Source organism: Dactylosporangium sucinum (assembly GCF_014647515.1).
GTDB lineage: Bacteria > Actinomycetota > Actinomycetes > Mycobacteriales > Micromonosporaceae > Dactylosporangium > Dactylosporangium sucinum.
In genome coordinates this window covers 267,389-324,357 of sequence record NZ_BMPI01000004.1, presented here as the reverse complement: position 1 = coordinate 324,357, position 56,969 = coordinate 267,389, and the positions used below count along the sequence as shown (strand labels likewise).

At 71.4% G+C, this 56,969-nt stretch carries 53 protein-coding genes, 1 tRNA gene, 1 pseudogene and 1 riboswitch (2 of these 56 running past the window's edge); of the genes and pseudogenes, 33 read left to right on the top strand and 22 right to left on the bottom strand.

Going from position 1 to position 56,969, the window contains the following annotated elements; genetic code table 11:
- Nucleotides 1-742 carry the 5' portion of an ArsR/SmtB family transcription factor gene (locus IEZ31_RS05695; protein ID WP_190248644.1) on the bottom strand. 218 nt of this gene lie to the left of the window's left edge, so the window shows 742 of its 960 coding nt (coding positions 1-742); it begins with the start codon at nt 740-742; the stop codon falls past the left edge of the window.
- 66 nt (nt 743-808) lie between these two features.
- Between IEZ31_RS05695 and IEZ31_RS05690 the strand changes: the two genes are divergently transcribed.
- From IEZ31_RS05690 to IEZ31_RS05675, 4 genes are all read left to right on the top strand, one after another.
- The gene (locus IEZ31_RS05690; RefSeq protein WP_190248643.1) at nt 809-1,996 is read left to right on the top strand and encodes an MFS transporter; all 1,188 of its coding nucleotides are present in this window, start codon (nt 809-811) and stop codon (nt 1,994-1,996) included.
- Nucleotides 1,997-2,477: 481 nt separating this feature from the next.
- Nucleotides 2,478-2,891 carry a GNAT family N-acetyltransferase gene (locus IEZ31_RS05685; RefSeq protein ID WP_229834253.1) on the top strand — a complete coding sequence of 138 codons (414 nt, stop codon included), beginning with the start codon at nt 2,478-2,480 and terminating at the stop codon, nt 2,889-2,891.
- 50 nt (nt 2,892-2,941) lie between these two features.
- Complete coding sequence (locus IEZ31_RS05680; RefSeq protein ID WP_190248641.1) at nt 2,942-3,589, top strand: LysE family translocator; 648 nt, start codon at nt 2,942-2,944, stop codon at nt 3,587-3,589.
- 10 nt (nt 3,590-3,599) lie between these two features.
- The gene (locus IEZ31_RS05675) at nt 3,600-4,811 is read left to right on the top strand and encodes an RNA polymerase sigma factor (RefSeq protein WP_190248640.1); all 1,212 of its coding nucleotides are present in this window, start codon (nt 3,600-3,602) and stop codon (nt 4,809-4,811) included.
- Nucleotides 4,812-4,895: 84 nt separating this feature from the next.
- Here the strand turns inward: IEZ31_RS05675 and IEZ31_RS05670 are convergent, their stop codons facing one another.
- From IEZ31_RS05670 to IEZ31_RS05660, 3 genes are all read right to left on the bottom strand, one after another.
- Nucleotides 4,896-5,741 carry a hypothetical protein gene (locus IEZ31_RS05670; protein ID WP_190248639.1) on the bottom strand — a complete coding sequence of 282 codons (846 nt, stop codon included), beginning with the start codon at nt 5,739-5,741 and terminating at the stop codon, nt 4,896-4,898.
- A gap of 3 nt (nt 5,742-5,744) precedes the next feature.
- Nucleotides 5,745-6,233: a SigE family RNA polymerase sigma factor gene (locus IEZ31_RS05665; RefSeq protein ID WP_190248638.1), complete on the bottom strand. Its 489-nt coding sequence runs from the start codon at nt 6,231-6,233 to the stop codon at nt 5,745-5,747.
- Nucleotides 6,234-6,416: 183 nt separating this feature from the next.
- Nucleotides 6,417-7,988 (bottom strand): AfsR/SARP family transcriptional regulator, encoded by a 1,572-nt coding sequence (locus tag IEZ31_RS05660; RefSeq protein WP_190248637.1) that lies wholly within the window; start codon nt 7,986-7,988, stop codon nt 6,417-6,419.
- Nucleotides 7,989-8,174: 186 nt separating this feature from the next.
- Here IEZ31_RS05660 and IEZ31_RS05655 point away from each other — a divergent pair, with 186 nt between their 5' ends.
- The 3 genes from IEZ31_RS05655 to IEZ31_RS05645 all read left to right on the top strand — a co-directional run bounded on the left by IEZ31_RS05655 (nt 8,175) and on the right by IEZ31_RS05645 (nt 10,106).
- Entirely contained in the window at nt 8,175-8,942 is a 768-nt protein-coding gene (locus IEZ31_RS05655) for a hypothetical protein (RefSeq protein WP_190248636.1), read from the top strand.
- Nucleotides 8,943-9,570: 628 nt separating this feature from the next.
- Complete coding sequence (locus IEZ31_RS05650; RefSeq protein ID WP_190248635.1) at nt 9,571-9,855, top strand: type II toxin-antitoxin system Phd/YefM family antitoxin; 285 nt, start codon at nt 9,571-9,573, stop codon at nt 9,853-9,855.
- Complete coding sequence (locus tag IEZ31_RS05645; protein WP_190248634.1) at nt 9,852-10,106, top strand: Txe/YoeB family addiction module toxin; 255 nt, start codon at nt 9,852-9,854, stop codon at nt 10,104-10,106. Before IEZ31_RS05650 ends, IEZ31_RS05645 begins: the two co-directional genes overlap by 4 nt.
- A gap of 509 nt (nt 10,107-10,615) precedes the next feature.
- Here the strand turns inward: IEZ31_RS05645 and IEZ31_RS05640 are convergent.
- A tRNA-Lys gene (locus tag IEZ31_RS05640) sits at nt 10,616-10,687 on the bottom strand.
- 416 nt (nt 10,688-11,103) lie between these two features.
- On the opposite strand from IEZ31_RS05640, the gene IEZ31_RS05635 reads away from it, so the two are divergent.
- Both IEZ31_RS05635 and IEZ31_RS05630 read left to right on the top strand, forming a co-directional pair.
- On the top strand, nt 11,104-11,388 hold the full coding sequence (locus IEZ31_RS05635) for a DUF6225 family protein (protein WP_190248633.1): 285 nt from the start codon (nt 11,104-11,106) through the stop codon (nt 11,386-11,388).
- Between the two features lie 382 nt (nt 11,389-11,770).
- Complete coding sequence (locus IEZ31_RS05630; RefSeq protein ID WP_190248632.1) at nt 11,771-14,902, top strand: ATP-binding protein; 3,132 nt, start codon at nt 11,771-11,773, stop codon at nt 14,900-14,902.
- 190 nt (nt 14,903-15,092) lie between these two features.
- Here the strand turns inward: IEZ31_RS05630 and IEZ31_RS05625 are convergent, their stop codons facing one another.
- Together IEZ31_RS05625 and IEZ31_RS05620 are read right to left on the bottom strand one after the other, a co-directional pair.
- Nucleotides 15,093-15,371, bottom strand: coding sequence for a hypothetical protein (locus IEZ31_RS05625; protein WP_190248631.1), 279 nt, complete (start codon nt 15,369-15,371; stop codon nt 15,093-15,095).
- 166 nt (nt 15,372-15,537) lie between these two features.
- Nucleotides 15,538-17,610, bottom strand: a complete 2,073-nt coding sequence (locus IEZ31_RS05620; RefSeq protein WP_190248630.1) for a PLL family lectin — start codon at nt 17,608-17,610, stop codon at nt 15,538-15,540.
- 453 nt (nt 17,611-18,063) lie between these two features.
- On the opposite strand from IEZ31_RS05620, the gene IEZ31_RS05615 reads away from it, so the two are divergent.
- Nucleotides 18,064-18,219, top strand: a complete 156-nt coding sequence (locus IEZ31_RS05615) for a hypothetical protein (RefSeq protein WP_190248629.1) — start codon at nt 18,064-18,066, stop codon at nt 18,217-18,219.
- Nucleotides 18,216-19,112 (top strand): tetratricopeptide repeat protein, encoded by an 897-nt coding sequence (locus IEZ31_RS05610; protein ID WP_190248628.1) that lies wholly within the window; start codon nt 18,216-18,218, stop codon nt 19,110-19,112. Before IEZ31_RS05615 ends, IEZ31_RS05610 begins: the two co-directional genes overlap by 4 nt.
- On the opposite strand, the gene IEZ31_RS05605 is transcribed toward IEZ31_RS05610, so the two are convergent.
- The gene (locus tag IEZ31_RS05605) at nt 19,047-20,123 is read right to left on the bottom strand and encodes a SagB/ThcOx family dehydrogenase (protein ID WP_190248627.1); all 1,077 of its coding nucleotides are present in this window, start codon (nt 20,121-20,123) and stop codon (nt 19,047-19,049) included. The two genes, IEZ31_RS05610 and IEZ31_RS05605, sit on opposite strands and share 66 nt — an antisense overlap.
- A 424-nt stretch (nt 20,124-20,547) precedes the next feature.
- The gene (locus IEZ31_RS05600) at nt 20,548-21,432 is read right to left on the bottom strand and encodes a TetR/AcrR family transcriptional regulator C-terminal domain-containing protein (protein WP_190248626.1); all 885 of its coding nucleotides are present in this window, start codon (nt 21,430-21,432) and stop codon (nt 20,548-20,550) included.
- Nucleotides 21,433-21,546: 114 nt separating this feature from the next.
- Between IEZ31_RS05600 and IEZ31_RS05595 the strand changes: the two genes are divergently transcribed.
- On the top strand, nt 21,547-22,278 hold the full coding sequence (locus IEZ31_RS05595; protein ID WP_190248625.1) for an ABC transporter ATP-binding protein: 732 nt from the start codon (nt 21,547-21,549) through the stop codon (nt 22,276-22,278).
- The gene (locus IEZ31_RS05590) at nt 22,275-23,570 is read left to right on the top strand and encodes an FtsX-like permease family protein (protein ID WP_190248624.1); all 1,296 of its coding nucleotides are present in this window, start codon (nt 22,275-22,277) and stop codon (nt 23,568-23,570) included. The genes IEZ31_RS05595 and IEZ31_RS05590 overlap by 4 nt, the downstream gene beginning before the upstream one ends.
- 38 nt (nt 23,571-23,608) lie before the next feature.
- Here the strand turns inward: IEZ31_RS05590 and IEZ31_RS05585 are convergent, their stop codons facing one another.
- The gene (locus IEZ31_RS05585) at nt 23,609-26,305 is read right to left on the bottom strand and encodes an ExeM/NucH family extracellular endonuclease (protein ID WP_229834246.1); all 2,697 of its coding nucleotides are present in this window, start codon (nt 26,303-26,305) and stop codon (nt 23,609-23,611) included.
- A 303-nt stretch (nt 26,306-26,608) separates the two neighbouring features.
- The gene (locus IEZ31_RS05580) at nt 26,609-28,636 is read right to left on the bottom strand and encodes a glycosyl hydrolase family 28-related protein (protein WP_190248623.1); all 2,028 of its coding nucleotides are present in this window, start codon (nt 28,634-28,636) and stop codon (nt 26,609-26,611) included.
- A 305-nt stretch (nt 28,637-28,941) separates the two neighbouring features.
- Here IEZ31_RS05580 and IEZ31_RS05575 point away from each other — a divergent pair, with 305 nt between their 5' ends.
- The 12 genes from IEZ31_RS05575 to IEZ31_RS05520 all read left to right on the top strand — a co-directional run bounded on the left by IEZ31_RS05575 (nt 28,942) and on the right by IEZ31_RS05520 (nt 39,436).
- On the top strand, nt 28,942-30,279 hold the full coding sequence (locus tag IEZ31_RS05575) for a glutamate-cysteine ligase family protein (RefSeq protein ID WP_190248622.1): 1,338 nt from the start codon (nt 28,942-28,944) through the stop codon (nt 30,277-30,279).
- A 39-nt stretch (nt 30,280-30,318) separates the two neighbouring features.
- Nucleotides 30,319-30,816: a SigE family RNA polymerase sigma factor gene (locus IEZ31_RS05570; protein ID WP_190248621.1), complete on the top strand. Its 498-nt coding sequence runs from the start codon at nt 30,319-30,321 to the stop codon at nt 30,814-30,816.
- Nucleotides 30,806-31,807 carry a hypothetical protein gene (locus IEZ31_RS05565; protein ID WP_190248620.1) on the top strand — a complete coding sequence of 334 codons (1,002 nt, stop codon included), beginning with the start codon at nt 30,806-30,808 and terminating at the stop codon, nt 31,805-31,807. The genes IEZ31_RS05570 and IEZ31_RS05565 overlap by 11 nt, the downstream gene beginning before the upstream one ends.
- A 202-nt stretch (nt 31,808-32,009) precedes the next feature.
- Nucleotides 32,010-32,837, top strand: coding sequence for a septum formation family protein (locus IEZ31_RS05560; RefSeq protein WP_190248619.1), 828 nt, complete (start codon nt 32,010-32,012; stop codon nt 32,835-32,837).
- A gap of 164 nt (nt 32,838-33,001) precedes the next feature.
- The gene (locus tag IEZ31_RS58145; protein ID WP_190248618.1) at nt 33,002-33,169 is read left to right on the top strand and encodes a DUF3073 domain-containing protein; all 168 of its coding nucleotides are present in this window, start codon (nt 33,002-33,004) and stop codon (nt 33,167-33,169) included.
- A 76-nt stretch (nt 33,170-33,245) separates the two neighbouring features.
- On the top strand, nt 33,246-33,623 hold the full coding sequence (locus tag IEZ31_RS05550) for a hypothetical protein (protein WP_190248617.1): 378 nt from the start codon (nt 33,246-33,248) through the stop codon (nt 33,621-33,623).
- A 1-nt stretch (nt 33,624) separates the two neighbouring features.
- Complete coding sequence (locus IEZ31_RS05545) at nt 33,625-34,920, top strand: glutathionylspermidine synthase family protein (RefSeq protein ID WP_190248616.1); 1,296 nt, start codon at nt 33,625-33,627, stop codon at nt 34,918-34,920.
- Between the two features lie 30 nt (nt 34,921-34,950).
- Complete coding sequence (locus IEZ31_RS05540) at nt 34,951-35,811, top strand: DUF350 domain-containing protein (protein ID WP_190248615.1); 861 nt, start codon at nt 34,951-34,953, stop codon at nt 35,809-35,811.
- Nucleotides 35,812-35,917: 106 nt separating this feature from the next.
- A complete protein-coding gene (locus IEZ31_RS05535; protein WP_190248614.1) occupies nt 35,918-36,313 on the top strand; it encodes a GntR family transcriptional regulator in 396 nt (131 codons plus the stop codon).
- Between the two features lie 135 nt (nt 36,314-36,448).
- Entirely contained in the window at nt 36,449-37,309 is an 861-nt protein-coding gene (locus tag IEZ31_RS05530; RefSeq protein WP_190248613.1) for a hypothetical protein, read from the top strand.
- A gap of 90 nt (nt 37,310-37,399) precedes the next feature.
- Entirely contained in the window at nt 37,400-38,887 is a 1,488-nt protein-coding gene (locus IEZ31_RS05525) for an amidohydrolase family protein (protein ID WP_190248612.1), read from the top strand.
- Between the two features lie 93 nt (nt 38,888-38,980).
- The gene (locus IEZ31_RS05520; RefSeq protein WP_229834244.1) at nt 38,981-39,436 is read left to right on the top strand and encodes a MarR family winged helix-turn-helix transcriptional regulator; all 456 of its coding nucleotides are present in this window, start codon (nt 38,981-38,983) and stop codon (nt 39,434-39,436) included.
- 39 nt (nt 39,437-39,475) lie between these two features.
- Here the strand turns inward: IEZ31_RS05520 and IEZ31_RS05515 are convergent, their stop codons facing one another.
- From IEZ31_RS05515 to IEZ31_RS05505, 3 genes are all read right to left on the bottom strand, one after another.
- Nucleotides 39,476-40,618: an EI24 domain-containing protein gene (locus IEZ31_RS05515; protein ID WP_190248611.1), complete on the bottom strand. Its 1,143-nt coding sequence runs from the start codon at nt 40,616-40,618 to the stop codon at nt 39,476-39,478.
- A gap of 393 nt (nt 40,619-41,011) precedes the next feature.
- On the bottom strand, nt 41,012-41,152 hold the full coding sequence (locus IEZ31_RS05510) for a hypothetical protein (protein ID WP_190248610.1): 141 nt from the start codon (nt 41,150-41,152) through the stop codon (nt 41,012-41,014).
- A gap of 90 nt (nt 41,153-41,242) precedes the next feature.
- Nucleotides 41,243-41,599: a hypothetical protein gene (locus tag IEZ31_RS05505; RefSeq protein ID WP_190248609.1), complete on the bottom strand. Its 357-nt coding sequence runs from the start codon at nt 41,597-41,599 to the stop codon at nt 41,243-41,245.
- Nucleotides 41,600-41,710: 111 nt separating this feature from the next.
- On the opposite strand from IEZ31_RS05505, the gene IEZ31_RS05500 reads away from it, so the two are divergent.
- A complete protein-coding gene (locus IEZ31_RS05500) occupies nt 41,711-42,223 on the top strand; it encodes a mycothiol transferase (protein WP_190248608.1) in 513 nt (170 codons plus the stop codon).
- 10 nt (nt 42,224-42,233) lie between these two features.
- On the opposite strand, the gene IEZ31_RS05495 is transcribed toward IEZ31_RS05500, so the two are convergent.
- Nucleotides 42,234-43,370, bottom strand: a complete 1,137-nt coding sequence (locus IEZ31_RS05495; protein ID WP_190248607.1) for a glutathione-independent formaldehyde dehydrogenase — start codon at nt 43,368-43,370, stop codon at nt 42,234-42,236.
- A 116-nt stretch (nt 43,371-43,486) separates the two neighbouring features.
- Here IEZ31_RS05495 and IEZ31_RS05490 point away from each other — a divergent pair, with 116 nt between their 5' ends.
- On the top strand, nt 43,487-44,803 hold the full coding sequence (locus IEZ31_RS05490) for an NAD(P)/FAD-dependent oxidoreductase (protein ID WP_190248606.1): 1,317 nt from the start codon (nt 43,487-43,489) through the stop codon (nt 44,801-44,803).
- A 77-nt stretch (nt 44,804-44,880) separates the two neighbouring features.
- Nucleotides 44,881-46,185 (top strand): reverse transcriptase family protein, encoded by a 1,305-nt coding sequence (locus IEZ31_RS05485; protein WP_190248605.1) that lies wholly within the window; start codon nt 44,881-44,883, stop codon nt 46,183-46,185.
- Here IEZ31_RS05485 and IEZ31_RS05480 read toward each other — a convergent pair.
- The 3 genes from IEZ31_RS05480 to IEZ31_RS05470 are packed head-to-tail and all read right to left on the bottom strand — an operon-like array spanning nt 46,169 to nt 47,995.
- Entirely contained in the window at nt 46,169-46,777 is a 609-nt protein-coding gene (locus IEZ31_RS05480; RefSeq protein ID WP_190248604.1) for a hypothetical protein, read from the bottom strand. The two genes, IEZ31_RS05485 and IEZ31_RS05480, sit on opposite strands and share 17 nt — an antisense overlap.
- Nucleotides 46,778-46,823: 46 nt before the next feature.
- Nucleotides 46,824-47,213, bottom strand: a complete 390-nt coding sequence (locus IEZ31_RS05475; protein WP_190248603.1) for a DUF4345 domain-containing protein — start codon at nt 47,211-47,213, stop codon at nt 46,824-46,826.
- Nucleotides 47,204-47,995: an SDR family oxidoreductase gene (locus IEZ31_RS05470; RefSeq protein WP_190248602.1), complete on the bottom strand. Its 792-nt coding sequence runs from the start codon at nt 47,993-47,995 to the stop codon at nt 47,204-47,206. Before IEZ31_RS05470 ends, IEZ31_RS05475 begins: the two co-directional genes overlap by 10 nt.
- Before the next feature lie 120 nt (nt 47,996-48,115).
- Here IEZ31_RS05470 and IEZ31_RS05465 point away from each other — a divergent pair, with 120 nt between their 5' ends.
- Nucleotides 48,116-49,060: an AraC family transcriptional regulator gene (locus tag IEZ31_RS05465; protein ID WP_229834243.1), complete on the top strand. Its 945-nt coding sequence runs from the start codon at nt 48,116-48,118 to the stop codon at nt 49,058-49,060.
- Nucleotides 49,061-49,098: 38 nt separating this feature from the next.
- Here IEZ31_RS05465 and IEZ31_RS05460 read toward each other — a convergent pair whose 3' ends face one another.
- The 3 genes from IEZ31_RS05460 to IEZ31_RS05450 all read right to left on the bottom strand — a co-directional run bounded on the left by IEZ31_RS05460 (nt 49,099) and on the right by IEZ31_RS05450 (nt 52,339).
- Nucleotides 49,099-50,199: a glycoside hydrolase family 19 protein gene (locus IEZ31_RS05460; protein ID WP_190248601.1), complete on the bottom strand. Its 1,101-nt coding sequence runs from the start codon at nt 50,197-50,199 to the stop codon at nt 49,099-49,101.
- A gap of 94 nt (nt 50,200-50,293) precedes the next feature.
- Nucleotides 50,294-51,244: an exopolyphosphatase gene (locus IEZ31_RS05455; RefSeq protein ID WP_190248600.1), complete on the bottom strand. Its 951-nt coding sequence runs from the start codon at nt 51,242-51,244 to the stop codon at nt 50,294-50,296.
- A gap of 78 nt (nt 51,245-51,322) precedes the next feature.
- On the bottom strand, nt 51,323-52,339 hold the full coding sequence (locus IEZ31_RS05450; protein ID WP_190248599.1) for a coiled-coil domain-containing protein: 1,017 nt from the start codon (nt 52,337-52,339) through the stop codon (nt 51,323-51,325).
- A gap of 9 nt (nt 52,340-52,348) precedes the next feature.
- A riboswitch (cyclic di-AMP (ydaO/yuaA leader) is annotated at nt 52,349-52,499 on the bottom strand.
- 357 nt (nt 52,500-52,856) lie between these two features.
- On the opposite strand from IEZ31_RS05450, the pseudogene IEZ31_RS56095 reads away from it, so the two are divergent.
- A pseudogene (locus IEZ31_RS56095) lies at nt 52,857-53,405 on the top strand (DUF998 domain-containing protein); the annotation flags it as partial.
- A 9-nt stretch (nt 53,406-53,414) separates the two neighbouring features.
- Here the strand turns inward: IEZ31_RS56095 and IEZ31_RS05445 are convergent.
- Nucleotides 53,415-54,479, bottom strand: coding sequence for an App1 family protein phosphatidate phosphatase (locus IEZ31_RS05445; protein WP_373294499.1), 1,065 nt, complete (start codon nt 54,477-54,479; stop codon nt 53,415-53,417).
- Nucleotides 54,480-54,569: 90 nt separating this feature from the next.
- Here IEZ31_RS05445 and IEZ31_RS05440 point away from each other — a divergent pair, with 90 nt between their 5' ends.
- The 3 genes from IEZ31_RS05440 to IEZ31_RS05430 form a co-directional block, all read left to right on the top strand.
- A complete protein-coding gene (locus tag IEZ31_RS05440; RefSeq protein ID WP_229834242.1) occupies nt 54,570-55,802 on the top strand; it encodes a phytase in 1,233 nt (410 codons plus the stop codon).
- Between the two features lie 113 nt (nt 55,803-55,915).
- A complete protein-coding gene (locus tag IEZ31_RS05435) occupies nt 55,916-56,194 on the top strand; it encodes a hypothetical protein (protein WP_190248598.1) in 279 nt (92 codons plus the stop codon).
- Between the two features lie 128 nt (nt 56,195-56,322).
- Nucleotides 56,323-56,969, top strand: the 5' portion of a protein-coding gene (locus IEZ31_RS05430; protein WP_190248597.1) for a hypothetical protein. The gene runs 73 nt beyond the window's last position; 647 of the gene's 720 nt are visible here — the first part of the coding sequence; its start codon is at nt 56,323-56,325; its stop codon lies off the right edge, out of view.

The following is a 56,969-nucleotide window of genomic DNA, read 5'->3' as shown; positions in this document are numbered from 1 at the left end:
GCGACTTGCCGATCAGGTCGGCGAGCGCCGACGGCGACGACACGAACGCGGAGCCGACGCCGCGCGCGGGGTAGACGATCGCGCGCCGCCAGGGCGGGTCGACGTACGTGGCGATCCCCGGCCACACGAGCGCGGACGGGACCAGCAGCAGGCCGGTGCCGTCGGAGGCCACCGTGCGGACGCCCGGGCCGCCGGAGACCTCGATCGCGCCGGCGTGCCAGCGGACCGACGAGTGCAGGCCGTCGAACGCCGCCGCCCAGCCGCCGTGGCCGAGCCGGCCGGCGCGGTGAACGACGTCGCTCTCGCAGATGGCGCGCAGCTGCGGCCAGTCCGCGGCGAGCAGCGTCTCCCACGCGGCCTCGAGCGCGTCCGCGATCCGGGCGACCACGTCGGGAGACTCGAACACCCGCAGTACCGCCGGGGAAGCCCGGTGCGGAAGCTCGGCCCGCGCGACGTCCAGCGGGGTCGCCCGGACGGTCGCGATGTCGTCCGCCCAGGTCTGCTGCATCCCGGCCGGCGGCGGGGCGACGAAGTCCGCGCCGTGCCGCGCCGACTGCAGGGCCAGCACCGCGTCGAGGTCGGTCGTGGCGCGCAGCCGCTCGAACGCCGGCCGCAGCCGCTCGAACCGCCCGAGCGGCGCCAGGCCGGCCAGCTTGCGCAGCAGGGCGCCCAGCTCGGCCAGCGGCGACACGCCGAACCGGGTGTGCAGCAGGTCGGCGTGGTCCACGACGAGCCGCAGCATGCCCCGACCTTACGCCCCTGGACGTAACATTCGACCGGCCGGAGCGCGGACTCGAATCTCTAGAACGTGACCACGTACCGCGAAGTCTGGCGAGTAGCCCCGTTCCGCGTCCTGTTCGGCGCCCGCACCCTGGCGATCGTCGCCGACACGCTGCGGATCGTCGCGCTGTCGCTGCTCGTGTACGCCGCCACCGAGTCGCCGGCGCTCGCCGCCCTCGCCTACGGCATCTCGTTCCTGCCACAGCTCTTCGGCTCCGCGCTGCTCGGGGCGCTCGCCGACCGGGTGCCGCCCCGCCGGCTGATCGCGCTCGGCTACCTCGCCGAGGCCGTCGCCGCTGTCGCCCTCGCGACCGTGCCGATGCCGGTGTGGGCCTGCCTGGTGCTGGTGGCCGGGGTCGCCTGCGTGACGCCGGTCTTCCACGGCGCGGCCAACCGGCTCATCGCCGAGGTGCTGCCCGGCGACGCGTACGTGCTCGGGCGCTCGCTGTCGAACCTGGCCTCGTCGCTCGCTCAGCTCGCCGGCCTGGCCGGGGCCGGGATCGCGGTCGCCGCCCTGGGCGAGCGCCAGGCGATCCTGTGCGCGGCGGTGGGGCACGTCGTCGCGGCCCTGTGGACGAGGCTCGGCCTGCCGGCGCTGGCGGTGCCGGCCCGGACGGGAGCGCTGATCGCGGCCAGCGTCCGGGGCAACGCCGAGCTGCTGCGGGACCCGGCGATCCGGCGGCTGCTGCTGATCCAGTGGCTGCCGTCGGGGTTCATCACCGGGGCGGAGGCCCTCATCGTGCCCTATGCGGCCGACCGCGGGCTCCCGGCCGGTTGGCTGCTCGCCGCGGTACCGATGGGAATGATCGCCGGCAACCTGGTCATCGGCCGGCTGGTGGCGCCGCGGACCCGGGAGCGCCTGGTCCCGGTCCTCATCGCCGCCATGGGAGCGCCCCTGCTCGTGTTCCTCGCGGACGCGCCCTGGGTCGGCCTGGTCGCCGCGCTCGTGGTCGTCGGCGTCGGGTTCGCGTTCGGCCTAGGCGTCCAGGCCGCGTTCCGGGACGCCCTGCCCGAGGATGGCGGCGGCCAGGCTTTTGCCCTGCTCGGCACCGGCCTGATGACCGCTCAGGGGCTCCTGCCGGCGGTCGCCGGCCTGCTCGCCGAGGCGCTGGCGCCGGGCACGGTCATCGCCCTGCTGGGCGTTGCGACGCTTACCGCGGCGGCCCCAGGGCTTGTACGTCGACAGGATCGTCGCCACCAGGAGCAGCGTGCTTGAGACGCTCGGCGCCATGATCATGTCTACCCGCTGCCGCTGCGGCATCGCGGCGCCCAGCGCGGTGGCGTCGGCGAGGTTGGGGTACAGCAGGAACGTCACGAGCCCGACCATCACCGTGGTGATCACGAGCTTGACCAGGACCCACCACCACGTGACCAGGCCCCAGGGCGTGCCGATCGAGCTGACCACGCCGACGACCCACACCAGGTAGGTCAGCGGCACGAACAGGACGAGGCCGACGTACCCCATGGCCGGGTACACCATGCCGGCGTCGGCCAGGCCGGACAGCCCGCCGATGCCGAGCGCCAGCAGCACCAGGTCGACGCCGAGCCACCCGACGGACGTGACCACGTGCGCGGTGCGGACCGCCTTGCGCCATCGCGGAGTGAATCGCATGCTCCTCAGCGTCCCGGCGAGCGGCCGGTCTGTCGTGCACGTCTCGCCGTAACCCGGCGTACGTCCCGTGACGTACGTTGGCCGGGTGCACCTGCGACCCGCCGTGGAACGAGACGTTCCCGCCCTCCTCGCGTTCTGGAAGCTCGCCGCCGAGGACACCAACCGGGTCGGCGACGACACGGCCGCGGTCAGCGCGCTGATCCGCCGCGATCCGCAGGCGTTGCTGCTGGCCGTCGACGGCGACGAGATCGTCGGCTCGCTCATCGCGGGCTTCGACGGCTGGCGCTGCCACCTCTACCGGTTCGCGGTCCGGCCCGACCGGCGCCGCCAGGGCATCGGCAAGCTGCTGCTCGACGCGGCCGAGGCGCGCTTCCGGGCGTTCGGCGGGCGCCGCGCCGACGCGATGGTGCTCGACGACAACGTGCTCGCGCATCACGCATGGTCCGCCGGCGGGTACCGCGCACAGCCGGAGTGGCGCCGCTGGGTGAAAGGCCTCTGATCGCGAATTGGCCGTCGACTGCGGCGTGTTGTTGCGGCAACGTCTGGATCATGGTCACGGTCGGTGCGGTTCTCGGCGTCACCCTCGTCGCGTTGGGCATGGTCCTCACGCCCGGGCCCAACATGATGTACCTCGTGTCACGGTCGATCTCGCAGGGACGCCGGGCCGGACTGATCTCCCTCGGCGGGGTCGCCGTCGGCTTCCTCGTCTACCTGACGCTCGCGACGCTCGGCCTGTCCGTGGTCTTCGCCACGGTCCCCGGCCTGTACCTGGCGGTGAAGCTGGCCGGCGCCGGCTATCTCGCCTGGCTCGCCTGGCAGGCGGTGCGCCCCGGCGGCACCTCGGTGTTCGCCCTGGACACGGAGCTGCCGACCGACTCGAACCGCAAACTGTTCACGATGGGCCTGCTCACCAACCTGCTCAACCCCAAGGCCGCGATCATGTACGCGTCGCTCATCCCGCAGTTCGTCGACGTGCGGGCCGGGCACCTGCTGGTGCAGGGGTTCGTGCTCGGCGGGGTGCAGATCGCGATCAGCATGCTGGTGAACACGGCGATCGTGCTCGCCGCCGGGACCATCGCGGTGTTCCTGGCGAAGCGGCCGGCCTGGCTGCGGGTCCAGCGGTACGTGACCGGGACGCTCCTGGGCCTCATCGCCGTGAAGCTGGCGACCGACAAGGCCAGGCCGACGGTGGTGTAGACATCTAGGAGTGACCGTCTCCGTCGAGGATGAGCTGCGTGCCCTGGCCCCTCAGGTGCTGGGCACGCTCATCCGTCGGTACGGTCAGTTCGACGCCTGCGAGGACGCGGTCCAGGAGGCGCTGCTCGCCGCCGCCCTGCAGTGGCCGTCCGAGGGTGTGCCGGCCAACCCGCGCGGCTGGCTGATCACGGTGGCGGTCCGCCGCCTGACCGACCAGTTCCGCAGCGACGACGCCCGCCGCCGCCGCGAGGCGGCGGTCGCCTCGATGGAGCCGCTGGATCCGGCGCCTTCGGCCGCCTCCGACGACACGCTCACGCTGTTCTTCCTGTGCTGCCACCCCTCGTTGTCACCCGGCTCCCAGCTCGCCCTCACCCTGCGCGCGGTGGGCGGCCTGACCACGGCCGAGATCGCCGCCGCCTTCTTCGTCCCCGAGGCCACGATGGCCCAGCGCATCAGCCGCGCGAAGCAGAAGATCAAGCAGGCCGGCGCGCAGTTCGCCATGCCACCCGCCGAGGAGCGCGCGGCTCGCCTGCAGGTCGTGTTGCACGTGTTGTACCTCATGTTCAACGAGGGCTACACGACGAGCTCGGGCGCCGACCTGCAGCGCAGCGACCTGACCGCGGAGGCGATCCGCCTGACCCGCGAGGTGCACCGCCTGCTGCCTGCCGATGGCGAGGTCGCCGGCCTGCTGTCCCTGATGCTGCTGACCGACGCCCGCCGCCCGGCCCGGGCGCGGCCCGACGGCACGCTCGTCCCGCTGGCCGACCAGGACCGGACGCTGTGGCTGCGCCCGATGCTGGACGAGGGCGTAGCGCTGCTCACGCAGACCCTCCCGCAGGGGCCACCGGGCCCGTACCAGCTCCAGGCCGCGATCGCGGCCGTCCACGACGAGGCACCCCACGCTTCCGAAACCGATTGGCTCCAGATCGTGGGCCTGTATCAGCTCCTGGCCCGCGTGGCCCCGAACCCGATGGTGACGCTGAACCACGCGGTGGCGCTGTCGATGGTGAAGGGCCCGGAGGCGGCGCTGCACATGATCGCCCCGCTGGACGACGACGCACGGATGGCGAAGCACCACCGCCTGGCCGCGGTGCGCGCCCACCTGCTGGAGCGAGCGGGCCGCCGCGACGAGGCAAGGGAGTGGTACGGCTTGGCCGCGCGCCGCACGACGAGCCTCCCGGAGCAGCGCTACCTGGAGGCGAAGGCAGCGGCCCTCCGCTGACGCTCTGGCTGAGCCGCTCGGGGCGCCCTGGCTCGGGGCGCCCCGCTCGGGCGCCTGCTCAAGCGCCTGCTCGGTGCGCCCTGCTCAGGACGCCAGCTCGGGATCGCACGCGAGGCTTCCCAGCTGCTCCAGGGTAAGCTGCGGGCTCGGCATGAACGTCATGGTCGGCGGATCACCATCGCCCTCCCAGCCCTTGAAGTAGTTGTCCAGGGTCACCTCGACGTAGGCATCGGCCCAGAGCACGACCACCCCGTACCGGATCGCGTCGGCGGTCAGCTTCTCCACCGCGGACAGCACGAGCTGTCCGTCCGGACCCGTGCCGGCAGTGCACTGACGGTCGTCGGGATGCGCCGGCGCGGTCTGCGAGCCGGCCCAGAAATCCGCGCACGTCGTGGGCGGCTTCGGGCGCTCGGTCAACGGCCCGGTCGGCGACGCCGACGGGCTGGCCGTCGTCCGGGGCGCCGACACGAGCGTGAACACGCCGCTGCCCGCATCGGTCGTGACCCGCAGGACGGAGAGGTAGCTGTCCGGCTCGGCATCGCGCGGGTACACCCGAACCCCGGGCGCCTGGCTCCGCCAGTCCGAGAGCTGGACGCCGGGCAGCAGGGCCGTGAGCCGGCTCGTCACGGTGACCGTGAGCCGCTGCATGGTCTGCTGCGGGGACTCGGGCGGCCGGGTCGGCAGCGACGCCGCCGAGGCCCCTGTCGAAGTGGCGGCGCTCGAATGGCCGGCGTTGCCGGGAGGCTGGGTCGCCGCACCGCCGCCGGAGACGCCGACCACGACCGCGACCGCCGCGATCGCCGCGACCACGCCGCCGACCCCACCGGCCGCGCGCAGCTGGACCATCCGCCGGCGGCGGACGATCACCGCGTCGATGTCGATCCGACTGGGTGGCGAGGCGCCGATCGCCTCGTCGAAGATGTCGTGCATGCGCTACTCCTCAATCAAGTGAGCGGCCAGCACCCGCAGCGTCTCGAGCGCCCGGGCGGTCTGACTTTTGACGGTTCCGGACGAAATGCCGAGGATCCCCGCGGTCTGATCGACCGACAGGTCGCAGTAGAAGCGCAGCACCACGCAGGCCCGGCGGCGCGGGGGCAGGCCGGCCAGCAGCCCGAGCACGTCGCCGGCGTCCACCGTGCCGGCCGGGGCCGGGTGGTCGGGGAAGTCCGCGACGGCGAACTCACGACGCCAGGGCCGGCGCCGCTCGTCCAGCCACGCGTGGGCCAGGATTCCGTGCACGTAGGCGTCGAGGTTGTCGGCCCGCTGCGCACGCCCCCAGTGCTGGTACAGCTTGCCGACCGTGACCCCGACGAGGTCGTCCGCGGTGTGCCAGTCCCGGCAGTACAGGAACGCGGTACGTCTCAGCCGATCGAGCCGCGCCGACACATAGTCGCGGTACGCGGTTTCGTCGTCTTGCTTCATCCGACTCCCTTCGTGGACGCCCCCGCACCGGAACGTCGCACGGCGGGCCCCGCACGGTTGCCCGGCTCCATGCACGGCGACCCGGCTCGATCCGGCCGGAGCGGTCCACAAACGGCGCCAATGGGCTGATGTCGGATACAGCCGACGATCGGCCAGGAGTTGCGTACGTCCTGCCGATCTGGGTCAGTCGGGCGGTACCGCTACCAGGGTCTCGCCCAGCACCCGGGCCACCGACCAGTGCACGAGGTTCCGGGTGACCAGCTCGTCGACCGAGGTCAGCGGGCCGCGCAGGTACCGGTCGGCGACGATCCGCTGGGCGTCGTCCGGACCGATCCCGTGCAGCGACGCGATGATGGTCTCCGGGGCGGTGTTGATGTCGACCAGGCCGCCGTCGTCGAACGTGCGCGACAGGTCGGGCCGCCCGATGCGCAGCTCACGCGCGATCGACGGATGGTGGTTGACGAGCTGCCGCGCCTGCTCCCGCCGTACCCTCCGGGTCAGCTCGACCGCCGCGGACGGCTCCGGAAGGCGGCCGGGCGGGCGGATGATGATGAGTGCGCTGGCCACCGCGCCACCCACGGTCGCCACGAAGAGGGCAACGACCCCTGCGCCAGCCCAAGGCCCGGCTTCGTATGCCGGACCGTCCAGCTCCATGGCAATGACGAAGAACGCGAACAGCGCGAGGAACGCCGCCGCGGCGAGGCCCAGCAGCCGGCTGCGGTAGCGGATGGCGAGGACGCCGACGACCGCCCAACTCGTCAAACCGCACGTCAGCAGCGGTATGGCGCCCACGATGAGGGCGGCCAGCCAGACCGGAAAGCCGGATCGTGGTAGGGCGGGCGGCGGCACGGCGGGCAGCAGTACAGCGGGCGGCAGCTCCGTGAGCTGCAGCACGGCGGTCGGCGGGCGCACGGCCGGCGGCTGGTGCCGGTGGCCGTTGACCGCCGGACGTGGCGATCCGGACGCGGCCAGTGCGGGCTCCGCGCGCAGGATCCCGCGGTGCAGCTCCTGCAGCCGCTCGCTGGGTTCGACGCCGAACTCGTCGGCGAGCAGCTGGCGGGCGTCGCGGAACGCGGCCAGCGCCTCCGGCTGCCGACCGCACCGGTACAGCGCCAGCATCGACAGGTACCGCAGCTCCTCGCGCAAGGGAAACTCGACGACCAGCTCGGCGAGCCTCGGTATGAGCTGGGCGTGGTGGCCGCGCTCCATCTCCAGCGCCGCCCAGGACTCCAGAGCGGTCGCCCGGCTCTCGGCGAGCCGGTCCCGGGTCGCGTCGAACAGCGCGCCGGACAACCCGGCGAGCGCGCTGCCGTGCCAGAGTCCCAGCGCGCGCTGTAGCAGCCCGCTGGCGTCGGCCAGCCGGCCCTCCGCTCGCGCGGCTTGCGCCTCCTGCAGATGCCTGTGGAAGACGTCGGCATCCAGCCGCTCCGGGCCGACCGAGAGCTGGTATCCGGCGTCGGTCAAGGCGAGCAGGCTGCCCGGGCTTCGCGGCGACCGGTCGGGCTCCAGCACCCGCCGCAGCCCGGCCACGTACTTCTGCACCACGTTCGCGCCGTTCTCCGGCGGCTCCGCCTGCCACACCGCGTCCACGATCTGCGCCGTCGGGACCGGCCGGTTCGCGTTGATCAGAAGCGCGGTCAGCACCGCCCGCTGCTTCGCCGGCCCGAGGTCGAGCTCCGCCTCGCCGCGCCAGGCGCGCACGGGCCCGAGGATCTCAAAACGCGGCAGCTCCTGCCCGTCCGGCGTCCCGGCCACCCAGACCTCCCTGTGCCGCCGGACAGTCTACGGGTGGTCCGGCTGCCCCTCCAGCCAGGTACAACGCGCCGACGGCAGTGCGATCGCAGTGCCCGGCAGCGCGACGGCAGTCAATCGGCAGCGGGCTCCTTGACGATGTCTCGGCGGCCGACGGTCGCCTGTGAGAACGATCCATGAGAGGGACGAATGCTGTCCAGATTCATCGTCGGTTCGGTGCTCGCCACCGCCCTGGTCGCCACGCTGACCGGCTGCTCCGCCGGCGGGTCGGGTGACGGGTCGGCGGCCGCGCCCGCCTCGTCCGCGGCGTCTCCGGCGCCCGAACCCGCGACGGTGCTGGCCGCCGCGGTCGCCAAGACCGCCGGGGTCAACCTGAAGGTGGTCCTCGCCGGCGACAAGGCCGAAGAGGATATGACGGGCAGTTACGATGCGACGCACAAAATCGGGTCTATCGCGCAGGCATCGGGCACCGATCGCATGACGATCATCGCCACCCCCGACGACCTGTACCTCGCCGGCCTGAGCGACTTCAAGGGCAAGACCATGCACCTGAAGATCGCGAAGCTCGACGCGAAGAGCCCGCTCGCCATGTTCACCGACGTCGTGACCCCGCTGACCCTGCTGACCGGCGTCAAGGACGTCAAGTTGACCGCGCCGGGCTCGTTCACCGGCACCCTGGACCTGACGAAGGCGCAGGGCGCCACGGCCGGCGCGCGGAAGTTCCTCGACTACGTGCTGGCGGCCGCGGCCAACCGAGCCAACGCGGTGAAGTTCACCGCGTCCGTCAACGAGCAGGGCTACCTGGCCGAGTTCAACACCACGCTGCCCAACATCGCCGACGGCAAGGACGGCGAGTACAACCTGAAGCTCTCGGACTTCGGCTCGCCGATCACCATCACGAAGCCAACCGGCTCGAAGGTGGTCGAGGCCCCGGCCGCCATGTACAGCCAGCAGTGAGCTGCGTGCGCATCGGCGCCACGGGGGCACCGATGCGCACGCCCAGCCACCCCAGAGACAACGACGACAGCCACGTTGGTTGTCCCGGCAGCCGGTCTGCGTCGAGCCGATTGATGTCCACCTCTTCTGCACGGAGTCGAGCCCCCGCAGATCCTGCAGCTTGCTCGCCACTGCCCCGAAGGCCCGGCAACGCTTCGATCGTGCACGGCAGGCGCACACAGCGCGACGTGTCACCTCACGTGCCGAACGAGCGCTGGTGCGTGAGGTGGCACGGCAATGGCTGACCCTCGGGCCGAAGGAAGTCGAATACCAGTGATATGGGTGCGAAGCGGCGGTGGAGATCGTCTGGCGACGGCACGCCGAGTCGATTCGGCTCCGCGACACCTGTCGAGCTGACCGATAGCAGGCGCTGTGAATCAACAGCTGCGGGGAACGGTCGGGGTGTGGGCGTCACGCGGGCAAGAGAGTCGGGGCAGTGTGGTTTCGTGCAGCTGGATTCGTTGCTACACAAGGGCTTCCGCTTCGGTGAGGTCCGGCGCGACGGGGTCCGCTGGCGCACTTCGCTGCTGTACTTTTCGGGTCGACGGTGAGTTGTACAATTTCTTGTACGCCCAGCCCGGGAGGCACGATGCGCACCGTCAGTTACTCAGAGGCACGCCAGAACCTGGCCAAGGTCCTCGACCACGTCGTGGACGACGCCGAGGAAGTCCTGGTGACCCGCTCCGGCCGCGAGGCCGCGGTCATCATCTCGCTGCGCGAGTACGAATCCTTGAAGGAGACGGCATACCTCATGGCGAGCCCGGCCAACGCCCGCCGGCTGAACGAGGCCATTGAAGAGCTGCGCACCGGCGGCGGCGAGTTGCGCGACCTCATCGACCCTGACGGCAGCCCGGACGAGGCGTCGGCGGCGTGAAGATCCAGTTCGCCAGCCGCGGCTGGGAGGACTACCTGAGCTGGCAGCAGGACCGCCAGATGCTCCGCCGGGTCAACACCCTGATCGAAGACATCCGCCGCAACGGCCACCAGGGCATCGGCAAGCCCGAGCAGCTCCGTGGCAACTGGGCCGGCTTCTGGTCACGGCGCATCGACCAGGAACACCGCCTGGTGTACCGAATCGTCGATGACGTCGTGCAGATCGCGCAGTGCCGCTACCACTACGAATGATGTAGCCGGCCCTCCAGTCCCTCCGTGTACCCGTCGTCCACCCTCCCGGGAACGGGCCGGCGGCGGGGCTGCCCCGGTGAGTACGGACCGCGAGAGGCGCAACGCCTTCCGACCGTGAGCTGATCGACGAGAAAGTTCGCGAGTTTGCTCGACCGCGTAGGCAGTGGCGAACGGCCCGCAGGCGTTGTGGATCAACACGCACAGGGCAGGCGATACCCGGCCGGAGATGATCGAAGCGACGCCGGGCAGGACCGGACGAAACACGGCATTGGCCGGGGCACGCCTCGGGGATGCGGCGAGACGGGCGAGGGGCACGAACGCCACGCGGGCCCGAGCGGAGATCATTGTGGTGGTCCGTCCAGCCAGACAACCGGAGCAACACTGGAACCAGCCGCCGTACGACTTGGTGGTCTGGCCAGCGTCAGCACAGCCAGTGCCGCGCGCAGCGCGGCATGGGGGGTGCGGGGTGGGAACCCCCCGCCTCGCGCCGAAGGCGCGATGACAGGTAGTGGGCCGCCAGGGACTCGAACCCTGAACCTACGGATTAAAAGTCCGCAGCTCTGCCATTGAGCTAGCAGCCCGCGCCTTGACAGGGTACCTGCGCGCCGCCCATCGTTCCACGCGATACTCCGTATGCAGCGTTTCGACAGTTCGGCGCTGGTTAGGGCCATCAGCCGTAAGGCTGTTCTCGCCGCCGCCAGCCGTCAGACGGCCCAGTGCTCCCAACAGCCGAGCAACCAGCGAGCAGCCAGGATCCACCACGGATCCACCCAGGAATGATCAACTGGATCTATGGTAGTGCCGCACCCTGGGTGAGGCTGAGGCGGTAAGCCACATCGATCCGATCCGTTACCGAGTGCCGTCGTTGACAGACAAGTGCTGGTCATCTCGACCGAGCCTGCCCGGCGGGGTTCGTGGGCCAGTTTGACAAGGAGCCGATGGGCGGATGCGAAGCCGAGCGCTCTCTTGGCTTGCCGCGACCACAGGATCGGATAGAGTGACCGCCTCCCTGGCGCTCCGCATCCGGATCTGGGCCAATGTCAGTGCACTCGCATTCGACAACAACCCGAGGCCGGTGGTCTTCGGACCGATGGCGGCGATCACGTACCGTTCAAACATGGCCATCGACGAGCCTAACTGCCGTTATCGGCACGACATCGAGCAATGGACCGTCGGCCAGCTTCGCCACGCACTGAGCGGCCTGTCCGACGATACGGTTTTGCGCGTCGAGGTGGCGCAGGCGAGGCGATTCCACCCACCCGACGGATCAGGGGGAGGGTAGCCGTCGAAGCGACGGCGACGCGGCGGACTGCACCACGCCGTGATCGCATAGGCGGTCCAGTTGTCCTCCCAGCCGCGCAGGCGGTCCACCTGGCGCAGTTGTCGCATCGTGGAGACCGACAGGCCGCCTGTGTCAATCCTGACCGCGGAGTCACGCAAATTTCTCGGCGCCGCCAGCACCTCACTCAAGCAAACAAGATCTATCGTCCACAGGTCTTGACAATTACTTCCCGGCGCGATCTCGGTAACCTCGATCGGCTCCACTCTGATCTTCGCAAAGTCCGGTGCCGTTCGCAGAGTCGACGTGCCTCGGAGCGATCGCGCGCCGTGCTGGGGACCGATAGCTGACACCCGGCCGCGGCTCGGCGCGAGACCATGAGCCGGTGACGGTCGACATCAGCGTCCTCGGACGGTTCGACGTGCGCCTCGACGGCCACAGCGTGCCGGCCGAGGCGTGGCACCGCAGGCAGGCCGCGGCACTGGTCAAGGTGCTTGCGCTCGCACCCCGCCGGCAGCTGCACCGCGAGCAGGTTCTGGACGCGCTGTGGCCCGGGCTGCCGGTCGATGCCGTGGCGCCCAGACTGCACAAGGCGGCCCACTACGCCCGCCGCGTACTCGGGCCGGACAGTCTCGTGCTCCGCGGCGACACGGTGGCGCTCTTCCCGCAACACCCGGTCCAGGTGGACGCCGCGATCTTCCAGGACCTGGCGGCCAGGGCCCTGGACACCGGCGGGGCGGAGGCTGCGGGAGCGGCCGTGGACGCCTACGGCGGCCGGCTCCTGCCCGAGGATCGGTACGAGCCTTGGGCGGCCGACACCCGCGACCGGCTGGAGCAGCTACACCTGCGGATGCTGCGGCAGGCCCGCCGGTTCGACCGTCTCGTGGAGCTGGACCCCGCCGACGCCGCCGCGCATGTGGAGCTCATGCGCCAGTTCGCCGACCGGGGCGATCGCCGCGGCGCGCTGCGCCAGTTCGAGCGGATGGAGCGGGTGCTGCACCAGGAGCTCGGGTTCGGCCCGAGCGACGAGGCCATCGCCCTGCGCGACTCGCTGCTGGCCGCGCTCTCCGACCAGCCCGACCCGACGGGGTGGGCGGGTCCGCGCACAACCTGGGTCGGCCGTGGGGCGCAGACCGGCGCATTGTTGCGGGCGCTGGACGAGGCGGGCCGCGGCCGCGGCCGCACTGTGTTCGTGGGCGGCGCCGCAGGCACGGGCAAGTCGACGCTCATCGAATGGCTGAGGCACCAGGCGGCCGGCCGCGGCTGGCGGACCGGGCACGGCGTCGCGTCCGCCATCGAGGGCGCCTGGCCGTACGCGCCGGTCCTGGAGGCCGTCGCGGATCTTTGCCGGCGGCACCCCACCCTGCTCGACGGACTCGACGACCGGTGCCGCGGCGATCTGGACCGTGCGCTGGCCGGCGGTTCGCTGGAATGGACCGGGCAGACAGCGCACCAGCGGCTCTTCGTGGCGACGGCGGAGCTTGTCCGGCTCGCGGCGGCCGGGCAGGGCCTGCTGCTGACCGTGGACGGCGTGCACGAGGCCGACGAGGCCAGCCTGCGGCTGCTGCACTACCTCGCCCGCAGCTGCCTGACCGAACGCGTGGTTCTCGTGCTCGCGCACCGGCGCCAGCCGGTCACCGATACGTTCGAGCAGGTCCGCGCCAGCCTGATCGGCCGGGCCGCCGCCGTCGACGTGGCACTGGGCCCGCTGGACCGCGACGAGAGCGCCGTCCTGGTCGCCGCGTGCCGGCCGGACCTGCCGCCGGACGCCGCCGAACGCATCTTCAAGATCTCCGGTGGTCTGCCGTTCGCCATCGTCGAGCTCAGCCGCACCGCCGGCATCACGCCGATCGAGCAGGAACGGCCCGGCGACGCCGTGCTGGCCACGCTCGGGCCGGTCGCCCGCGCTGCCCTGCAGTACGTCGCCACCACAGGAGCCACGTTCGACACGGACGAGTTCCTCGCCCTGTCCGGCCTGCCGGAGCCGGAGGCCTTCGACTGCCTCGACGCGGCGCTGGCGGCGCTCGTCATTGAGCGAACCCTGTCCGGCTTCCGGTTCCGCCATCCGCTCATCCGTGAGGCGCTGCTCGCCGACCTCCCGACCCACCGGCAGCGGGCGCTGCATTGCACCTGCGCGCAACGGCTCATCACGCTCGACGCGTCACCCGCGCGGATCGGGCACCACCTCCTGGCCGCGGGCGAGCCGCACGCGGCCGTCCCTTACGTGCTCACCGCGGCCGAGACGGCCGCCGCCGTCGGCGCATTCGGCGACGCGCTGGCGCTTCTGGACTCCATCCGATCCGTCGCCGGCGGCGACGACGCGGGCCGGGTCCTCGCGCTGCGCGCCGACGTGCTCGGCGCGACGGGCGATCCCGCCGCCCTGCCCGCCTACCGCCAGGCCATCAGCCACGCGCGGCCACTGGAGCGGCGGCGCCTGCGCGCCCGGATGGCCTCGATCGCGCTGCACGCCGGGGACTTCGACACCGCCGCAGCCGCCCTGGACGGCCTGCATCCGGACGGCGGACCGCACGACAGCACCATCCTGCTCGCCCGCGGCGGGCTCGCCTACTTCACCGGCGACCTCGACACCGCCCTGGTCGCGGCGGACGAGGCCATCCGGTCCGTGGACGGGGGTTCCGGCTGGGAGCGACTGCAGATGATCGCCCTGAAGGGGCTCGTCTCGCACAACCGGGGAACATGGAGCCAGCTGCTGTGGACCGAGCTGCACCGCACCCGCAGCGATCCCGGGCTGGCCACCGTCGTTTTCGACTCGCACCTCTGCGTGGCCGAGTACTTCCTGTACGGCTCCACCCCGTACGCGAGCGTGATCGAGATGGCCAACGCGCTGCGGGACACGGCCGAGCGCGCCGGCGCCCTGCGTGCGGTGGCCTTCGCCGGTGCGCTGGTCGGGGAGGCCGCGCTGCTCGCGGGAGACCTCGACCTGGCGTTGCGGGAGTTGTCCGACGCGGCGGACCTGCACCGCGAGATCGTGGCACCCGCCGGCGAGGCGCACTGCCTGCAACGGCTCGCCGAGGTTGAACTCGCCCGCGGCGACCGAGCCGCCGCCAACCGCCTGCTGCGCCGGGCGCTGCCGCTCAGCCGCTGGTCGCAGCTGTCGATGCACCTGCTGTACCGGGTGTACGGGACGATGATCCGCGCCGCCGAGGATCCGGATGCGGCCCGCGCGATCGTGGACGCGGGCGAGGCCACCCTCGACGAGCACGAACGCTGCTCGTTCTGCCCGGTGACGTTCGCGGTGCCGGCCGCCATCGCATGCGCCGACGTCGGCGACCTGGACGAGGCGCGGCGGCAGCTGGAACGCGCCGAGCGTTCGGCCGCCCTCTGGGAGGGCACTGCCTGGGAGGCCGCCCTCATCGAGGTTCGCGCCCACATCGCCGGCGCTGAGGGGAGTCCGGCCGAGGCGCGGCGACTGCTCGACCAGGCCGCCGAGATGTTCGAGGCGGCAGCGCAGCCGCTCGACGCCGCGCGGTGCCGGGCCACGAACCCGGTCCGTTGAGGCTCGGTACGCCGGGCGTCGAGCCCACCCGGGCCAGGTGCATGACCGCGGCGACCAGCATGCCGGTCTTCGCGGCGAGGACCACCTCCTCCATGCGCGGCGACAGCCGGATCCGGTCGACCAGGAGCAGCGGCACCACCCGCAGCAGGGTAGCTGCACACGCCGACGAGCAGGATCGTGGCGAGCATCGTCATCGCGCCCGTTGCGGTCGGCCCGGCGGCCGATCGTCGCCGCGGCCACGCCGGCGAGCATGGCCGCCGGCAACGCCGATCCGGCGGGAAGCCCGGCTCCGGCCATAGCGACCACCGCGGCGCACGCGACACAGGCGCCGGCCGTGATCGAGCGGATCGCCGGGCACGGCCGTGACCAGGCACAGCGGCACCAGCAGGGAGAGTCCCGCCTGCTCGGGCAGCAGGTTGCCGAGCAGCGTGCCGGCCGTGACCTGTGCGGCCCAGCCGAAGCACAACACCGTGGCGGCCCCGAAAGTAGAAGCGCCGGCCCGCCGCCGGACCGCCCGGTTCGGTGAACCGGCGGCTGGCCAGCATCCATGGTCTCACCTTGCATGGGGCACCTTCCCGGGTCCTTCCCCCGCGGCCCAGCCGGGCCGATTCCCCGGGCCGGGCCGGGGAAGGGTCCTACCAGGCGATTTCGTAGATCCGGTTGTAGGAGCGGTAGGCCACGTGTTGCGTGTTCGGATCGGTGGTGACGAAGCTGGCCGGCGCGGTAGACGCCGCCGGTGCGGCGGCGAACGTGGTGAGGTCGGAGTGTGCCGGGATCCCACCGCCCGGGGTCCACCAGATCTCGTGCAGCCGCCCGTCGGTGGAGCCGTAGATGACGTGCTTGGTGTTTTCGGCGGCGTTGTAGTAGGCGGTGAGGCTGCCGTTCGCGGGCGGTGCGCCGGCCGGCGCGGTCAGGTTCCAGCCAGTGACCGCGTTGACGCCCTGCCAGTAGAGCTCGTAGATGTGCCCGTTGGTGCCGACGTAGACAACCTGGTGTACGTCGTTGAACGGCGTGTAGTAGGCAAACGGCTCACCCGCGGCGTAGGGCGTGCCGGCCACACCGGACAGGTTGTCGTGCCCGACCGCGCCGGTCGACCAGTAGAGGCTGTGGATCCGGTTGTCCGAGCCCCGATAGCACACGAGGTTCGTCCCGCGCGCCGAGTACGCCGACGGGTTGCCGACGGCGTTCGGCGCCCCGCCGCCTGCCAAGGCGGTGAGGTCCCCGCCGTACCGCACCGGCGCCACCCCCTGCCACCACAGCTCGTGCAGGTGACCGCTGCTGGTCCGGTAGATCACGTGATGGGTGTCGTCGAGCGGCGTGTGGTAGCCGACCGGGTCTCCCGCCGCGGCCGGGGCGCCCGCCGTGCCGCTCAGGTTGTCGTGCCCGACCGGACCGGTCGACCAGTAGAGGCTGTTGATCCTGCCGGCGAAGTCCCGGTACAGCAGGATCTGCGTGTTCGTCGGCTGGTGGACGTAGGCGAACGGGTCGCCCGCAGCGGCCGGCGCCTGCCCGGCAGCGGCCGTGAGGTTACTCGAACCGGTACGGCCGGCCGAGTCCCGCCAGAGCTCCCACAGCCGGCCGGAGGTGTCACGGTAGTGCATGCTGTGGGTGCCCAGTCCGGGAACCACCGCGGCGGTCGGCCGGCCCGCGGCCTGCGGCGTGGAGAACTCCCCCGAGCGGTTGAGCAGGCGCTGTGCCGGGTCCACGATCCGCACCGTGCATCCGTCGGAGAACCGAGCGGTGACCTTTACCTGGACCCCCGTCGCCGACGTGAAGACCTCACCGGTCTTCAGGCCGTTCCTCGTGCGCAGCGGTAGATTCGGATTGATGCGATTCGGGTCGGGGTCCGTGTCCGGGTCTTCCACCTGGTAGACGATCACACCCTGGCGGTTCGTGGGAATGCGGCCGTCGAACTGGTCCACGCCGAGCCGTGCCTCGACGATGAAGTACTTCGCATCCTCACCGACCCGGATCGCGGTGCGCCGGTCCGCCGCCGGCGCGAGGGCGAGCGCCTGCAGGTTGTAGGAGCGGACGCGTCCGGTGTGCGTCACGATCGACGCCTCGTCGAGCCAGCCGATGGCCCGCTTCGTGAAGGCCGAGCAGTGGGTACCGATGGCATCCGCCATATCGTCGAACACCTCAAGGTGGTTCGCGAACCTGTAGAGATCCCCGTACCCGGTCAGCTGGTGGAGGAGCTCCATCGCCCACATGCCGACGTTGCGGAATATCGGCGCTCTCGACCAGAACCCCTTTTGCTGGGCAATGCCGGCGTCCCCGCTCAGGGTGACCATGAACGCACCGTCGAAGCCCTGGTTGCGCAGCGTCGTCTCCCACTTCGGGGCGAGCGCAGTCACCGGGATCTCCCTGCCCGGACCTTCCTCCACCTGCTCCATGCCGATGAAGTGTGCCTCGATGTCCGCGAGCCCGTACGAGTTGGCCCGCACGAACGCCCGCAGTGACACATCCGCACCGAGACTGTCGGGGTCGAAGTTGACCCTTCGATGGATCGCTGCCTCCAACGATGGATCTAATTGATCGATGTAGGTGTACACCAAAAAGAATGCGATCTTCTTGGTGCCGATCCAGAACGAGTTCGGGTTGCCCGTCGCAGCTTGCGCCGCGGCTTGGGCAATACCGAACGGGTTCGCCAGGATGGCCAGGGCACCCGCACCACCGGCCGCGAGCAACTTACGCCGACTAATTGACACGCTGTCTCCTCAGCTTGACCAGCAAGCTCCTGTGTGATCTTCCATCTACCACTTGAGTGGCCTAGATTGATCCAACAAACTTCCCCCGACCATCCCCAGACCTTCCCGCTGGACCGGGAGGCCGCACGGAATGGTTGATGATCATCCAAGGCCGCGTAGTTAAGCCCGACAGCGTTTTGCCAACTCGAGCACGCCCGGCGATTTGGGCCCAGGCCCGCGGCGCACAGCCACCGAGGCGCACTGGCCGGCACAGGTCCGGCTCTGCGACGAGCTGGAGGAGGCCCCGACCACCGCGCCGAGCACGAGGGTGATCGCCAGCCATGACCGCTGGCTGCCCCGCGGGCTCTGCCCGCCGTCTGAGTGACGTTGTGTCGCTCCACCGACATAGTCGGCACGCCGAACGCGCGCGGTCGTAGCATCGAAGTCTCAAGACAAATAGATTCCGGGGGACCGATGAGCGACAAGATCGACGCAGTGGTCGAGACGGGCCAGAACAACGCCGCGGCCGGCGAGGAATTCTTCGAACCGCACAAGGATGCCTACGCCGATTCCTTGTTCCGCATCGTCGCCAACCACAATGATGTGGTGGAGTTGGCCGAGCAGGATTGAGTCGGGCTTCCGCCCTCTACGACCTCGGCGTCCAGTGCCGGGAACTCGGGCAATATGCGCGTGCTGAGACACTGTTGCGGCAGGCTTTGGCACTGACCAGCGGGAACAGCCCGCGTGACCTGGCACTGGTCGCCGATGCATCCAATGATCTGGCCATCCTCTTCAAGCACACCGGACGATATGACGAAGCGGCAGCGCTGTATCGCCGGGCGCTGACAATCAGTCGGCGGGTGCTCGGATCGGACCACCCGAGAATCGCGGGGCTGTATCACAATCTCGGCGGGTTGGAACATGCTCGCGGCAGCCTGGCGCCGGCCGAGCGCTTCGCCCGCCGGTCGGTGGCCATCCGCGAGCGGGCACTCGGCCCGGACGTTGTGGACGTGGCCCGGGACAAAGCGGCGCTCGCCGCCATTCTCACCGATGCTGGGCGTCACGACGAGGCAGCGGAGTTGCTGGCCGATGCACTCCGGGTGTTCGAGCGCACACCGGACTGCGAGTCCCACGAGGCCGGAGTCGTGTGGCACACCCTGGCCGCCGTCCACAACCGCAGCGGCCGCCCCGACGACGCGGAGTCGGCCTACCTGCACGCCCTGGACGTCAAGACGGCGGCATTGGGCCCGGATCACCCAAACCTCGCCGTAACCCTGAACAACCTGGCCCTGCTGTACCACCGGGGCGGCCGGCACGAGCGCGCGAAGGCGACCTACCGCCGATGCCTCGACCTGCTCGCCGCCCGCACCGGCGAGCCCGAACACCCGGTCTGGCGGACCTGCACCAGCAACTACGCCAGGCTGCTCACCGAGCTGGGCCAGCCGGCCGAGACGCGGTCACGGCTCGGTCCCCAGGACGGATGTTCCGATGATGATCTCCCGGACGGGGTCGCAGCCGAGTAGCTCTTCGACCGACTCGTCGCGCAGTGCGGCCGTGAACGTCACACGAAGGCCGAGGGCTGCGGCCAGCAGGTAGACCGTCTGGCTCAGGTGACCAACGTCCAGGAACAGAATGCGCAGAGCTCGGCCCATGTCGTACTTCCATGCCGACCGCGCCCGCACGCTGGTGTAGAACACCAACGCACTGGCATCGGCCACCCACTCCTGGTCGCCGCAGGCCGCGACCAGGAACTCCGGGGTGGCCCGGCGGTCGAGATCTTCCAACAGGTGGGTGTCGGCCGCATAGTGGTAGAGGCCCGGCGCAAGGTCGCGAACCCGCAAGGCGTACACATAGAACTCGGTGGGATGGCGCGCCCCACCGGACGGACTCGTCTTGAACACCGATCCGCTCTCGGCCGCCAGCGCTCCATCCTTGTGCGACAGCGGCCCAGCCGCAAGCTTCAACAGCGTGGCGAGCGTTCCGAGGTCCAACTCGGCTCGGCCGAACATGCGATGGCTGCGCCGTTGGCGCAGCACGTCGACGAAGTCACGCCCGCTCAGCAGTCCGCGGTCCACGTCCGGTAGCGCGACCGTCGAAGAACCGGGAAAGCGGCGGAACGGCACCGGCGGTGGATCGGTGGTGAGCTTCGCAGCCAGGCGCGCGGCGTCCTCGGCATCGGTGATGTACAGGGCGCTGCGGTGCGAACGGGTGCCGAAGTAGAAGGCTGGGGCGTGCGGACCCCAGCCGGCCCACTCCCGCGCAATTTCCTGCTCGGTGCGGTCCCGATCCGACCCCTCGGCGACGAGGATGTCACGATCGAGCAGCGCCTCCGCGGCCCGCTCCAGCCACTCGCCGGTGCGCACGTCCGGATCCGCTGCGCGGATGGAGCCAAGCTCCCGCCACGTGCGGAACCACCCCAGCACCCGCTCGACGCCGTCGGCGAGCGCAAGCTGCCGGTGGCTCAGATGGTCGTCCCAGACGAGCCGGTCGCCGACCCTCAGCAGGCCACCACACCCAGAAACCCGCACCCGCACGGACGCTCACCCCCCAGATCCGCAACACCACCGCGCGACGGACCCTGCCACAGCGGTCCCAACGACCCACAGACCAGCACGGCTGATCATGGTACGGGCGCGGACAGCGCAGGAAATACCGGAGTTTGCCCGGATAGCTACGGACAAACGGCCACTTGAACAGCCGAGCAACCTTGGAGCAATGCAAATCCACAATGGACAGCTCGGCTGCACGTTTCGCAGGTAGGCTGCGGTGCGGTGCGTACTTGCATTTCCCGACGATTAAGTCCGCAGCTCTGCCATTGAGCTAGCAGCCCGCGCCAACAGGGTACCTGCGTGGCGGCCCTCGTTCCACGCGATACTCCCAGCCCGGCGTTCCCCCAGGTCACAAGACACGCGCGACGGCCAGGGACGGGCCGGGGGATGGCGGCGGCGAACCCGCACGTCAGGCAGCGTCCAGCAGCGCGGACAGGCCGTCCAGCAGGCGTTGCAGGCCGAACTCCATCAGCAGGTCCAGGTCGAACGACGGGTCGGTCGCCAAGAAGCCGGACAGCATCGGCAGTTTGCCCGTCGCCAGCACCGCCGCGAACCGGGCCTCCTGCGACTCCATCCACTCACTCTCCGTCATCCCCGTCTCCTGCTCCGCCTGCGCCTCCGCCTCGAGGTTCACCGCCGTGCCGCGGACGTGGTTGGCGAGCATCACGGCCGCCGCGAACAGCGTCGACGGGTCCAAGCCGTGGCCGTCCAAAGCCTGCATCGTCCACTCCGTATGCGCCATCGCGTGCGGAGCCAGCAGCGGCCGGGTGAACGACACCGCCTGGGCCAGCCAGGGCTGCTGGCGGTACATCCGCCACTGTAAGCGGGCCAGTGCCTCCACGCAGACGCGCCAGCCGTGCACCGCCGGGTCCAGCGACGGCGGCGGGTGGGCGGCCATCACCCGGTCCATCATCAGGAGGACCAGTTCCTCCTTGTCCGCCACGTGGCCGTACAGGGACATGGTCGGCATGCCCAACTCGCCCGCCAGGCGGCGCATCGAGACCGCCGGGAGGCCCTCCGCGTTGGCGATCGTGATGGCCGTGCGGACCACCAGGTCGCGGTCCGGGGTGTCCGGCGTGCCGGCCCGGGGGCGGGTCACCGTCGTGCCTCGGCCGGGGCTCGTCTGGACGAGGCCCTGCTCGCGCAGGTGGGTGATGACCTTCGTAGCCGTGGCCATCGCCACGCCGTGCTGGGCCATGATCTGCCGCGTCGACGGGATCCGAGCTCCGGGCGCCAGCGCGCCTGACGCGATCTGCGCGGCGATCTCCCCGGCGATGCGCCGAAAGACGTCCATAGTGCACTAGTGCACCGCATGGCAGTGCACTAGTCAAATACGGGGGTCAGCAATACCGACCGGGTCAGTAGTGCGCTCGTACGGTGTACGAAGACAACGAAACGGGAGGACACAATGGCTGACGCGGTCCGATTGGAAGAGCTGCGCAAGACGTACGGCACGACCACGGCGCTCGACGGAGTGTCGGCGGCCTTCGCCGACGGGACCTTCACCGCGATCATGGGGCCGTCCGGCTCGGGCAAGAGCACGCTGCTGCAGTGTGCCGCGGGGCTCGACCGGCCCACCAGCGGGCGGGTGTTCATCGGGGGTACCGAGGTGACCGCGAACAACGACACCGCCATGACGAAGTTTCGGCGGCAGCGTGTCGGGTTCGTCTTCCAGGAGTACAACCTGCTCCCCTCGCTCACCGTCGAGCAGAACGTCGTCCTGCCGCTGCGGCTGGCCGGACGCAGGGCGAACCACAGCCGCGGCCGCGAGCTGCTCAGGAGCCTGGGGCTGGACAAGCATCGCAACAATCTCCCCGACCAGCTGTCCGGCGGGCAGCGGCAGCGGGTCGCCGTGGCGCGGGCGCTGCTCACCGAGCCGGCCGTCATCTTCGCCGACGAGCCCACCGGCGCGCTCGACCTGCGCAGTGCGCGCGAGGTCCTCCAGCTGCTGCGGGCCGTGGTGCACGAGCACGGCCGTACCGTCGTCATGGTCACCCACGACCCGGTGGCCGCCTCGTACGCCGGCGAGGTGCTCTTCCTCGCCGACGGCCGGCTGGCCGGGTCCCTCCGAGCGCCCACGGCGGACGCGGTGGCGGAGCGGCTGGCGCACCTCGGCGAGCTGACGGGGGTGGCGGCATGATCGGCGTCGCGCTGCGCAACCTGCGGCATCGGCCCGGCGGGTTCGTCGCCACCTTCCTGTCCGCGTTCCTGGGCGCGACCCTGCTGATGGGGTTCGCGTCGCTGATCGACACCGCCGCCGGCACCGACGCGGACAGCGCCGACTCGCTCGTCACGACGGCCGGCGTCGGCGGCGGCTGGTGCCTGGTCATCGTGGTGTTCGCGGTGACCTCGACGCTGAGCCTGTCGGTGCGGCAGCGGGCCGGGCAGGTCGCCCTGCTGCACCGGGTGGGCGCCACCGGCCCGCAGCTGCGCCGGATGATCCTGGGCGAGGCGGCGGCGGTTGCCCTGCTGGCCTCGGCGGCAGCGGTACCGCTGGGAATCGCGGTCGGCCGAGTCCTCCTCGACCTGCTCCAGAGCACCGGCCAGGTGGCGGAGGCGACCGAGTTCGCCTTCGGCGGGGCCGCGATCAACGCCGGCTTCGGCGTCACGCTGCTCGGCGCGCTGATCGCGGCGGTGGCGGCGGCCCGGCGGACGACCCAGGACCAGCGCAGGGCCCGGCCCCGGCTGCGGCGGGCCGGCGCGGCGCTGTTCCTGGCGGCCGGCGCGAGCTGCGCGACGCTGACCGCGACGGTCATGGACGGCAAGGGCGTCGACGCCATGCAGACCGCCGGCCAGGCCGGCATCTGGGCGTCGCTCGGCCTCGCGCTCCTGGCCCCCGAGCTGCTGCGGCTGGTCACCATGGTGCTCGGCCCGGCCTTCCGGGGCGTCGCCGGCGAGCTCGCGGTGCTCGCGGTACGCACGCGGACCCGGCAGCTCGCGAGCGCCGTGATGCCGGTGCTGCTGTTCACCGGGGTCGCGACCGGCACGGTGTACATGCAGGCGATCGAGGACAGGGCGGCGGAGGGGCAGGTCCAGCCGGACTACGCCCAGGACGTCCAGACCCTCAACTACGTGGTCGTCGGCATGATGACCCTGTTCGTCGCCATCATGCTGGTCAACACGCTGATCGCGGCGACGTCGAGCCGCCGCAGGGAGTTCGCGCAGCACCGGCTGGCGGGCGCGACCCGCGGGCAGCTGGTCGCGATGGTCTCGCTGGAGGGGCTGCTGGTGACCGTGACCGGCGTGCTGGGCGGCTCGCTCGCCTCGCTCGTCACGATCCTGCCGTTCGGCCTGGCCCGTGCGGACCGGCTGTGGCCGGAGGCGACACCGGCGGCGTACGCGGTGGTCGTGGCGACCGCGGTGGCGCTCACGGGGGCGGCCATGATCGGCACGACCCGCAGGAGCACGCGGGGACCGGCAACGGCGGTGTGAGCAAGGGCCCGGGCCGCGGCCCGGGCCCTTGCAACGGACTACAACTTGGCGCACTGACCCGTCGCCGGGCCGCGCACGGTGTTCTTGACGCCGTTGTTGACCGGCGCCGGGTCGTTGCCGCTGCAGGACAGCGGGCCGCTCACCGTGTTGCCGGACACGACGACCGCCGTGCCGCCCGTGTTGGCGGCCACCGTCAGCGGGCCGGAGATGCGAGCGTTCTCGATGGTCACCGCGCCGGTCGCACCCGTCACCGTCACCGGACCCGAGATCGTGGTGCCGGAGATGGTGACCTGGGCCGCCCCGAGGGCCGTGACCGGACCGGAGATGGTGCCGCCGGTCACCACGATCGAGGCGCCGGACGCGACGGTCACCGGGCCGGCGACGGTCGCGTTGTCCAGGCAGGTGATGCCCGAGGTGACGGTCAGCGGGCCGGCGTAGCGGCCGGTGATGACCCGGGCGCACTTGGGAACGCTGAGGCCGACCACGATCGGGTTGTGGTCGCTCGCGCGGTACGGGTTCGGCGCGTAGAACGCCGGGTTGCCGTCGTACTCGAACGCGAACGACTCGTGCGAGTTGATCTGCCAGACGTCGACGCCCGTGACGCGGGCGGCGAGCGACGGGCTGGCCACCGCGTGGTCCAGCGAACCGGACTCACCGCCGAAGACGTAGGTCGCCTTGCCGGTGGTGTTCAGGTCCTTGAACGACGCGTCGTACAGGACCTGCATCGGGTCCTCGTGGGTGTAGGCGTTGAAGTCGCCGAGCAGCAGGACGTCGTCGCTGCCGCTGGAGGCCTTCAGCCCGTTGACGAACCCGACCAGCGATTGGGCCTGACGCACCCGGTCGCCGTTGAACGCGCCCTGGCCGTCGCCCTTGTCGGCGTTGTCGCCGACGGCGAGGTCCGAGGTGCTCTTGGACTTGAGGTGGTTGGCCACGACCGTGAACGTGAGCAGGCCGGACTTGAAGGTCTGCGCGATCGGCTCGCGGGCGTTGAACCACACCGACTCGTCGTTGAGGGCCTTCGACTCGCCGACCGGGGTGACCTTGGCCGGCTTGAAGATGATCGCCGTGGTGATGAAGTCCTGCTGGGCGGCGGGCGGGAGCGACGCCGGGTAGCGGACGTAGTCCCACGTGCCCGCGCCGGCCGCCGTGTTCAGCGCGCCGACCAGGCGCTTGAGCGCCTGCTGCGGGTCGTCGGGGTTGAAGCGGACCGAGTTCTCGATCTCCTCAAGGGCGACCACGTCGGCGCCGAGCGAGTTGATCGCGGCGACGATCTTGGCCTCCTGCTTGGCCAGCCCGGCCTCGTCGTCCGCGCCGCGGGCGTCGCCGCCGAAGTGGACGAAGTAGTTGAGGACGTTGAAGCTGGCCAGCTTCAGGTCGCCACCGACGGGCTGCGGCCCGGCGGTGCGCGGGTTGGTCACCTTGAACGTGGTCCGGGCGGCCGGCGGGGTGGCCGCGTCGACCGGCACCGTCGGCTGCAGGCGCCACTCGTTGAAGCCGTACGACAGCACGCTCGGGCCGAACGACTCGACCGAGTCGCCGACGCGCAGCGGGTTGGCCGGCGAGAAGTACGGCGGCATCAGGCCGGCCGACGACAGGTTGGTCGTCTTGCCGTCGTCGAGCAGCAGCCGGCGCAGCTTGTTGTCGGCCGCGACCTGCTGGGCCTCCGGGGTGCCCGGGCGGGCCAGGTCGGTCGCGATCGGCAGGGCCTTGTCACCGGCGGCCAGGACGACCTCGCCGTACCGGTTGGTGTTGTACACCTCGGACACTGTGTACTGGCCGATCGGCGCGACCAGCATCGACTCGACCGACTCGCGGCCGGCCTCGTCGAGCGGCAGGGTGAACGGAGCCGGCGCCGGGAGCGCCACGCCCTGCGCGCAGACCTGGACGTCGCTCTTGGCGCCGATGGTCAGCTCGGTCAGGCCGTTGAACTCGCTCGGGGTGCCGCCGACCTTCACGCGGTCGCCGAGCGCCACCGACGGGTGGATGGCGGTGTTGCCGGTCAGGTAGACGAAGATGCCGTCCGACGCCTTGCCGGCGGCTGGTGCCTGACCGCCGCTGCCCTCCGTCTGGATGACGATGCCGTTGTACCCACCGGTCCGGTAGTCGGCCGTCACGACGCCCTCGACCACGACGCGGGTCCCGGCGAGCGGGGTGGCCGCGCCGGTCCCCTGGACCTCGGCGATCGTGCGGTTGACGACGAGCGAGTCGCAGCCCGTCGGCTCCGGGTCCGGGTCGGGGTCGGCGGCCTTGTTCCGGGCGCCGAACGTGTTGGGCGCCGGCTCCTTCCAGACGCCGTCGATCTTCTGCAGGCTGTGCCCCACCGGCGTGGCGGAGCCCTCGGCAACCCCGATGTCGGTCCCGGTCAGGCCGTTGGCCGGCCCGCCCGACGCCGCGAAGGTGCCTTCATAGGTGATGAATTCCGCGACGGTACCGTCGGCGCGAACGAGGGCGATGCCGTCGGGCGATCCGTTCTGGATCCCGTCGACGGGGTAGGTCGCCACCACCACGCCGGCGTCCGGCACGAGACCGGAGAGGGTGCGGGTGTTGTACGCCGCCCCACCGTTGCCGTTGTAGAGAACGATCTGCCAGCCGGTGAGGTCGAACCCGACGGGCGCCTCGATCTCGATGCTCTCACCCGAGTCGGTGCCCGCATTGTCGTAGTGGATTTCGCTGATGAACGGGGTTTCCGCGGCGAATGCGGTGGACTGCGCGGTTAACGCCCCAACACCGCCCACGACCAGCACGCCTAGCGCACTGATAATCCTTCGGCGTATCAAGCTGAGCCTCCGTAAAGGGAAAGCAGGACCGCCGGAGCATATGGGAGAACAATGACCCTGGATGAACGATCGGCTAACGGTCGGACGCCGCTGCGGTGCCACCGGAAGAGTCTTCTCAGGTGACGGCGTACGCCCCGATCACCGGCCGCGCCGCGGGGTTCACCTGACGTACGGGACGATCTGCCGGACCGGCGCTCGGTGCGGTCGCCCGGAAAGAAAAAAAGGCGCCCGGGTGAACCCGGGCGCCCTGCTACTGCTTGATCACCACGGCGCGGGCGCCGGGGGCACGACGACCGGCGGGCGGTCGTCGCACGTGATCGTGTTCGGCAGCTCCCACGGCGCGAGCCACGGGCCGGTGGTGCCGCCACCGTCGTTGCCGCCCAGGTCGGTCAGGGAGAACTCCGAACCGGCCGGGGTGAAGTGGAACGTGCCGCAGTTGTTGACGCCGACGGCGCCGACGTTGCGGGCGTCCACGTTCTCGAACGTCGCCGAACCCGCGGCGCGGGCGCTGACCACCGAGGTGCCCGTGCCGTCGACCCGAACGTCCTTGAAGTGCACGTTCGTGATCGAGTACAGGTCCTTCACCGGCCAGTCGGCGACGAACATGATCGCGTTGTAGGTGTTGTCGAGGAAGTGGTCGCCGACCACCTGGACGTTCGCGTCGAGGTTCTTCTCCAGCGCGAACAGCCAGAGCGCGCCCAGGCCGATGTTCCAGTTGAGCTCGTAGGTGCCGGCCCGGACCGTCGTGTTGTTGGTGATGTTGATCGTGCCGCTGAACGGCTCGGCGCCGAAGCGGGTGCCGAGGTGCAGCGCGCTGCCCTCCCGGATCGGGTCGGCCACCAGGTTGTTCGAGACCGTGATGTCCTTGCCGCCGTAGATGGCGATGCCGTTGGCCAGCGTCGGGGTCTGGATGGTGTTGTGGTCGAACGTGTTGTTCGCGTTGACCGTCTTCTCCGACCACATCGCCAGCGCGTCGTCACCGGTGTTGCGCCAGAAGCTGTTCGTGACGCTGGAGTTGGTGACGCCGGTGTGGAAGTTCAGGCCGTCCGCGATCTGGTCGACGACCGTCACGTTCTTCACGTGGGTGTTGGTCATCGGGCCGTCGAACCACAGGCCGACCTTGGTGTGCTGGATGTAGAGCCCGTCGATGGTCGAGTTGCTCATCGCGCCGCCGACGCCGTTGACCTGGTCGGTGTCGATGCGCTCCCGCACGTCACCGATGATCGAGAAGCCGGACAGGTGGACGTTGTTGCTGCCGCCGTCCTTGGCGTACTTGCCGTAGAACCCGACGCCGGTGTGGATCGAGAGGTCCGGCGCCGGCTCGGAGAGCGCGACTTCCTTGCCCTTGATGATGGTGTACCAGTTGCCCGCGCCCTCGATCGTCACGTTGTCGACGACGATGTGGCGGTTCACCTGGTACGTGCCCGGCGGGATGTACACCTTGAGCCGGAACGCCTTGGCGAACGCGATCGCCATGTCGAACGCGTCGGACGACTCGCGCCGCCCGGTCGGGTCGGCCCCGAAGAACAGCACGTTCGCGGCGAGCAGGTTGACCTTCGGCGCGCCGACGAGTTGGGAGTCCAGCAGGTCGATGACCGTCCAGGCGGCGTTGCTCTTGTTCGGCACCTGCAGCTTGATCTTGTCGCCGGCCTTGTACGTCTTGCCGAGCAGCAGCCGCTGCTCGTCGTAGAAGTGGAAGGGCCGGAACGGCTTGGTGATCTGCGGCGTCGGGGTGGTCGCCGCCGGCACACACCCGCACTCGGTGATCCACCAGTCGGGGTGCAGCAGGTCGGCGTTGGGGTCGTTGGTGAACGGGTACTGGTTGTAGAGCCAGGAGTACTGCGAGGTCAGCGTCATGGTCTTGGTGGACCCGCCGTTGACCGACACGTTGAGCGGCGCGGTGATGCCGCCACCGTTCGGCGCGTCCGGGATGCTGTACCGCACCGTGATCGCGTTGGCGGCCTTGGGCAGCGTGAACTCCACCCACTGACCGGGCGTGAGCTTGACCGCGCTACGACCGGACGCCTCCGCCGCCAGCGTGTAGGCGGTGCGGTCCGGGCCGATGACGACGCCGTTGGTGCTGGCCTTCTCGGCCTCCTGTTCGACGAAGTCCACGCTCGCCCCCCGCCCGGCGACGAGCGCCGGGTCGAGCGCGGCCCGCGTCACCGCCGGGGCGGTCGGCGCGGCGTGAGCGGCGGTGCCACCGGCGACAAGGACGCCGAGGCCAACGGCGGCCGCGGTCGCCGCAGCGGACCACCGTGATGGTGCTCCAGTGATGCTCCGTGACATCGTGACTCGTTTCTCTCGGGACGGCGGACGCCGAGACGCATCGAGGTGGCGGGAACGTCAGAACGTCGTGCGGGGTGTCAGACGCTCGAGGCTTGGGCGGACGCCATGAGGTGAGGTGACAGTAGGACCGCCACACGGCTTTGCACAAGGTCCCGCCAATTAATTGCGGTCTCTTACCCGATTTCTTGCAATGACTCCTCCACCCTCATGCGAAGCCTCCTCCGGGACGGCGATTACGTTCCGACGTCCGTTCGATTACCATGAGCGTCTTTCAGACGTTGGGCAGACGTCGCTGGAGGGCCTCGGTGAGTGGGCAGCAGAGGATACGGCTCGCGGACCTGCGGAATGTCTTCGAGGCGCCACCGGGGCGGGCCGAGAGCGTCGGCATGGAGGTCGAGGTCGGGCTGGTCGACCGGCACAGCCGGCGCAACGCGACCTACGGGCAGGCCACCGCGCTGTTCGACGACCTCGCCGCGGCGTGCGGCGGCGACCTGCTGACGGAAGGCGCCCAGACGGTCGGCGTCGAGCTGGCCCGGGGCGCGCAGTTCACGCTGGAGACCGGCGGTGCCCTGGAGTACTCGTCGCCGCCGTTCCCGACGGTCGCCGCGGCCGTCGCCGACGTGCGGGCGCACCTCCAGCTCGCCGCGGGGCTGGCCGGCCGGCAGGGCATCGCGCTGCTCACCGGCGGGATCGTGCCGTTCACCGCGGCCGACGGCATCGCCTGGAACCCGAAGCCGCGCGTGCAGGTCATGCGCGACTACTTCGGCCGGCTCGGGCCCGACGGGCTGTACGCCGACGAGGTCATGGGGCTGGTCCTGTCCGCGCAGACGTCGCTGGACTACACGGACCCGGCCGACCTGATGGACAAGCTGCGCCTGCTGGTCCGCGCGTCGCCGGTCGTCGCGGCGCTGTTCGTCGACTCGCCGGTCGCGGCCGGAGCACCGACCGGTGTCATGTCGCGGCGCATGCAGTACTGGCGCCACTTCGACCCGCGCCGATGCGGGGTGCTCGCCGTCGCGCTCGACGCCGGGGCCGGGATCGACGACCTGGTCGACTGGGCGGCACGCCTGCCCATGATCTACCGGCTCGTCGGCGGGAAGCACGTCGCCGCGGCGCCGATCCCGTTCCGCGAGGCGGTCGAGCGCGGCTTCGGCGACGGCACCTACCCGACGAGCGCGGACTGGGAGCTGCACCTGAGCCAGGTCTGGCCGCACGTGCGGGTCCGCCGGACGCTGGAGCTGCGGCTGGCCGACGCGCCGCCGTGGCCGTGGTTCGGCGCGGGCGCCGCACTGTGGACCGGGCTCGCCTACGACCCGGCCGCCCGGCGGGCCGCCAACGACCTGCTGTCCGACCTGACCGCGGGCGACGTCGACCGGGCCAGCACGGAGGTCGCCGTCAAGGGACTCTCCGCGACGATCGGCCCGCGCCTGGTCCAGGACCTCGCCCGCGGCCTGCTCCGCCTGGCCCGGCAGGGGCTGGTCGCGCGGGTCGCGGCCGGGCTGGAGGAGCCGGCGACGCTCGCGCTGCTCGAACCGGTCGAGGAGGTCTGCGAGACGATGCACTCCTTCGCCGACCAGGCACTCGACTCGTGGGAGCACGGCAAGGACCACTTCCTGGAGGCGTACAGCATCCCCGCGCTGTAGCGCGTGCAACCTTTCCGGAGCCTGTGGTGTCCTTCGGGCATGCCGAGCTGGGAAGCGCCGCCCTCCTTCGCCGAGTACGTGCGGGACCGGCACCGCGAGCTGCTGCGCTTCGCCCATCTGCTCAGCGGTGACGACCAGCTCGCGGCCGACCTGGTGCAGGACGCGCTGGAGCGCACCGGCATGGCCTGGAAGCGGGTGCAGCGCACCGACGAGCCCGGGGTCTACGTGCGGCGCATCATCGTCAACCAGTACCTCAACCGCCGCCGGGCCCTGCGCCGCGAGCGGCTGACCGACCGGGTGCCCGAGGTGGCCCACGTCGACCCCGAGCCGGTCGACCACGGGCTGTGGCGGGCCATCCAGGCGTTGCCGAAGCAACAGCGGACGGTGCTGGTGCTGCGGTACTACGACGACCTGTCGGAGGCGCAGGCCGCCACCGTGCTCGGGTGCTCGGTCGGGACCGTCAAGAGCAACACCTCGCGCGCGCTGCAGAAGCTGCGCGACAGCATGCGGATGGAGGCGGCCGCCGATGGACATTGAGCAGCTCGTGCGCCAGGAGCTCGCCGACGGGCGGCACACGCCGGAGGGGTGGGCCGAGCCGGTGCAGCGCGTGCAGGCCGGGGTCCGCCGGCGGCGGCGCCGGCGGTACACCATGACCCTCAGCGCGACCGCGGTCGTCATCGTGCTCGTCGGCGCCGCCCTCGTCCGGCCGCTGGCGAACGATGCCCCGCCGGCCCAGACGGTCTTCGAGTGGACCGCCGAGCCGGCCACGCTGCCCGAGCTCGACCGGCGCGACCCCCGGCCCGACGCCCGGCCCTGCACCGACGACGCCCTCGGCAACCAGCCCTGGCACGAGCGCACCGGCGACACCCTCACCGTGCTCGTCGCCAACCACAGGATCGAGCGGTGCACGATCCCCGGCACGTCCGCGATCATCGCGACGGAGATCGCCACCGGCGTCCCGGTCACGCTGAGGGGCAGCCTGCCGCTCCGGCACGCCTTCGACCAGGCCCCCGCGACGATCGACCCCGGCGAGCCCGCGCGGATCGACGTCCAGGTCGAGTCCTGCCCCACGCCCCTGTACCGCGACCCGCGCATCGTCGCGGGCGGCCGCGAGGTGCCGGTCGACCTGGGTCCGGGCTGCGGCTACTCGGCGAGCCCGTGGTACGTCCAGGCGCCGCTCATCAACACGCCGCTGACCGTCACCATGTCGGTGCCGGGGACGGTGCGGCGCGGGACGACGCTCGTCTACGACGTCACCGTCCGCAACGCGTTCCCCCGCGCGTTCAGCCTGCAGCCCTGCCCCGCATACCAGCAGACCCTCGCGGGCCTCAAGTCCACCTACCGGCTCAACTGCGCGGCGAAGAGCGTCCCCCGGCACGGCGCGCTGACCTTCCGGATGCGCTTCGAGGTGCCCGCCTCGGCGGCGCTCGGCCGCACGACGCTGACCTGGATGGCCGTGGTCGCCGACGGGCGTGTCGCGATCGCCGACCTGTCGAACGGCGGCGTGCCCGTCGAGATCATCGAGTGACCGCGTCCTGAGGATGCTCCGGTGTACCGCTGTGCCAGTCGAGCACCCGACCGAACCGGCTGAGCTCGCCGTACAGCGCCGGGCCGAACGGCAGCACGGCGTCGAGCAGCCGGCCGGCCGCCGTCGCCGGTGACCTGAACGCCAGACGAACAGTGGTTCGGGGGCGCCGCCGGGGGCCGTGAGCGGACCTAGCATCGCGGCCGTGGAGGAGCCGGAGGTGGTCTTCGACGAGGAGTGGGTCGAGGCCGCAAAGCGCCGCGAGGACGACATGCGCCGGCACACCGCGCCGAAGCCGATGTACGCCCCGGCTCCGTGGCGCAGCTGGACCCCGCCGTCCTCCGCCGCACCGGCCCTCTCGCCGCCGCGGCGGGCGGCCCGCTTCTCGCCGGCCGCCTCGATCCTGATCGGCGTCACCGCGGTGCTGGGTGTGCTGGCGGCGCTGGTGCTGTGCGGCGCCGGGGCGGGTGCGCTGCGGACGATCTCGCGGGACCGGCCGGCGACCGGCCCGGCCGCTCCCCCTCCGGTGGCCGCCGCGACCGTTTCTCCCACGGCCGCCGCGACCGCCCCACCCGCCGCGGCGGATTCGGCCACCTCCGCCTCGGAGCCGGCGTCGTCGCGGAAGCTGCCGTGGACCGAGGCGACGGCCCTGCCGGTCGGCGAGAGCGCGTACCGCCCGGAGGTCTTCGCCCGCCTCGTCGTCGGCTCCTGCCTGGCCGAGACGCAGGACATGCTCAGCGTGACCCTGGTCCCCTGCTCCGGCCCGCACACCGACGAGGTCACCCGCGTCGACGGTTTGACCGACCAGTTCCCGGCCCGCCCGACCGTCGACCAGGTCGAGGCGCTCAACGCCCGGCGCTGTCCGGCCGCCGCGAACGCCTGGCTGGGCGGCGCCGACCCGCGGTACACCTCGGGATATCTGTGGTGGTTCGAGAACGGCGTACCCGGCCAGGCGGTGCGCGGCTTCGTCTGCACGGCCAGGCGGACCGGTCACCTGCCCTTCACCGGCACCCTCCGGCACGCCGTCGCCTGACCCCGCCGCGTACCGTTGGCGGTACGCTCAGTCCAATAGCCGACCGACACGAGCCCCTGTGAAATGTCCGTTCGTCGGGAGCGCCCCTGGCGTTGTAATGTTGCGCCCACGAGCGGACTCTTCACAGCGGTCGCTGAGCGACCGGGCAGACACGGGGAGCAGGCATGGGACGTGGACGGGCCAAAGCCAAGCAGGCCAGGATCGCCCGGGAGCTGAAGTATTTCAGCCCGCCGACCGACCTCAACGCCCTCCAGCACGAGCTCGCCGGGTCGCCCCGGCCGCACGTGCAGGAGCAGCCAGTGGACGAGCGCGAGGAGCACGCCGAGCGCTGAGCTGGCCGAAAGTGGCGCTTGCCCTGCCGGTTAGTCGACATCCGTAACTTGCGATGGTCATCTACCGTGGCTGCCTATGAGGCGATCGACCGCGGTACCCCTGAGCCGCAGTTACCTCGCATTGGCATCATTGGCGGCGAGCGCCGGGCTGACGGCTGCGTGCGGCAGCAGCGAGCGGCGGGTCTATTGCGGCGATCGCAACGGCGTCATCGTCGAGGACAGCCGCTGCGACGGGCGTGACGGGTATTACCTGTATTCGGGCTCCTACCCGCGCGGGATGAAGCCGGGCCAGAAGCTCAAGGGCGGCACCCGCATCGCCTACAACGACGCGGCCGGCCGCTCGGCCGCCGGGCTGCCGTCGACCGGCAAGGTCAGCAACGGCCACGTGGTGTCGGGCGGTTTCGGCAGCGGCGGCAGTAGCAGCAGCGGCAAGTCCGGCAAGTCGGGCGGCTGACGTGCGGCGCGTCCCCAACGGCGCGGTCCGGCCCGACTACCGGCAGAAGATCGTCGAGCAGGGCCTGCTGTACAACGAGACGCCCGGCCCGTCGGGCGAGATCGTGGAGTACTGGCGCGAGGGCCCCTTCTACGACTTCACCTCGGCCGAGATCGAGCAGCTGCACACCGACGCCGAGACGCTGTTCGAGATGTGCGTCGCCGCCGGTGACCACATGCTCGACAACGGCATGCTGGGCCGGCTCGGCATCCCCGACTTCGCCTGGGAGCAGATCGCCCGGACGTGGTACGACGACGAGACCGAGCCCGGCGGCCGCTCCCGGGGCGACTTCTCGCCGAGCGTCTACGCGCGGTTCGACGTGCGGTTCGACGGACTGCGACCGCAGTTGCTCGAGTTCAACGCCGACACGCCGACCGCTCTGCCCGAGTCCGCGGTGATCCAGTGGTACTGGCACACCGAGACCGGTCAGGGGAAGGACCAGTGGAACGCGGTACACGAGCGACTCGTCACCGCCTGGATCCGCAACATCGGCCGGCTCCGCCAGTCGCGCCCGCACCTGCCCGGCAACCTCACGATCCACTTCGCGTGCGACGACTCGGACGAGAGCGGCGAGGACCTCTTCAACACCGAGTACCTCATGGAAACCGCCCGTCAGGCGCTCGAACCCCTCGGGTGCCGGGTGAAGTTCCTGTGGATGAACCAGATCGGCGCCGGCGACGTCGCCGCCGGTGACCACTTCTTCGACGCCGACGGCGAACGCATCCACGTGCTCTTCAAGCTGTACCCCTGGGAATGGATGACGACGGAGCGCTTCGCCCGGCAGTGCTTCCGCGACATGGCCGACCCGGCGCGCGACGGCACCGCCTGGATCGAGCCGCCGTACAAGATGCTCTGGAGCACCAAGGGGCTCCTGCCCGTCCTGTGGGAGATGTACGCCGACGACCCGCTGCGGCGGGATCTGGTGCTGCCGGCGTACTTCGAGCACGAGCGTCCCGCCTGGATGACCGACTACGTGCGCAAGCCGCTGCTCGGACGGGAGGGCGCCAACGTCACCATCGTCGTCGACGGGCAGGTCCGGCTGACCACCCCGGGCCCGTACGACGACGGCCCGTTCGTCTGCCAGGCCTACGCGCCGCTGCCCGCCTTCCCCGACGAGCGCGGCGCCTCCTGGCATCCGGTCCTCGGCATCTGGATGATCGACGGCGAACCCGCGGGGCTCGGCATCCGCGAGAGCGCCGGCCTGGTGACCGACAACCTGAGCCACTTCGTCCCCCACACCATCGACCATTCCGGCTGACACGGTGCCGGCCGAGGAGAAACGACAGCCATGAACGATCTGGCTCCCCTGATCGCGGTGCTCCAGGTGCTCATCGTGGTGGTGGGCGTGGGCGGCGGCTGGTGGCTGCTCAACGCCCTCACCTCCTTCGACGACCACGACGAGCTGTGGATCGCGTCCAACTGGGCCTACCTGCTCCAGCGCGTGGGCTTCGTGTTCGTGCAGGTGGTCGGCGTGTCCAGCCTGGTGGGCCAGGACCTGGACAAGTGGAGCTCGCTGGCCTGGGTCGGCGGTGGCCTGGTCTGGGCGACGGTCCTGGCCGTCGTGGGCTTCGTCCTGACCGACCTGATCCTGCTGCGCACCCGCCCGACGAAGCTGAACGAGCTGGACCGGATCCCGATGTCGATCGCCCTGGTCCGCCTGGGCTTCTACCTCGGCCTGGGCCTGGTGGTCCGCGCGACGTTCGTGGGCTCGGCCCCGGACCTGCGCACGGCCCTGCTGGCCACCTTGGCCTTCACCGCGGCCGGCGTGGCGGGCCTGGTGATCGCCTTCTACCTCCACGCGCTGGTGGTCCGCGGCAACCTCCGCGAGGCGGTCGCGGCCGGCGGCGTGACGGAGGGCCTGGAGAGCGCCGCGGTCCTGACCTCGGTCGGCCTGATCCTGTACGGCGCCATGGCCGGCGACTTCACCACGTGGCCGGAGAGCTTCGCGGGCTTCGGCATGGCGCTGGGCGTGGCGTACGTCGGCCTGTACATCGCCCGGTACGTGATCGACTGGTTCGTCCTGACCGGCGAGTGCACGCTGAAGACGATCCACGAGCAGCAGCAGAAGGCCGCGGCGGCCCTGCTGGCCTTCCTGCTGGTGATGGTGGCCCTGCCGATCAGCGCGGTGGTCAACCTCTACGTCGAATAGCCCTCGCTCGACCACGGCCCGGGCCGCCGCTCCTCGGCGACCCGGGCCGCTGTCTGTCGGGTGACCTACTGGCCTTCGGTGGCCCTATGGCCCTATAGTGCTGACCATGGCACCCGCCAAATACCAGGACGTTGCCGACGAGCTTCGGCGGCGCATCGTGACGCGCGCCTTCCCGCCCGGTTCGAGCCTGCCCAGCGAGCACGACATCGCCGCCGCGTTCAACTGCAAGCGCGACACCGTCCGGGCCGCGATCGCCGAGCTGGTCCGGGAGGGGTTGCTGTGCACCGCCCGCGGGCGGACCGCCTGCGTCCGGGCGCCCCTCGAGAAGTCCGTCGTCATCCTGCCCGCCGGCGCCGAGGTCAACGCCCGGCCGGCTTCCCGGCCCGAGGCCGACGCGCACGGGTGGTCGCCCGGGCTGCCGGTCTTCGAGATCTCCCGGCCGGGCTTCCCGCCGCTGGTCTACCCGGCCGAGGCCTACACCCTCACCACCGCGACCGACTGACCGCCCGGGCCCGTTCATGATCGATGGAGAGTTCTGGTCGCCATGACAGCCGGAACGCTCCATGGATCATGAGAGGGCGCCCGACGGAGTCGACGCCGTCGGCCGCGGGGCGCCGGGTATCGATACAGTTGCGCTGTGGTGTTCGTCGTGTTTGACGAGGCCGGGCGGTGTCTCGTCGCGCTCGACGAGCCTGGGTTCGACCAGGGCGTCGAGCGGGAGGAAGACGACGGCATCGTCCATTTTCGCCTGCGGGACAACGGGTTCGGCGCCGTGCGGCCCGCCACCGAGCTCGCCGCCGCCCGGATCCTCACCGGTGCCGGGTTCGTCGTCGTCGCCGGCGTGGCCGTCACCGTCTCGGCGCTGGCCACGCCCTGGGTCGGGGTGCCGATCGGGGTCGCCGGGGTGGCGCTCGTCGGGCGGCGGTATGTCCGACGGGAAACGGCCGAGACCGATGTCTGGAATCGGCGGCACCGGGTGCTCGGCGCCGGGCCGGAGGCCGGGATCTTCCTCCGCGGCCTGCGCGCGGCGCGGCAGACCGCGCGCAGCTGGCCGCACCTCGCACCGCTCGTGCGGCTCGACAGCCCGCGGGACGAGCTCTCCGCGTCGCTGTGGACGCTGGCGGGGCTGCTGCACGACCACGCCGTCCTGCGCGAACAGGTCGCCGAGCTCGAGCGGGCGCGGACCGAGGTGCCCGAGCGGACCGGGCTGCGGGACGAGCTCGAGGACAGGATCAGCGTCGTCGAGGAGTCGCGGATCCCGGTGTACCGCGAGATCGAACGCCGGCTGACCGCCCTGGAAACGCTGGCGGCGGAGTGCCGGACGTTCGTGCGCGAGGAGCGGGTCGTCCGCAACGCGCGCCGGTCGATCGAGCGAGCCGATCTGGTGCTCGGCCGGATCACGCCGCCCGACCGCACAGCGCCCGACCCGGCGCGGGAGCTCGCCGACCGCACCCAGGCGGTCATCGGTGCTTATCGGGAACTCCAAGAGGGGTGCTGACCCTACCCGAAGACGGTGCCTAACCGGCCTGACTTCGCAGCGGTACCGGAGGAAAGTCAACGGTGTCGTCCCACGGAAGGGATCGCACCGATGACGCACCAGTTCTCGCGGCGCGGGCTGCTCGGCACCGGCATCGGCGTCGGGATCGCGGCCGGCATGGGCACCTCCGCGCGGGCCGAGCCGGCGGCGGGCGGCACGCCGATCGCGATCCTCGATACGACGGTCATCGACGGCACCGGCGCGCCGCCGCAGCGGGGGATGACGGTGGTCGTCGACGGCGACCGCATCGGCGCGGTCGGACCCGCGCGCGAGACGCGGGTGCCGGGCGACGCCGTCATCGTCGACGGGCGCGGGCGGTTCGTGATCCCGGGGCTCGTCGACATGCACGTCCACAGCTCGGGCGACGACGCCGTCGATCCGCCGCTGTATCTCGCGAATGGCGTCACGACGGTACGCGAGATGTCCGGTCATCCGGCGCTGCATGAGTCGCGGCGGCGGGTCGAGGCCGGCACGCTGCTCGGGCCGCGCTCGGTGATCGCGAGCCCGATCCTCGACGGGTCGCCGTCCCTCTGGGCCGGGCGCGGCGTGCCGTATCTCGACGTGGCCGACGCCGGTGAGGCCCGCGCGGCGGTCAAGCGGGCGGCGGTCGGCGGCGCCGACTTCGTGAAGGTGTATTCGCGGCTGACCACGGAGTCGTTCGCCGCGATCGCCGACGAGACCCGGCGGGTCGGCCTCGACTTCGCCGGCCACTGCCCCGACGACGTCCCGGCCCCGGTCGCGAGCGACGTCGGGCAGCGCAGCTTCGAGCACCTGTTCACGGTGTGGCACTCGACGTGCGCCGACGAGGACGAGATCCGCCGGGCGCTGCGCGCGATCCGGATCGAGCCGGGCGACCACGACGGCTGGCTCCGGGCCATGCGCCCGCTGGAGCTGCGCGCCGCCCGGACGTATGACGAGCGGCGGGCCGCCCACGTCTTCCACCGGCTGGCGCGCAACGACTCGCACCTGACCCCCACGCTCGCCATGCACCGGGTCGTCGATCTCCCGGAATCGGTCGACACCGACGACCCGCGGCTCCGGTATGTGCCGGCGCACGTCCGAGCGGCGTGGGAGGCCGGCCTCCACGGCGCCGGCCGGACCCCGCAGGAGGCCGTCGAGCACCAGGAGCTGTTCGGGCATCGCCGGCGCTTCGTGCGCGCCGCCGCGGCGGCCGAGGTGCCGCTGCTGGCCGGCACTGACGCCGGCAGCGCGTACTGCTTTCCCGGCTTCAGCCTGCACGACGAGCTGGAGCTGCTGGTCCGGGCGGGCCTGAGCCCGATGCGGGCGCTGCTGGCGGCGACGCGGGATCCCATGCTGTATCTCGGGCTGGGCTCCGGCACCATCCGCCCCGGCGGCCTGCCCGACCTGGTGGTCCTCGACGCCGACCCGCTCCACGACATCCGCGACACGCGCCGCGTCCACGCCGTGGTCGCGCGGGGCACGCTGATCGACGCGGCCCGCCGCGATGCCTTACTGGCGGCCGTGGAGCAGGCGGCCCGGTCCTCGTCGGCGGTTATCCACAGCTGCCCCTGTGGATAAGTCCACGCCTTCATACACATGTTCTATCCACAGCCTGTGGATAGAACATGTGTATGAACAGCGTTGGTCACCAATCATGACTATTCTTGGGGGGTGAGCACGCGGAGCGAGCGCAAGCAGGTCGACCCGGACCTGGGGATGCTGTCGGCGCAGGTGCTGTTCGCGCTGCAGAAGGAGCTGTTCCGGCGGCTCGGCGAGGTCGGTCACGCGAGCCTGCGGCCCCGGCACGGCGCGGTGCTCGCATACCTGGACGTCGAGGGCACGCGGGCCGCCACCCTGTCGGTGCTGTCCGGCCAGCACAAGCAGGTGATCAGCACGCTGGTGGACGAGCTGGTCGAGCTCGGGTATGTGGAGCGGAGGCCGGACCCTCAGGACCGCCGGGCCAAGCTGGTCGTGCCCACCGAGCTGGGCCTGGACATGATGCGCCGCTCGGACGGGATCATGGAGGACGTCGAGCGCGGCCATGCGGAGGCGGTGGGCGAGGACGCATATGCGGTGTTCAAGCGGGTCTTCCGCGAGGTCGCCAAGCGGCAGCGCGGAGCCGACTGACCCGGGCGCATCCGCGCGAGCCGCCGGCCGATCGATCGCTCAGCGCCGACGCCGGCCCGGCGCCGGCGGGCCGTAGGGCGGCACCGGGCCGCCGGGCGGGAAACCGGGCACGCCTTGCGGCGGCACGGGGGCGCTGGGCGGGAAACCGGGCACGCCTTGCGGCGGCACGGGGGCGCTGGGCGGGCCGTGCGGCGGCGGGACCGGGCCGCCGGGCGGGAAGCTGGGCGGGCTGTGCGGCGGCGGGACCGGAGTGCCGTGGCGGGGCATGGGGACGCCGAACGGCGCCACGGCCGCCGTCGGTGCCGGGAGACCGGCGGCGGAGCGGGCGATCCGCTGGAAGAGCAGCGTGCCGCCGACGAGGACGGACGGGGCGGTGACCAGATACAGCGCGACGCCCGGAGTGACCGCCAGCGGCGAGATCGGCAACACCAGCAAGAGGCGCACCATCAGCACCGGGATCAGCAGCGCGCCCAGGCTCATCATGCCGAAGCCCAGCGTGAACGAGCGGTGGCGCCACGCGAAGCGGAACTGTTCTCCCAGCCGGGATACGCCGTGGTGGTGCATGGGCACCGCCAGGACCAGAAGGCCGATCAGATAACCGTTGAACACCACGCCGACCGCCAGCGCCGCCGCCACGTTCAGGCCGGGGATCCACAGCAGCGGGATGATCACGAGCCAGCCGAGCTGCAGGACGACGGTCACGACCACGGTCTGGCGCAGGCAGACGCCCGCGGCCCGGTGCCAGGCGGGGGGCTTCGGGTCCTTGCCGACGACGGTCCGGGTGATGAACGGGAAGAACGCGGCGCCGAACAGCATCGTCAGCGGGACCGTGAGCGCCGTCATCGCGGCGTGGAAGAAGATCGTGGCGCCGATCCAGAGCATGGCCTCGATCACCCGGCGGATCACCGAGGGCCACCCGCCCACGAACCCCACCAGCCAGTCGACCAGCCGCCCCACCAGCGCCCCGGTCGCCTCGTGCAGGCCGAAGATCGCGAGCGCGGTCAGCCCGAGCGGCACCAGCACCAGCAGCCACAGCCGCGGGCTGCGCAGGAACTGGCCGGCGCCGAGGAACACATACCCCATGCCGGTGAAGAAGTTGCCGATGCTCGATCCGACCCGCTTCGCCCCCTTGACCGTCTGCCGCCCCGCCGCTCCCGCGAGCACGGCCGCCCGGGCCGCCACCGCACGAGGGTCCACAGTGGACCGGTGGCCGGAGGATCGAGTGGGACCGCCGGAAGCCGGATCGACGATCTCGCCGACGAGCGCGTCGGAGCCCGCATCGATGCCGGGTGGCGTCGGCGAGGTGAAGCCGGGAGGGGGCGGCGCGGACCAGCCGGGAGGGGGAGGCGCGGACCAGCCGGAAGCGGGCGGCGCGGAGGGTGGTGGCGCGGGCGTCAGCGGGCCGGACGCAGGCGGCACGGCGGCGGGTGGAGCGGGCGCCGGCGCGGAGCGGGACGGGGTGGCCCAGACGGCATGAGCCGCGGGCGGAGCGGAGGGGGCGGAGGCTGCGGTGTCGTCCGGCGGCGGCACCTGGCTCACGAGGACCCCCTTCGGCGTGCGTCGGAGCCACCGAGCCTAGCGGGAACGCAGGGCCAGTGTCGCGCTCACCGCATCGAGGACCGCCTCTCGAAGGTCCGGCCCCGGCACATCCACGAACATCGCCGTGCAGTCGCTCATGCCGCCGGCGGCCCAGCGGCGATGCTCGACGGCATCCACCTCCGCCCGGCTCCCGTTGTCAGCGGCTGAGGCCAAATAGCCAACGGCCCGCTCGGAAATACGCGAGCGGGCCGTTCAGAGAAACGCTGACTAGTTCGAAGCAACGGTGCCCTGCGCGAACGCCGACGCGAACTGGGCGCGCAGCGCGTCCATCGTGGCGAACTCGGAGGACGACGCCGACTCGGAGCCCTCGGCGGCGAAGATGCTGTCCGTCTCGACCGCGGAGTGGTCGTAGCTGACGTAGTCGGTCTCCTCGTAGGTGGCACCCGACGGGTCCTCGTACGCCAGGTGGTGGCCCTGCTCGAAGCTGGTGTTCTCGGCCGACGCGCTGTCCTGCGCGTAGACGCCGAAGTCCGACTGGTAGTCCTGCTCACTGCCGGCGGTGGTGTGCAGCTCCTCGAGCTCGCCGCTTTCCTGGGCCGTCTCGATCTCGCCGTACTCGCTCATTATGTCTTTTCCCTTCGGGCTAATTTATGTGTGCCTTGCGATGGGTAAGACGTTACGGACCGGCCGGGGTGATCAAATCCCGGAAACGTGCCACGAGGGGGAGAACGGGCGATGCAGGTCAACGAGCTGCTGATCGAGGGATTCGGGCGGCTGCCGGAGCTGGTGGAGGGCGCGGTCGACGGGCTGACCGCCGAGCAGTTGCAGTGGGCGCCGGCGCCGGGCGCGAACACGATCGGCTGGCTGGTCTGGCACCTCACCCGCGTGCAGGACGGCCACCTCACCGAGCTGATCGACGGCGCCGAGGAGCTGTGGGCGACCGGCGACTTCGCCGGGCGGTTCGGGCTCGACCCGGACCCGGGCAACACCGGCTACGGGCACACGCCCGCGGACGTGGCCACGGTCCGGGCGGAGAGCCCGGACGCCCTGCTCGCGTACTTCACCGCCGTCCACGAGCGCACGATCGCGTTCCTGGAGAAGCTGTCGCCGCAGGACCTCGACCGGATCGTGGACGAGCGCTGGGACCCGCCGGTGTCGCTCGGCGTGCGGCTGGTGAGCGTGTGGGACGACGACACCCAGCACGTCGGGCAGGCGGCCTACGTGCGGGGCCTCCTGCCCAACCGATGAGAACGAGCAACTACGGCTTCAGCAGTACCTTGGTCCAGCCGTGCTCCCGGTCGGCGAAGTTGCGGTAGCCCCGCGCCGCCTCGCCGATCGGCAGCTCGTGCGACACCACGAACGACGGCGTGGCGTGCCCGCTGACGATCAGGTCGCGCAGATGGCGGTTGTACCGCATGACCGGGCACTGACCCGTCCCCACCCGCTGGCCCTTGGCGAACATGCGGCCGAAGCGGAAGCCGATGCGGCCCTCGCGGGCGCCGGGCGTTCCGGCGCCGGGGTCGGCGTCGCGGTACACACCGACGACACCGATCCCGCCGGTGGACCGGACGACGTCGACCAGGCTGTCCATCACGATCTCCGGGTGCTCCTCGCCGCCCCGGTTCTGGGCCTGGTACCCGACCGCCTCGACCCCGCAGTCGACCCCGCGCCCGTGCGTGGCGTCCATGATCTGGCCGACCGCGTCACCCTTGGAGAAGTCGACCGGCGTGGCTCCGACCTTGTTCGCCAGGTCCAGCCGGTCCTGCTCACGGTCGACGACGAACACCTGCGACGCGCCGCGGATCGTGGCGCTGTGCGCGGCCATGAGCCCTACCGGGCCGGCGCCGAAGACCGCCACGCGGTCGCCCGGCCGCAGGCCGGCCAGCTCGGTGCCGTGCCAGCCGGTCGGGAAGATGTCGGAGAGCATCGTGAAGTCGTTCTCGTGCTCGTTGCCGGGCGGCAGCCGGAGCAGGTTGAAGTCGGCGAACGGCACGCGGAGGAACTCCGCCTGGCCACCCGCGTACGGGCCCATGTCGGAGTAGCCGTAGGCGGCGCCGTCGACCCCCGGCGTGGGGTTGGTCCGCAGGCAGAAGCTCGTCCAGCCCTCGGTGCAGTTGCGGCAGGTGCCGCAGCCGATGTTGAACGGCACCGACACGCGGTCACCCACGCGGATCCGGTCGATCCCCGAACCGACCTCCTGGACGATGCCCATGTTCTCGTGGCCGAGCACGGTCCCCGGCGCGACGTTCGTGCGGCCCTCGTACATGTGCAGGTCCGAGCCGCAGATGTTGGTGGTGGAGATCCGGATGATCGCGTCGGTGGGCGCCTCGATGCTGGGGTCGGGCACCTCGCGCACCTCGACGGCGCGCGGGCCCGCGTAAACGACAGCCTTCATGCGTGCTGACTGCCCGGCGCCATCCAGGACAAACGTCGTCGAAGACACAGCGCACGGCGCCACCCGTGGTGGTGTACTTGATATGTACGATCAACCGCACGCATCGGGAGATGTACATGGCAGAGCAGCGGCATCGCGTGGTCGTGGTCGGCGCCGGATTCGGCGGCCTGTTCGCCACCAAGGCGCTGCGGAACGCGCCGGTCGACGTCACGTTGATCAACGGGACCACCTACCACCTGTTCCAGCCCCTGCTGTACCAGATGGCGACCGGCATCCTGTCCGAGGGCGAGATCGCACCCCCGATCCGCGAGATCCTCAAGCGACAGGAGAACGTGAGGGTACTGCTGGGCACGGTGACCGAGGTCGATCCCGAGCAGCGCACGGTCACGGCCGTGGCGCCCGGGACCAGCTACACCGTCGAGTACGACTCGCTGATCGTGGCGGCCGGCGCCTCCCAGTCGTACTTCGGGAACAACCAGTTCGCCGAGCACGCGCCCGGCATGAAGAGCATCGACGACGCGCTCGAGCTGCGCGGGCGGATCTTCGGCGCGTTCGAGCTCGCCGAGCTGGCGACCGACCCGGCCACGATCGAGCGCCTGCTCACCTTCGTCGTGGTCGGCGCCGGCCCGACCGGCGTGGAGATGGCCGGGCAGATCGCCGAGCTCGCCCATCGGCACCTGCCGGGACAGTACGACCGCATCGACCCCCGCAAGGCGCGCATCATCCTGATCGATGCGCTCCCCACGGTCCTGTCCACGTTCGGCGACCGCCTGTCGACCACGGCGCTGCGGCAGTTGCACCTGCTCGGCGTCGAGGTCGAGCTGGAGACGAAGGTCGTCGACGTCGACGAGACCGGCATCGAGGTGGAGACCAGGGACGGGCTGCGCCGCATCGAGTCGCTGACCAAGATCTGGGCCGCCGGCGTGGCCGCGCCGGCGCTGTCGAGGCAGCTGGCCGAGGCGACCGGCGCGAAGACCGACCGGGCCGGGCGGCTGCAGGTCAACCCCGACTGCACCGTGCCGGGCCACCCGGAGATCTTCGCCGTCGGCGACATGATGGCCCTCGACAACCTGCCGGGCGTCGCGCAGGTCGCGATCCAGAGCGGCAAGCACGCGGCGGGGCAGATCAAGCGGCGCCTGGCCGGCGAGGAGGCGGGGCAGCCGTTCAAGTACTTCGACAAGGGCAGCCTGGCGACCATCGCCCGGTTCCACGCCGTGGCGAGCGTCGGCCGCTTCCACTTCGCCGGCCTGGCCGGCTGGCTGCTCTGGCTGGTCGTGCACCTGCTCTACCTGGTCGGCTTCAAGAACCGGGTCACCGCCGTCATGCACTGGTTCGTGAGCTTCATCGGCCGTGGCCGGTCCGAGCGGGTCGCCACGTTCCAGCAGGTCTTCGCCCGCCGCGCGCTGCAGCAGTACCGCGACCACCTGCCGTAGGGTGATCGGGTGGCAGCGTGTCCCGAGCCGGCCAGGGGCGACCTTGGCCTCTCCGGGGGAACCCCGGGGACGCAGGATTGAGCACCGCACAGCACCGCCGGCCCGACGCCGCGCTCCGCGCAGGCCAGGGCAGGCACGACCGGGTGTCGTCGGGGCACGCTGCCCTCGCCGACGCGTTCCTGGCGACCCCGGCCTGGGAGCGCGCCGCGCTGCTCGGCGCCGGCTACGAGGTCCTCGGCCGCCGCCCCCGCTGGCTCGGCCCGGTGGTGACGGCCGTCCTCGGCGCGTACCGGGAGCCGCCGGCCGACCGGCCGCGCGAGCTCGCCGCGTTCGTCGCCGCCCTGGGCCGCGTGCCGTTCCGCGCCCGGGTCGCCGTCCGCCGGGCCGTGCCCACGCGGGTCGTCCGCATGCGCTGGGACACGCCCCGGCTCGACGACCTGGCCGCCCTCGCGGAGTTCCTGGAGGTCGACGGCGACCACCTCGACTGGTACGCCGACCGGCGCGAGATCAACCGGCTCGCCGCCGACGGCGCGCTGCGCCACTACCGCTACACCTGGCTGGCGACCCGGCTGATCGAGGCGCCGAAGCCCCGCCTGCGGACGCTCCAGCGCCGGCTCCTGGACGAGGTCCTCGGCCGCATCCCGGTCCACCCCGCGGCCCACGGTTTCGTCCCCGGTCGCGACGTGCGCACATTCACCGCGGTACACCTGGGAAAATCGACTGTCGTCAGGCTCGATCTGTCGGCGTTCTTCGCGAGCATGACGGTTTCGCGGGTGTACGGGCTGTTCCGCGGGGCGGGCTACCCGGAGCCGGTCGCCCACACGCTGGCGGCGCTGTGCACGACGCGGACCCCGCCCGACGTCGTCCGCGACGCGCCGTCGTTCCTGCTGGCGGCCCAGCTGCGCCAGCCGCACCTCCCGCAGGGCGCGCCGTCGTCGCCGGCGCTGGCCAACCTGATCGCGTTCCGCCTGGACCGCCGCCTGGCGGGTCTGGCGGACCGCTTCGGGGCGGACTACTCGCGGTACGCGGACGACCTGGCCTTCTCGGGCGCTTTCGACGCGCCCCGCCTGGTAGCCGCGGCGACTGACGTGGTGGTGGACGAGGGCTTCCGCGTGCATCCGATGAAGACGCGGATCCGCGGCCGGGCCGACCGCCAGCAACTGGCCGGCCTGGTGGTGAACGAGCACGCGGCCGTCCCGCGGACGGAGTACGACCTCCTGCGCGCGATGCTGCACACCGCGGCCCGCGACGGCCTGGCGGCGGCGAACCGCGCCGGCCACCCGGATTTCCGGGCGTACCTGGCGGGCCGGATCGCCTGGGTGGGCCGCGACCATCCGAGCCGGGCGGCGAAGCTGGCCCGCCTGTTCACAGCACTTCCCTGAGCTGCTCCTCGTTCAGCGGCGCGAGCGCCAGGACCAGCTCCCCGACCGCCCGGAGGCCGGGCACCCACTCGTAGACCCATTCGTCGGCCGGCCCCGCCCGGGGCGTCCGCACCATGATCGCGTCGAAGTCCCCGCCCGGCAGGCACAGCACCGCGGCCATCAGCTCCATGCGCTGCGGAATGAGCTCCCCGATGCGCATGGCCTTGTTGACGGTGGTGATCGCGGACCCGGTGACGTAGGCCATCGCGTTCCGGCTGAGGTTACGCACCGCGAGCAGCCGCGTGAACACGTCTCCGGCGGTGACCACCTCCAGGGCGGGGAGCCCGCCTGCGGTGCGCGCCGCGCGCGGCAGGGCGTCGGCCCGGTCCCGCTTGGCGCGCGCCTCGTCGACGGACACCCCGTTGCGGAGCAACCGTTCGACCAGCCGCACCCCCTCGGGCGCGGCGGGCATGAGCTCCCCCGGGATCGCGGCGCCGGCCACGGCGAGGACGTCCGCGGGCCGCATGCCCAGGACCGGCACCAACTCCAGCACGTCGGCCGGCACCCCGATCCCGTGCCGCGCACAGAGCCGCTCCAGCGAACTCGACGTCACGTCACCGGCACCCCCATCCAATGATCGTGCCTGCCTGGGTCTGCCGTCACCACGGGGCGCGGATCGCGCGCGGCAGGATCACCGCGCAGGCCGTCGCCAGCAGCAGCTCCACCGCCGCCGCCAGCAGCAGTCCGTCGGCGGGGCGGCCGTCGGCGGCCAGGCTCAGCAGGCGGGACAGGCCGTACGCGCCGTACACCGACGCGCCGAGCAGCGCCGCCGGCCCGCCCAGGCGGCGCACGAACGCCCCCAGCGCCACCACCACGCCCACCGCCAGCAGGCCGCCGCCCGCCGCCCGCGTCTCGCTCAGCAGGCTGAGGTTGCCCGCCGTCTCGATGCCGTACGCCGAGCGGAACGCCGCCGGCGCCAGCAGGGCGAAGCCGCCGATGGCCACCGCCACCAGGCCGGCCACGAACAGGGTCGCCCGCGTCACGTCCACGCGCCCGAGCTTGCGGCCGCGGCGCAGAAGTCGGCGAAGTCGCGCGCCGGGCGCCCCAGGGCCTGCCGCACGCCGTCGGTCACCGAGGCGTTGCGGCCGTCGAAGACCTCCTCGCACAGCGCCGTGAGCAGGTCCGCGAGCTCCGGGCCCACCTCGGGGACGAGCGCGGCGTGGAAGTCCGGCGCGGGCAGCGACACGTAGGCGACGTCCCGGTCGGCCGCCTCGGCGATCTCGGCCGCGGCGTCGGCGAAGGTCAGCAGGCGCGGGCCGGTCAGCTCGTAGACCCGGCCGGCGTGCCGGGCGTCGGTCAGCGCGGCCACCGCCACGTCCGCGATGTCGTCGACGTCGACGAACGGCTCGGCGACGTCGCCGGCCGGGAGGGCGATCAGGCCGCTCATCACGGAGCCCAGCAGGTGGCCCTCGCTGAAGTTCTGGTTGAACCAGCTCGCCCGGACCACGACGTCGCCCGCGCGCAGCAGGCCCTCGCAGCGCTGGGCGCCCGCCTCGCCGCGGCCCGACAGCAGCACCAGCCGCTCGACGCCGGCCGCGGTCGCGGTCTTCACGAACGCCTCGACGATCTCGGGGGCGCCGGGCGCGGCGAGGTCCGGCGAGTACGTGACGTAGGCGGCCGAGGCGCCGGTCAGCGCCGGGGCCCACGTCTCGCGCCGCTCCCAGTCGAAGACCGGGCGGGAGACGCCGCGGACCGCGTGACCGGCGTCGGCGAGCCGCTGGGTGACGCGCCGGCCCGTCTTGCCGGTGGCTCCGATGACGAGGATGGACATGTGACGGTACCTCCAGAGGTGATGTCGATGCGTCCAGCCTGACGTCCACCCTGGAGACGAACAATCACACGCAATCCGCAATTGCTTGCCGATCGTCCAGCCATCGGGCAGCATGACGAAGTGGACACGCCGCGCATGCCGCTGCCGCCCGCCGGAGACCCGCTGGGCGAGGCCCTCCATCTGCTGCACCTCACCGGCACGCTGTACTGCCGGGCCGAGTGCACCGCCCCCTGGGGCGTCGACATCCCGCGCCTCGACGGCGTCATGACACTGCAGGTGGTGACGGCCGGCGAGGCCTGGCTGGACGTCGACGGCGAGGCGCCGCGCCTGCTCCGGCAGGGCAGCATGAGCCTGGTGCCGCGCGGCACGCCGCACCGCCTGCGCAGCAGCCCGGACGCGCGCGCCGACCCGCTGTTCGAGCTGCCGGTCGAGAAGGTCAGCGAGCGCTACGAGATCCTCCGGCACGGCGGCGGCGGCGCGCGGACGCACATCACGTACGGGGTCATGGAGGTCGACCACGTCGCCGCGCGCCGGCTCGTCGGGCAGCTGCCGACCGTGCTGTACCTCGACGCGTGGGAGGCCGACGACGCCGGCTGGCTCAGCAGCACGCTGCGGTTCATCGCCCGCGAGGCGGCCGAGCTGCGGCCGGGCGGCGAAACGATGATCACCCGGCTGGCCGACATCCTGGTCATCCAGGCGATCCGCACCTGGCTCGACTCGGCGCCGGACGCCCGCCAGGGCTGGCTGGCGGCGCTGCGCGACGACCAGGTCGGGCGGGCGCTGCGCTCGATCCACCGGGCCCCGGACCGGGACTGGAGCGTGCAGTCGCTGGCGCGGGAGGCCGGCATGTCGCGGTCGGCGTTCTCGGCGCGGTTCACCGACCTCGTCGGGGAGCCGGCCATGCGGTACCTCACCGAGTGGCGCCTGCAGCTGGCCCGCGCCCACCTGAACCGAAGCGCCGAGCCGCTCTCGGCGGTGGCCCGGCGCTTCGGCTACGCGTCCGAGGCGGCGTTCAGCCGCGCCTTCAAACGCGAGTTCGGGGTGTCACCCGGAAGCGTGCGGTAGCCGCGGAACCCCCTCCGCGGCTACCGAGCAACGGGATCTCAGCAGGACAGGTTGCCGGGGCCCACTCCGACGCCGAGGATCTGGGTGAAGCGCTGGTAGGCCTGGACCCGGCTCTGGACCTGGGCCGGGTTGCGCCCGCCGCACTCCAGGCTGCCGTTGATGCTGCGGATCGTCTCACCGAAGCCGGCCCCGTTGACCATGGCGTTGTGCGGGGTCATGGTGCCCGGGCCGCGCTGGGTGTTCCAGTACCACAGCGCCGTCTTCATCGCGATCGCCGGATCCGTCTGCACGAGGTTGGGGTTGTGCAGCAGGTCGATGCCGAGCGCGTCGCCGGCGGCCTTGTAGTTGAAGTTCCAGCTCAGCTGGATCGGGCCGCGGCCGTAGTAGGCGGCCTGACCGGCCGGGCAGCCGTAGGGCTGGCTCATGTCACAGTAGTGCGGGTAGTTCGCGGTGTTCTGCTCGACGATGTAGACCAGCCCGCCCGTCTCGTGGTTCGCGTTGGCGAGGAAGGCGGCGGCCTCCTGCTTGCGCGCCTCGTCCGAGCCGGTCTTCGCGAACGCCGGGTACGCCGACAGGGCGTTGACCAGGCCCTGGTACGTGTAGAAGGGGTTCCGGTTCGGGAACATCTGGTTGAACTGGGCCTCGCTGACCACGAAGCCGCCGGTCGAGGGGGGCGGCGTGGTGCCGCCGCCACCGCCGCCGGTGCAGGCGTACGGGTCCCAGTACCAGGTGCTGATCACCGGGCTGTAGCCCGGGTTGTCGTGCTCGGCGATGTAGAACTTGCCGTCCGTGAACTTCACGATGTCGCCGGTGACGTAGTTGCGGCCCTGCACCCACGCGGGGAAGCTGCACGCGCCGGTGGTGCCGGTCTGGGTCGGCGGGTTCGGCGTGCTCCCGCCGCAGGTGCCCTGGTCCTCCCAGACGCCGGAGGTGCCGGGCGGCCGCTCGTTCTGCGTCCACCACTTGGCGCGGTAGTTGTGGCCGTTCAGGGAGGCGGTCATCCCGCCCGTGTAGACCGCCGAGGCCTGCCACTGCGCGGCGCACGTGGCGGCCGACGCCGGCAGCATGTTGAAGACCGCGACGACCCCGCCCACGATGGCTACCGCGGCGATCGTCGCCAGCAGGCGCACTCTCGACACCTTCGATCACTCCTTCGCAACAAACTCCCAGGACCGGAACCCATCCGACCAGCCCGGGCGCCCGCGTGGAGCGAACGTCATCGTTTTATGAAGGTTATTTACGGTTTCCTTGAGCTACGGGGACCGCGCCGCCGACCTGGTCGATGATCTCGGCCAGCACCCGCTCGGCGTCCTCGTGCGGGACCTGGCAGGTGCCCGCGGCGACGTGGCCGCCCCCGCCGTACCGCAGCATCACCGACCCGACGTCCGCCGGCGAACTGCGGTCGAGGATCGACTTGCCCACGGCGAACACGGTGTTGAGCTTCTGGCGGCCCCAGATCACGTGGATGGACACGCGGGACTCGGGGAACAGCGCGTACACCATGAACCGGTTGCCGGCGAAGATGATCTCCTCGTCCCGGAGATCGACGACGACCACGTCATCGTGCCTGTGGGTCACCCGGCGCAGCTGGTCGACGAAGAGGTCCTGCTGCTCGCGGAACAGCTCGGCCCGCTCGGCCACGTCCGGCAGCGCGAGGATCTCCTCGGCGTCCCGGTGGTCGATGCAGGCGTCGATGAGCTGCATCATCAGCTGGTAGTTCGAGATGCGGAACTGCCGGAAGCGGCCGAGGCCGGTGCGGCTGTCCATGAGGAAGTTCAGCAGGGTCCAGCCGGTCGGCTGGAGGATCTCGTCGATGCGGTACTGCGCGGAGTCGGCCCGGTCGACCGCCTCCATCAGCTCGTCCGAGACGCCGGGGAACCGCTCCCGGCCGCCGAAGTGGTCGTAGATCACGCGGGCCGCCGACGGCGCCTCGGCGTCGATGACGTGGTTCGTCGCCTGCCCGCCGGTCCGCAGCGTCTCCGAGTGATGGTGGTCGAAGACCAGGTGGGCGCCGGGCGCGTAGGGCAGGTTCGTCAGGATGTCGTCCGGACCGACCTCGACCGCGCCGTCCTGCACGTCCTTGGGGTGCACGAACGCGATGTCGCCGATGAGGTCGAGGTGACGCAGGAGAACGGCGCACACGAGCCCGTCGAAGTCGCTGCGGGTCACGAGTCGGTACTTCACTGCTGGGTCCCCTCAACGCGCGGCGGCCGGTCGACAGTCTCCCTATCGGCCGGCCGCGCGCGAACGTGAGGGCAACCCTCAGAGGATCGAGAGGTGCACGTGGTTGGTGTGGTCGCTGGAGGGGTCACCGCCGGCGCCGCTGTAGTGATGCCAGCCGACCGCCGGTGTCCACACTTGTCGATACCAGATGACATACATGACGCCGAGGCGATCCGCGTTCTTCACGAAATACGTCGCCAGGTTGGCTCCGTAGACCTTGTCCTCGCCGGTCGCATCACCGCCGAAGCCGGACTTCGCCTGCACCGAGAAGTCGCAGGCGCGGCCCTTCGGGTGCTCGTAGGGACCGCTCGGGCGGTAGCAGGCGACGAACCGCTTGAACCCGGCCGCCTGGGCCTGCTGCATGGCGTGCAGCATGCGCGGCGTGATGCAGCCGGTGGTCGTCGGGTCGTTCTGGTTGCACGACTCCTTGGGCAGCGAGCCGTTGGCGTTGCGCTTGACCGGATCGGCCAGCGGAAGGTTGGCGGAGACGAAGCCGTTGCTCGGGCCACCGGCCTGGGCGAGCGCCTTCTCCGACTCCTTCTTCTTGGCGGCCATGGTCGCGACCTGCTGCTGCTGGGTCAGCACCTCGGCGTCGAGGGCCGCCTTCTGCTCGCTCTGGCTCTTCTTGAGCTGGTTGAACTCGCGCAGCAGGTTGTCGTTGTGGTGGGCCAGCTCGTCGATCGAGCCGGCGCGCTGGGCGAAGCTGTCGGGGTCGCCGGAGTCCATCAGCACGGCGAACGTGGACAGGGGGCCGGTGCGGTACGCCGCGACGGCGATCGCGGTCACCTGCTCGTTGAGCGCCGCGAGCCGGGCCTCGGTGGCCTGCAGCTGTGCGGTCAGCTCCGCCTGGTGCTTCACCGAGGCGTCGAAGCGCTCCTTCGCCTCAACCCAGGCGCGGGTCGTCTCGTCGAGCACCTGGATGAGCGTCGGGTTGGAACCCTCGTCGCCGGGAGTGTCGCCCGGCTCGGCGGCGGCGGGCGTGGCGGCGAGCCCCCCGAGCACCAGTGTCGCCAGGATGGCGCCGATCACACGCCGGTAGGGATGTCGGGATGACATCTGTTTCGTTGTTCCTTCCGTCGGCCGCCGACCGAGTTAGCTGACGGGTTCGGGACGGAACGACCCCTACCACCGACCCGGAGTGCGGGACGGTAGATTCACCCCAACGTTACGGTGGGTCCCCGGCTCGCCGCGGACGGCGATTGGGCGGCAGCCCCGCCCGGCACCGGGGGGCGGTGCCTGCCTGGACGAGACCGACGGTCAGCCTACCTACCGCATTCCGCTTGCGCAGCGCACGGTTTGTGCGGACTGTGACGCACGGTATGAAACGGCTGCTCCACTCAATCAATAGTGACCCAGATCACTCGTTCGGGTGATGCGAACGGCCGGCCAGATGAGCCGAAGGTTACCCACAGTGGTGGCGTCGACCCATGAACGTCCGTCACCTGCGTCTGGTTCTGGACCGTCCTGGCCGTGGGGGTGCCGGACGCCGTAGGGGTTCCCTCCTACCGGCGGTCCAGAAGATCCGGGGCGCGGCCCTGATCCACGCGCCGGGCCGGCGGGGCCAGGATGAGCTGTGCCGGTACGACGTCTGCGGTTTCTTGCTCTTTCTGGCTTTGCGCTCGCGGCGGCCCTCGTGGTCGACGGGCACGTCGACCCCAACGACGGCCTCGATCCGTGGACGCTGACGGTCAGCGACTTCGCCGTCTCCGACCGGGGCGGGGTCACCGACGCGGCGATGGTCGTGATGGCGGCCGCGTCGCTGGTGCTCCTCGCCGCACTGCGCCGCTCCGGCGTGCGGGTCGGCGGCTGGGTGGCCGGGCTGTTCGGGGTGTGGGCGGCCGGGCTGACCTTGGCCGCGCTGGTGCCGACCGACGAGCCGGGGCTGACGCTGAGCGTGGCCGGGGCCGTGCACCGGTACGCGTCGGTCGCGGCGTTCGTCGCGCTGCCGATCGCCGGCTGGCTGCTCGCCGCCCGCGTGCCGCACGGCCGCCGCATCCGGGGTGCGGTGGTGCTGAGCGCGGCGTTCGCCATCGCGATGGTCTGGTCGGCGTTCCTCGGTGACCGGGTGCTCATCGGGCTGGCCGAGCGCCTCCTGCTCGCCGCCGAGACGGCGCTGCTGGTCCTGCTGGCGCTACAAGATCTCCGTGTCCCGCAGCAGGCGCCAGAGACCGGCACCGTCGGGGGCGTTCAGCCAGCGCTGGGCGTCGGAGGGGACGCGCTTGGAGCTGTCGGACGGGCTCGGGAAGGCGCCGGCAAGCACCGCCTGCGTCGGTGACAGGTGCCGGATCGCGACGGCGGCCACGCTGTCCGGGTGCTCCGCGACGAACTCGGCATAGATCTCCGGGTCGTGCTGGCCGTCGTCGCCGACGAGCAGCCAGCGGATGTTCGGGAACTCCTGGGCCAGCCGGTCCAGCGACGCGCGCTTGTGGGCCTGGCCGCTGCGGAAGAAGCGGTCGGGCTGCGGGCCCCAGTCGGTGAGCAGCAGCGGGCCGGCCGGGTAGAGGTGCCGGGACAGGAAGCGGGTCAGCGTGGCGGCGACGTTCCAGGCGCCGGTCGACAGGTAGAAGACGGGCGCGCCGGGGTTGGCGTTGACGAGCCGCTCGTAGAGCACCGCCATGCCGGGCACGGAGTTGCGGGCGTGCTCGTCGAGCACGAACGTGTTCCAGGCGGCGAGCAGCGGCCGGGGCAGCGCCGTGACCATGACCGTGTCGTCGATGTCGGAGATGATGCCGAAGGTCGCGGCCGGGTCGACGATGCGCACCGGGGCCTCGACCGGGTCGCTGTCGCCGCTGCGCAGGGTCACGGTGCCCCAGCCGGGAGCCAGGTCGGCCTCGACCACGGTGTCGACGAAGCCGCCCCGGTCGCACATCACCTCGCAGGTACTGCCACCGGCCTCGATCTGCACGAGCGCGTCCTTGACCGACACCGTGGCGAACGACCGCCAGCCGCGCAGCTTCTTCAGCCGCTTGCCGGGCTTCGGGTCGACCCGCGCGAGCAGCACCCGGCCGAGCACCCGCACCCAGCCCGGCTCGTCGGGCGTGGCGCTCGCGCCGTAGCCGGTGTACGCGGTGACGGCGACCGTCCAGCCCCGCCGCCGCAGCCGCCGCTCGATGACGTTGTGGATCGCATCCTCGATGCGGGCCGCCCGGTGCAGCGGTAGCGGCGCGCTCGGGGCGCCCTCGGGGATCAACGACACTGGCCCACCCTGTCACAGCGGTCAGCCCTGCGCACAGAAGTACACCTGACGTTCGCCTGGCAGCGGGCCGGCTCTCCTAGGTTGACCGCCATGCGACGGAAGCTGACCATGACGGCGCTGGCCGCCGGCACTCTGCTCACCATCATCCCGGGCACCGCGCACGCGGCGGCCCTCAAGGAGGTGCGGGCGACGGTGGAGACGCCCGCGCTCTACGACGACGAGGCGGGCGGCGACGCCAACGCCGACGACCCGGCCATCTGGGTCAACCCGGCGGACCGCGGCGCGAGCCTGGTCATCGGCACGGCCAAGAACGGTGGCCTGCGGGTCTACGACCTCAAGGGCCGCGAGCGGCAGGCGATCGACACCCCGCTGGCGCCCGGCGAGGACGACGCCGAGGGCCGCTTCAACAACGTCGACCTGGTCGGCGACCTGGTCGTGGTCACCGACCGCGGGCGCGACCAGCTCCGCTTCTACCGCGTCGACGCCAAGCGCGGCCGGCTCGTCGACGTCACCGCCGACGACGTGCCGTTCGCGTTCAACACCACCCAGGCCGAGGTCAACGAGCAGCGCACGGCCTACGGGCTCGGGCTGTTCCGCGACGCCGACGGCACGATCTACGCGGTGGTGAGCCGCCGCAGCACGCCCGAGGTCGGCCTGTTCAAGATCCTCGTCGGCCGGGACAAGGTGTCGTACCGCAAGGTCGACACCCTGGTGCTCCCGTCGACCTACACGCTGCCGAACCGCACGACGTGGTCGCCCTGCAACGACCCCGGCGACGGTCCGCAGGTCGAGGGCACCGTGGTCGACCCGACGACCCGGATCGCATACCTGGCCCAGGAGAAGATCGGCCTCTGGCGCATCCCGGTCTGGGGCGGCAAGTTCCGCGGCTCGGCGCAGTCGGTGGAGCGGGTGAAGGAGTTCGGCATCCCGGCCACGTACGATGCCGAGGAAGAGGAGTGCATCGTCGACTACTCGGCGGACCCCGGCTTCGGCGGGCGGATCGCGGCCGACGTCGAGGGCCTCACGATCTACCAGACCGGCCCGCTGAGCGGCACGCTGCTCGTCTCCAGCCAGGGCGACAGCACCTTCTACACCTACGACCGGCTCACCAACCGGCCGCTGGGTCACCTCGCGATCGTCGCCGGCAAGAAGATCGACGGCGCCGAGCACTGCGACGGTGCCGCGGTCGTCTCGACGCCGCTGCCCGGCTTCCCGAACGGGCTGCTCGTCGTGCACGACGGCGAGGAGACCCCGACCGACCCCGAGCGGGAGACGACCAACTTCAAGTTCCTCGATGCCGGCGCGGTGTTCAACCGTCGGTGACAGGAAGCTGACGGTGGCATGAAACCGTGAGCCCGAACTGGCGGAACGCTCCTAGCGTAAATGTCATCAGGAACACATGGGGTGTTCCGCCAGAGGGCGCACGGAGGTGCGAAATGGCTACCACGTTCGAGGCCGTTCGGGCCGAGGCGCTGTTCGCCTCGACGCTGCAGTCGTCGGAGAGCCCGGCCAACGCGGAGGTCCGCACGGCGACCGCCGGCATGCTGCGGCGGATCGGCATCCAGGGCTGCGCGGCGCGGGTCGCGAGCGAGTTCGGGGACCACCCGGAGACCGCCGTCGCGCGCATGGCGTGGGCGCTGGCGCGGGTCCGGGCCGCGTACCCGGCCGAGGGCAGCAAGGTGGTGCGGGCGATCCGCGAGCTGCGCGCCGCTTGATCCGCCGCCCGCTCCTGAGGCGCCGGGTCCGCGCCGGGCGTTGCTGAGGCATTTTCACGAAATGCCCCGGAGGTGCAACCGGTCCGCTCCACACTGATCACCAAGACGGCACAACCTTGGAGGTCACGGTGGAGCAGCACAAACTCACGATCGACATGAACGAGGCCACGATCGAGCAGCTGCGCGACCACCACTTCGCGCTCTTCGGCCTCCACGCGGTCGCCACGTCGGCGAGCGGCGCCCCGACGATCTGGCTCTCCGTCCACTACCTCGAGCGGCACATGGAGGTCACGTGGCAGGAGACGTACTCGATGTTCACCACCCGGCACCGGACGATGGCGCCGAGCACGAAGGTGGTGGCCACGCACAACTACCCGGCGCCGCTGGGTAGCGTCCTCACCGTCGCCGGCAACGACGGCGCCGGCATCGTCACGCCGGGCGGGCCGGCCGGGCACATGGAGATCGACAACACCGGGCGCACGGATCTCGGCGCCGGCCTGTGCATCCACGACACGCACGGGATGTACCAGCCGATCGGCATCTTCGACCTGATCGACGTGGACCTCTTCCAGCCGGTGCAGAAGATGGCCTTCTTCTTCTCGCCGATCCCGCACATGGCCGGCGAGATCGTGACGCGGTCGCTCGGGCCCGGGGTACTGCTGGACTATGCGATGGCCCGGAACAACACGCTGGCCATGGAGTACGACCTCCACAACGGCTGGGCCGCCGAGAACCGGCCCTACGCCAAGGCGATCGCGGCCAACGAGCCGCTCAA

Coding starts and splice junctions, on each gene's coding strand:
- IEZ31_RS05680 (WP_190248641.1), top strand. CDS start 2,942: ATGGTCACGGTCGGTGCGGTTCTCGGCGTCACCCTCGTCGCGTTGGGC.
- IEZ31_RS05670 (WP_190248639.1), bottom strand. CDS start 5,741: ATGCACGACATCTTCGACGAGGCGATCGGCGCCTCGCCACCCAGTCGG.
- IEZ31_RS05665 (WP_190248638.1), bottom strand. CDS start 6,233: ATGAAGCAAGACGACGAAACCGCGTACCGCGACTATGTGTCGGCGCGG.
- IEZ31_RS05655 (WP_190248636.1), top strand. CDS start 8,175: ATGCTGTCCAGATTCATCGTCGGTTCGGTGCTCGCCACCGCCCTGGTC.
- IEZ31_RS05650 (WP_190248635.1), top strand. CDS start 9,571: ATGCGCACCGTCAGTTACTCAGAGGCACGCCAGAACCTGGCCAAGGTC.
- IEZ31_RS05615 (WP_190248629.1), top strand. CDS start 18,064: ATGAGCGACAAGATCGACGCAGTGGTCGAGACGGGCCAGAACAACGCC.
- IEZ31_RS05600 (WP_190248626.1), bottom strand. CDS start 21,432: ATGGACGTCTTTCGGCGCATCGCCGGGGAGATCGCCGCGCAGATCGCG.
- IEZ31_RS05595 (WP_190248625.1), top strand. CDS start 21,547: ATGGCTGACGCGGTCCGATTGGAAGAGCTGCGCAAGACGTACGGCACG.
- IEZ31_RS05590 (WP_190248624.1), top strand. CDS start 22,275: ATGATCGGCGTCGCGCTGCGCAACCTGCGGCATCGGCCCGGCGGGTTC.
- IEZ31_RS05580 (WP_190248623.1), bottom strand. CDS start 28,636: ATGTCACGGAGCATCACTGGAGCACCATCACGGTGGTCCGCTGCGGCG.
- IEZ31_RS05570 (WP_190248621.1), top strand. CDS start 30,319: ATGCCGAGCTGGGAAGCGCCGCCCTCCTTCGCCGAGTACGTGCGGGAC.
- IEZ31_RS05565 (WP_190248620.1), top strand. CDS start 30,806: ATGGACATTGAGCAGCTCGTGCGCCAGGAGCTCGCCGACGGGCGGCAC.
- IEZ31_RS58145 (WP_190248618.1), top strand. CDS start 33,002: ATGGGACGTGGACGGGCCAAAGCCAAGCAGGCCAGGATCGCCCGGGAG.
- IEZ31_RS05550 (WP_190248617.1), top strand. CDS start 33,246: ATGAGGCGATCGACCGCGGTACCCCTGAGCCGCAGTTACCTCGCATTG.
- IEZ31_RS05540 (WP_190248615.1), top strand. CDS start 34,951: ATGAACGATCTGGCTCCCCTGATCGCGGTGCTCCAGGTGCTCATCGTG.
- IEZ31_RS05535 (WP_190248614.1), top strand. CDS start 35,918: ATGGCACCCGCCAAATACCAGGACGTTGCCGACGAGCTTCGGCGGCGC.
- IEZ31_RS05525 (WP_190248612.1), top strand. CDS start 37,400: ATGACGCACCAGTTCTCGCGGCGCGGGCTGCTCGGCACCGGCATCGGC.
- IEZ31_RS05505 (WP_190248609.1), bottom strand. CDS start 41,599: ATGAGCGAGTACGGCGAGATCGAGACGGCCCAGGAAAGCGGCGAGCTC.
- IEZ31_RS05500 (WP_190248608.1), top strand. CDS start 41,711: ATGCAGGTCAACGAGCTGCTGATCGAGGGATTCGGGCGGCTGCCGGAG.
- IEZ31_RS05495 (WP_190248607.1), bottom strand. CDS start 43,370: ATGAAGGCTGTCGTTTACGCGGGCCCGCGCGCCGTCGAGGTGCGCGAG.
- IEZ31_RS05490 (WP_190248606.1), top strand. CDS start 43,487: ATGGCAGAGCAGCGGCATCGCGTGGTCGTGGTCGGCGCCGGATTCGGC.
- IEZ31_RS05470 (WP_190248602.1), bottom strand. CDS start 47,995: ATGTCCATCCTCGTCATCGGAGCCACCGGCAAGACGGGCCGGCGCGTC.
- IEZ31_RS05450 (WP_190248599.1), bottom strand. CDS start 52,339: ATGTCATCCCGACATCCCTACCGGCGTGTGATCGGCGCCATCCTGGCG.
- IEZ31_RS05440 (WP_229834242.1), top strand. CDS start 54,570: ATGCGACGGAAGCTGACCATGACGGCGCTGGCCGCCGGCACTCTGCTC.
- IEZ31_RS05435 (WP_190248598.1), top strand. CDS start 55,916: ATGGCTACCACGTTCGAGGCCGTTCGGGCCGAGGCGCTGTTCGCCTCG.